Below are 56907 nucleotides of genomic sequence, written 5' to 3' on the forward strand. Positions count from 1 at the left end.
ATCTCGGCGTACTTCGCGACCGACATGGAGCGCATGGAGTCCGTCCTCGACGACCCCTACATCCTGGTCGCGAACCAGAAGGTCTCCTCGGTCAAGGACCTGCTGCCGATCCTCGAGAAGGTCATGCAGAGCGGCAAGCCGCTGCTGATCATCGCCGAGGACGTCGACGGCGAGGCCCTGTCGACCCTGGTCGTCAACAAGATCCGCGGCACCTTCAAGTCCGTCGCCGTCAAGGCCCCGGGCTTCGGTGACCGCCGCAAGGCCATGCTCCAGGACATCGCGATCCTGACCGGTGGCCAGGTCATCTCCGAGGAGGTCGGTCTCAAGCTCGAGTCGACCGGTGTCGAGCTGCTGGGCCAGGCCCGCAAGGTCGTCATCACCAAGGACGAGACCACCATCGTCGAGGGCGCCGGCGACTCCGCCCAGATCGAGGGCCGGGTCAACCAGATCCGCGCCGAGATCGAGAACAGCGACTCCGACTACGACCGCGAGAAGCTGCAGGAGCGCCTGGCCAAGCTGGCCGGTGGCGTCGCGGTGATCAAGGTCGGCGCGGCCACCGAGGTCGAGCTCAAGGAGCGCAAGCACCGCATCGAGGACGCCGTCCGCGCTGCCAAGGCCTCCGTCGAGGAGGGCATCGTCGCCGGTGGCGGCGTGGCCCTGCTGCAGGCGGGCGCCAAGGCGTTCGACAAGCTCGAGCTGCCCGACGACGAGGCCACCGGTGCCAACATCGTCAAGGTCGCCGTGGGCGCCCCCGTCCGCCAGATCGCGCTCAACGCCGGTCTCGAGGGCGGCGTCGTGGCCGAGAAGGTCGCCGGTCTCCCGGAGGGCCACGGCCTGAACGCGGCCACCGGCGAGTACGGCGACATGCTCGCTGCCGGTGTCCCCGACCCGACGAAGGTCGTCCGCTCCGCCCTGCAGAACGCCGCGTCCATCGCCGCGCTGTTCCTGACGACCGAGGCGGTCGTCGCGGACAAGCCGGAGAAGGCCGCGCCGATGCCGGGTGGCGACGGCGGCATGGGTGGAATGGATTTCTGATCCGACCGCTCTGGAACATCACCACGAAGACCCCCGCTCCGGCGGGGGTCTTCGTGTGTTCCGGGGTCGCCGGTCCCCGGGACGTCGTACCGTCGGTGGGCCATGGCACACGGTCCGTCTGACGCCCCGCGAGGGCGATGGGTCGTGTGGGTCCTCGCCGTGGGAGTCGTCGTCGCGCTGCTGACCGGCTGTGACCCGAGCAGTACGCCGCACGCGCAGCGGCACCGGGCCGGCGCCCACCATCACCGGACCCATCCCTCCCAGCGGGCTCAGCAGGCGGAGCACACCGCGAGCCCGACCGCCCTGCCGTCCGATGCGGCCCAGGCCCGCGCCGAGCTCGACCGGCTCGTCGTACGACCGCGGCCGCGGGGGACCGAGGGCTACCTGCGGGCGGCGTTCGGCAGCGACTGGGTGGACACCGACGGCGACGGGTGCAACCAGCGTGACGACGTCCTCCTCCGGGACGCGGTGCCGGGGTCGACGCGCGTGGCGCAGCAGGGCGGGTGCGACCACGACGTGCTGGCGGGCACCTGGTACGACCCGTACACGGGTCGGACACTGACGTTCACCGACCTCAAGGACCTGCACCAGGCCGAGGCGATCCAGATCGACCACATCGTGCCGCTCGCCGAGGCGTGGGTGTCCGGGGCGCGGACCTGGAGCGACGACCGCAGGAAGACCTTCGCCAACGACCTGCACGAGCTGCTCGCGGTCGACGGCCCGACCAACATGAGCAAGGGCGACGGCGATCCGGCGTCCTGGCGACCACGCAAGGGCTTCCAGTGCAGCTACGCCCGGCGCTGGATCGCGATCAAGACCAGCTACCACCTCGCGATCGACCCCTCGGAGAAGGCGGCCCTCGGCCAGATGCTCGGCTACTGCCGCTGAGGCCCGAGCCCTGTGAGAGCGTGAGGCCCGTGCCCTGGACCATCGCGCCGATTCAGCTGGCGGACGCCGAGGAGGCCGGCGCGGTGCACACCCGGGTCTGGCAGGAGGCGTACGCCGGGCTCATGCCGGCGGACTACCTGGCGGCGCTCGACCCGGCGCGGGCCGGCGAACGCCGGCGGCAGCGCATCCTGCACCCGGCTGCGGGTGTCGAGGAGTGGGTGGCACGCGACGAGCACGGGATCGTCGGGATGGCGGCCACGGGTCCGCCGCGCGACCTGGATCCACCGGTGCCGCTCGAGCTGTACGCGATCAACGTCCTGCGCCGGGCCCATGGGTCCGGACTTGCCGACGACCTGATGGCCCACGCGATCGGCGACCGGGCGGCGTACCTCTGGGTGCTGGAGGGCAACCAGCGTGCGATCGCCTTCTACCGCCGGCACGGCTTCGCCGACGAGGGCGGCCGCAAGCCCGAGCCCGACACCGGCGTGGTCGAGATGCGGATGGCCCGGGGCAACGACACGGGCGACGGCACCGGCGACAGGTGAGCGGCACCGCGCTCGCGCTGGTCCTCACGGCCGCGCTCCTGCACGCCACCTGGAACCTCGCGGCCAAGGGAGCCCCCGGCGGCGACCGGGTCGCGTTCGTCTGGGTCTACGTCGTCGCCAGCGCGACGCTCTGGGTGCCGATCGGCGTCGTCTGGGTGGTCGTGACCGGCGACCGGCCCACGGGGTGGTGGCTCGGCGGGCCGCTGGTGTCGGCGCTGCTGCACATCGTCTACCAGCTCGTGCTCCAGCGGGGGTACGCCGAGGGGGACCTCAACCTCGTCTACCCGCTCGCGCGCGGCGCCGGCCCGATGCTCACCTTCCTGGTGGCGGTGACCGTGCTCGGCCAGCATCCCTCACCGGCCGAGGTGGTCGGCGTGCTCGCCGTCGTGGGCGGTGTCCTGGTGATCTCGCTCGGAGGCCGGGCCGGTCGGCTGGCACATGACCGCGCGGGCGTGACCTGGGGGCTCGCGACTGGCGCGACCATCGCGGCGTACACCCTCTGGGACAACCACTCGGTCAACGGTCTCGACGTCCCGCCGGTGCCCTACTTCGTGATCGGGCTTCTGCTCCAGCTGCCGTTCCTGGGCGTGCTCCTCGTCCGCAGGAGCGACCCCGTGCCGGTGCGTGAGGTCTGGGCAGCCGCTCGTACACCGGCCCTGGCGGTCGCCGTCCTCTCGCCGCTGGCGTACCTGCTGGTGCTCCGCGCGATGCAGCTCGCGCCGGTCGCCCTCGTCGCCGCCGCCCGCGAGTCGAGCATCGTGGTCGGGGCGGTGTTCGGGTGGCTGGTGCTGCGCGAGCCGCGACCGGCTCGCCGGCTCGCCGGCGCGGTCGTGGTGCTCGCCGGTATCGGACTGATCGCGGCGGGCTGACCGCGGTCGCGCGTGAAAGATGTGGCGCGCTGCCGGACATGTGCCACCGTGGAGCCCGTGGACCGCGCTGATACTCGGGACGTCGAGGCACGCGCTCGGTTCGAGGAGACCGTCCGGGAGATCCTCGAGCCCCTGCGGCGCTTCCTCGCACGGCGTACGGACGCGGCGACCGCCGACGACGTCCTCGCCGAGACGCTGCTGGTGTGCTGGCGGAGGTACGACGAGCTCCCGGCCCGGTCGCTGCCGTTCGCGTACGGCGTGGCGCGGCTCTGCCTGGCGAACGCCGCGCGCGGTGCGCGGCGACAACGCCGGCTGGCCGGTCGGATCGCGACGCTCGAGCCGCCGCGCGAGGCCCCCGAACCGATCGGCGACGACCGGCTGGCCGAGGCGATGGCGGGGCTCTCGCCCGAGGACGGCGAGCTCCTGCGGCTCTGGGCCTGGGAGCAGCTGACCCCCGGCGAGATCGCGACGGTCCTCGACATCACGCCGAACGCCGCGAGCATCCGGCTGTACCGCGCGAAGGACAGGCTGCGCACCGAGCTGCGAAAGATCGACGCCGCCGACGGACATGAGGAGACGACGGAAGGGGGGAGACGGTGACCGACCACGAACCGGACAGGGAGCTGCTCTCGCGGCTCCGCGCGGCCGATCCCGCCTCCTCCCTCCCACCGGCCGGCCCCGACCGGGTGGCCCAGCTCCTGGAGGCAGCCATGCCCGACACCGCGACCCGCTCGCACGAGACCCGGGAGACCGGCACACACGACCGCAGCCCGCTCACCTGGCTGGTGGCCGCCGCAGCGGTCGTCCTGATCGCCGCCGCCGGGATCTTCGGACTCGCCGAGCGCGACCACGGCACGACCCCTGCCGCGAGGCCCAGTGTCACCCAGCTGCGGGCGATTCCCGTCCAGGGTTCGTGCATCGTGCTGAGCACCCGCGTGCTGCGCGTGCAGTCCGTCGCCTTCCGCGGCAGCCTCGTGTCCCTGACGCCCAGGACGGCGACGTTCGAGGTGAGCCACTGGTACGCCGGCGGGCCCACCGACCTGGTGAAGGTGACGCTGATGCCGCGAGGCATCCCCGAGATGACGCAGGCGGGAGACCTGGCGCTCCACCACGACTACCTCGTCGCCGCCTCCGACGGCCGCGTGACCGGGTGCGGTTACACGGGCCCGGCCGGTGGCAGCCTGCAGTCGCTGTACGACCGCGCGTTCGGCTGAGCCCCACGGGCGGCCGGTCTGACAGGCTGGCGGGCGTGGAAGGACTGCTGCTCGCCGCCGGGGCCGGCCGCCGGATGGGGCTGCCGAAGGCGCTGGTGCACGACGACACCGGGTCGTGGCTGGTCCGTGGCATCTCGAACCTGCGTGACGGGGGATGCACCCGGGTCACGGTCGTCCTGGGCGCCGACGCCGAACGCGCCGGGTCGATCGTCGAGAACCTCGAGGTGAACGTCGTCGTCGCCGACGATTGGGCCGACGGGATGGGTGCCTCGCTCCGAGCCGGCTTGGACGCGCTCGCGGAGTCGACGGACACCGCCGTCGTCGTCTCGCTCGTGGACCTCCCCGACCTGGTGCCGGAGGTCGTGGCCCGGGTGATCGCCGCTGTCCCGCCCGGTCCCGCGGGACTGGCACGCGCGACGTACGACGGCAGGCCCGGGCACCCGGTCCTCCTGGGCCGCGACCACTGGGCCGGCGTGGCCGAGACGGCCGTCGGCGACCAGGGCGCCCGCACCTACCTCGCCTCCCGCGACGTCACATCGGTCGAGTGCGGCGACCTCGCCACCGGCCGCGACGTCGACTCGCAGGTAGGCCGATAGTACGGATCACCAGGCGGGTCCTTCCGGCGGCGACACAAGCCTGGTGATCCGTACTATCCCTGGACGGGCCGGCTCGTCCCGGATCCGCTGCCAGTGCGCGAGCGACGCCGAGTCGTCCACGGAGTCGATCCAACCATCGCCCAACGGACCGACAAGTAGCCTGGAGACATGGAGGTGACCTCTGCCGCCGACGTGGCGGGCCTGCTCGGCCGCACCGGCTACCTGTGCGACGACGAGCTGGCCACGGTCACCTACCTCACGCTCGCGATGCAGCGTCCGCTCCTCCTCGAGGGCGAGCCCGGTACCGGGAAGACCGCGCTCGCCGAGGCGCTCGCCGAAGGGCTCGACCTGCGCCTGGTCCGGCTGCAGTGCTACGAGGGCATCGACGCCACCCAGGCGCTCTACGACTGGGACTTCCCGCGCCAGATCCTCCACCTCCGCGCCCTCGAGGCCACCGGCGGCACCGGCGGAGCCGACGCCGAGGAGGCCGAGAAGAGCCTGTACGACGAGCGGTTCCTGCTCGCGCGGCCGGTGCTGGCCGCGCTCCAGCAGAGTCCCGCCCTGCTCCTCGTCGACGAGGTCGACCGTGCCGACGACGAGTTCGAGGCGTTCCTGCTGGAGGTGCTGTCGACGTGGCAGGTGTCCATCCCCGAGCTCGGGACCGTGCGGGCGGCGACCCCGCCGGTCGTCGTCCTCACCTCCAACCGCACCCGCGAGCTCCACGACGCGCTCAAGCGGCGCTGCCTCTACCACTGGATCGAGCACCCCGGCCTCGAGCGCGAGCTGCAGATCGTGCGCTCGCGGGCTCCGGAGGTCTCCGAGGCGCTGGCCCGCCAGGTGGTGGCGGTCGTCCAGGACCTCCGGACCCGTGACCTGACCAAGCCGCCCGGTGTCGCCGAGACGCTCGACTGGGCCCGGGCGCTCCACCACCTCGGGACCGCCGAGCTCGACCTCGAGTCCGCGGCGACCACGCTGGGCGCGCTGGTGAAGTACCGCGAGGACTCCGACCGGGTGAAGCAGGCGCTGGACCAGCTGCTGCGTACATGAGTACGACGACGATCCGCGGCGGGGACGAGATCCTGCTCGCCTTCGCCCGCGCCGTCCGGGCCGGCGGCGTACCGGTCACGCAGGACCGGGCGCACGAGTTCCTGGCCGCCGCCGCGATGCTCGGTGCCGACGACCCGTCGGCCGTACGGATCGCCGGCCGCTCGACCTTGTGCGCCGGGCCGGATGACCTGGTGCGCTTCGACCAGGTCTTCGAGGCGTTCTTCAACGCCCGGCACGGACTCCCGCGCCCGAGGCCGGTCGTGCGACCCGAGTCCACGCCGAGCGAGCTACCTCTCGACGACGCCGCCGGCACCGAGCTCGGAGACGCCGACGACGTCATCCGCGCCGCGGCCAGCGCGACCGAGGTGCTCCGACACCGTGACGTGGCGTCCCTGAGCGCGGTGGAGAAGCAGCGGCTGGCGGCGATGTTCGCGACCCTGCGCCCGCGGCCACCGCTCCGGCGTACGGCGCGTCACCAGCGCTGGCACCGCGGGCTCGTCGACGCGCCCCGCACCCTGCGGTCCAGCCTGCGCCGGATGGGCGAGCCGGCCGAGATCGCCTGGCGACGCCGGGCCAGGAAGCCGCGGCGCGTGGTGCTGCTGGTGGACATCAGCGGCTCGATGACGTCGTACGCCGACGCCCTCCTGCGGCTGGCACACCGACTCACCCAGGGCATCGGCAATGTTGAGACGTTCACCATCGGCACCCGGGTCACCCACGTCACCCGCGCGATGCGGCTGCGCGACCCCGAGCGCGCCCTCGTCGCGGCCGGCGACACGGTGCCGGACTGGTCGGGCGGCACACGGCTCGGCGAGACGCTGCGCTTCTTCCTCGACCGCTGGGGGCAGCGCGGAATGGCCCGGGGTGCCGTCGTCGTTGTGTTCAGCGACGGATGGGAGCGAGGTGACGCGTCGGTGCTCGCAGAGCAGATGGCCCGGCTGGGCCGGATCGCGCACCGCGTCGTGTGGGTGAACCCCCACCGCGGCAAGGAGGGCTACGAAGCCGTCCAGACCGGTGTGCTGGCCGCGCTCCCCTTCTGCGACGACTTCGTCGCCGGGCACTCGCTCGCGACGTACGCCGACCTGGTGGAGGTGCTGGCCGATGCGTGAGGTCCTTCCGGAGCTGCTCGACTGGTGGCGTGCCGGCGAGGAGGTCGGCGTCGGCACGGTGGTCGCGACCTTCCGCTCGGCTCCGCGCCCGCCCGGCGCGAGCATGCTGGTCGGCCCCGACGAGACCGTCGTCGGCTCGGTGTCCGGCGGTTGCGTGGAGGGCGCGGTCTACGAGCTGGGCAAGGAGGTCGTCGAGTCCGGCGTCCCCGTGCTCACCCGCTACGGGATCTCCGACGACGACGCGTTCGCCGTCGGCCTGACCTGCGGGGGCATCCTCGACGTGTACGTCGAGAAGGTCTCGCGCGAGACGTACCCCGAGCTGGAGGATCTCGCCGCCGACCTCGAGGCCGGCCGTCCGGTGGCGGTGGCGACGGTGATCGAGCACCCCGACCCGTCCTGGCTCGGACGCCGCGTGATCATCCACCCGGACACCCACGAGGTCACCGGCACGATCGGCTCCTCGCGCGCCGACGACGCCGTGCGCGACGACGCGACCGGCCTGCTCGCGAGCGGCGCGAACGCCACGCTGACCTACGGTCCCGACGGTGAACGCCGCGGCGAGGGCATGCGGGTCTTCGTGTGGGCGTTCGCGCCCAAGCCGCGGATGCTGGTCTTCGGCGCCATCGACTTCGCGGCAGCGGTCGCACGCGTCGGCAGCTTCCTCGGCTACCACGTGACCGTCTGCGACGCGCGACCGGTCTTCGCCACCAACACGCGGTTCCCCGACGCCGACGAGGTCGTGGTCGAGTGGCCGCACCGCTACCTCGAGAAGCAGCGCGACGCCGGCGCCCTCGACGCGCGGACGGTGATCACCGTGCTCACCCACGACCCGAAGTTCGACGTACCCCTGCTCGAGGTCGCGCTGCGCCTGCCGGAGGTCGCCTACGTCGGCGCGATGGGTTCGCGGCGTACCCACGAAGACCGAGAGGCCAGGCTCCGCGAGGCCGGCGTCTCCGACGACGAGCTGGCGCGCCTGTCCAGCCCGATCGGGCTCGACCTCGGCGCGCGTACGCCGGAGGAGACCGCGGTCTCGATCGCGGCCGAGATCATCGCCGGCCGCTGGGGTGGGTCCGGCCGCCGCTTGGCGCAGCGCGAGGGCCGCATCCATCACGAGTGATCTGCTTGGTCCCGTCGCGCTACGGTGACCTGGTCAGCCGCGCACGTTGGGACTCCCGATGACGACGAACGACCTTCAGGACCGCCGCCTGAGCGCCATGCGCGCCTGGACCGCGTTCGTGGAGCACGGCGACGGCGCGGCGTCGCTGGTCCGCCCGGAGATCCTCCGCAGCTGGCACCGGTCGCAGCCGCACGTGTCGTGGGACGTCGCCGAGGCGCCGCTGGACGACGAGTCGGCGGCGCGGGCGTTCTGGCAGGGATCGCCGCTCCAGCGGGCGGTCTCGAGCGTCGAGGCCGAGCTGCGGCGCACGGCCGAGGACGGCGACCTGGTGCTCGCCGTGACCGACCGGCAGACCCGCATCCTCTGGACGTACGGCGGGCGGGTCATGCGCCGCAGGGCGGAGTCGGTGAACTTCGTCCCGGCCGCCCGATGGGACGACGAGTCCGTCGGCACCAACGCCCTCGACCTGGCCAACCGGCTCGGCCGGCCGAGCATGGTCTTCAGCGCCGAGCACTACGCCCCGATCGTGCACAACTGGGTGTGTTGGGCCGCGCCGGTGCACGATCCGGTCACCGGCGCCCAGCTCGGCGTCGTCGACCTCTCCACCACCTGGGACCGCACCCACCCGATCGGCCTGGCGACCGCGCGCGTGCTGGCCCGGCTCATCGAGACGGCGATGCCCCTCTCGGCGGCGAATCCGATGCTGGAGGACCAGGGCGGCCCGACCGGTCTCCAGCTCCGCCTTCTCGGCAACGCCGAGGCGACCCTCGACGGCAGCCGCCTGCTGCTGAACCGCCGCCAGACCGAGATCCTGGCCATCCTCGCCCTGCATCCCGACGGGCTCTCGCTCGACCGTCTGCACGCGCTGGTCTACGGCGACCACGCCGTGACCCTGTCGACGCTCAAGGCGGAGGTCTCGCACCTGCGCGCGGCCCTCGGCGGCCAGCTCGCCTCTCGGCCCTACCGGCTCACCTTGCCGGTCTCGACCGACATCGACGACGTGCTCGAGGCGCTCCAGCGCGGCGACGCGGCGGCCGCGGTCGCCCGGTACGGCGGCGACCTGCTGCCCGGCACCGAGTCGCCGGCCCTCGTCGAGCTGGGGGAGTACGTCGCGGTCGCGATGCGCGAGGCCCTGCTCGCCGGCCCCGAGCCGTCGGCGGTGATCCGCTACAGCGAGCTCGCGCCGTACGACACCGAGGTGATGGAGGCGTGCCTGGCGGCCCTCGGCGACAGGCCCCATCCGGTCAAGCCGCTGCTCAAGGGTCGGCTGGCGGCCGCGCGGGGCTGACGGCTGGGCCGGTCATGGACGGTTCATCACGCTGGGTGTTCGAACCGGCACTGGGCTCGTGGAACTCACCTGGCCGGGCGCGGGTTCACCTGCCCAGCGTGATGAACCGTCCGCCGCCGACAGAACCGGAGTCAGAAGAACTCGTCCAGCAGCCGGTAGAAGTCCAGCCGCCACGGATCGGCGGGCAGACCGTACGCCGTGAGCAGGGCGTCCGCGGCGTCGGGGCCGTAGGCGGGGTTGAGCCGGAGGTCGGACATCGACCGCGTCGCCAGGGCCAGGTCGAGGTGACGGTCGGCGACGCCGAGCCGGTGGACGTCGATCATCCCGGTCACCTCGAGCGTGTCGGGGTCGACCAGGAAGTTGGGAAGGCAGGCGTCGCCGTGGCAGACCACCAGGTCGTCCAGCTCGAGCTCCTCGGCCCGAGGGCGCCCATCCATCAGCTCCGCCACCAGCTGGGCGCCCGACGTCCCCTGGCGGTCGTCGTCGAAGTCGCCCTCGTCGACCAGTCCCTCGTCGACCCGCACCCGGGCCAGGGCGACCGTCACCGCGAGCCAGCGCTCGAACGGGCATGACTCACGGTCGACCGCGTGCAGCCGGCGCAGCATCCGCGCCAGCGACGGCACCGCGTCCGGCACGGCCGACGCGGGCAGGTCGCTCATGGGCACCCCGGGCACCGTGCGGAGCGTGAGGGTGGCCGTCTCACCGTCGTCGGCCCAGTCGAGGACCTCGGCCGCAGGCAGGTCCGTCCCGGCCAGCCACTCGAGTCGCTCACGCTCGTCGTGCAGGTCATCGCGCAGGGTGCCGGACCCGGACTTGGCATACGCGTCCCCGTCCGGCGAGCGACGTACCTCGGCGCCGGACATGCCGGTGCGCACCGGCTCCCAGTCAGCCCGCTCGTGATCGGCGCTACCCACGGCTCACCTCCGCAGCCCGCGCCATCGCGGACCCCTCCCGACAGGAAAGCCTAGAAGACGACCTGACGCGGGCATACTCGAGGAGCGTGGGCCAGAACATCTACGACGACCCGGAGTTCCAGGCCGGGTACCGCCGCCTCGCCCGTTCCGAGGAGGGCCTGGCCGGTGCCCCCGAGTGGCCGTCGGTACGAGCGCTGCTCCCGGACCTGACCGACAAGCAGGTGGTCGACCTCGGTTGCGGGTACGGCGCGTTCGCGCGCTGGGCTGCCGAGTCCGGGGCGGCGCTGGTCGACGCCTTCGACCTGTCCGAGCAGATGCTGGCCCGGGCCGGGGAGCTGACCGGGCCGAGCGCCCCGATCACCTACACCCGGGCCGACCTCGACACGCTCACCCTGCCGGCTGCGGCGTACGACGTCGCCTACAGCGCGCTGGTGCTGCACTACCTGGTCGACCTGTCCCGCTTCGTCGGGATGGTCCATGGGGCGCTGCGGCCCGGGGGCTCGTTCGTGCTCACCTGCGAGCACCCGGTCTACACGGCGCCGACCGAGTCGCAGTGGATCGAGCACGACGGGCGGCGTAGCTGGCCGCTGGACCGGTACGGCGAGGAGGGCGTGCGGGTCCGGGACTGGCTCGCGCCCGGCGTACGCAAGCAGCACCGCACCCTCGGCACGCTGCTGAACACCCTGCTGGACGCCGGATTCACCCTCCGCAGGGTGCTCGAGTCGGTCCCCTCCCCGGAGCAGGTCGAGGCACAGCCGGAGCTCGCCGAGGAGCGCGACCGGCCGATGTTCCTGATGGTCGCGGCCGACCGTTGACCCGCCCCGGAGCCGCCCCTCGACCCGGTCACAAACCCGGCGCCGGCCGGGCAACCTTTCGCCAACCGAGCGAGCCCTAGCGTGAGGAGGTCCACAGACATCTGTGCGACCAGGTGCGCGCGAAAGGCAGGCCCCCGATGACCCAGATCAGCCTCACCGTCGACGGGACACAGGTCACCGACGACGTCGAGCCGCGGATGCTGCTGGTGCAGTACCTGCGGGAGAAGCTCGGGAAGACCGGCACCGTGATCGGCTGCGACACCAGCAACTGTGGTGCCTGCACGGTCCACCTCGACGGCCGCAGCGTGAAGAGCTGCAACGTCCTCGCCGTCCAGGCCGACGGTCACGAGGTGACCACGATCGAGGGCCTGGCCACCGACGGCGAGCTCCACCCCGTCCAGGAAGCCTTCCGCGAGTGCCACGGCCTCCAGTGCGGCTTCTGCACGCCGGGCATGATCATGCAGACCGTCGACCTGCTGGCCGAGAACCCGCATCCGACCGAGGCGGAGGTGCGACTCGGCCTCGAGGGCAACCTCTGCCGGTGCACGGGCTACCACAACATCGTCAAGAGCGTCCTGTACGCCGCGGAGCACGCCGGCGAGACGCAGGGCGAGAAGGCAGGTGCCCGGTGACCGCCACGACCGAGGCCCCCGCTGCCACCGCGCCCGCGCCGGAGATCGGCCGGGACCGCCGCCGCAAGGAGGACCAACGACTCATCACCGGACGCACCCGGTGGACCGACAACATCACCCTGCCGGGCATGGTCCACATGGCCATGGTCCGCAGTCCGTTCGCCCATGCCGAGATCGCCCGCATCGAGACCAGCGCCGCCGCGAGCGCGCCCAACGTGATCGGCGTCTTCACCGGCGCCGACTTCGGCGACGAGCTCGGCGTGTGCATCAACGCCTGGCCCCTCACGCCGGAGCAGGTCACACCCAACCACTCGCCGATGCCCGCCGACCGGGTGTCGTTCGCCGGCGAGATCGTCGCGGTCGTGGTGGCACGTACGGCCGCCGAGGCGCGCGACGCCGCCGAGCTGGTCGACGTGGAGTACGTCGAGCTCCCCGCCGCCCTCGATCTCAAGGAGGCGGCGGAGGACACGGTGCTGGCGCATCCCGACGCGGGCACCAACAAGTCCGCCCTGTGGGTGTTCGACTCCGCCGAGTCCGGCACCGGCGGCAACGTCGAGGAGGCGATCGAGAAGGCCCGCACCGACGGCATCGTGATCGAGCGGGAGTACCGCCAGCAGCGGCTGATCCCGGCCTTCATGGAGCCGCGCTCGGTCGTGGTTGACCCGACGGGGGAGCAGCTGACCATGTGGTCGGCGACCCAGATCCCGCACATCCTGCGGTTCGCGCTGGCGGCCACGACCGGCGTACCGGAGTCCAAGATCCGGGTGATCGCGCCCGATGTCGGCGGTGGCTTCGGTGGCAAGCTCCAGGCGACGCCCGAGGAGTGGATCACCTGGGCGGTCGCCCGCCGGGTCAACAAGCCGGTCAAGTACACCGAGACCCGGAGCGAGAGCCTGTTGAGCGCCCACCACGGCCGCGACCAGTGGCAGAAGCTCACCCTGGGCGCCACCCAGGACGGCACGGTCACCGGGTTCAAGGTGGACCTGCTGGCCGATCTGGGCGCGTATGTCGCCATCGTCGGCGGCGGTGTGCCGGTGCTCGGCGCGTTCATGTTCAACGCCATCTACAAGTTCCCGGCGTACCGCTTCTCCTGCCAGACCGTGCTCACCAACAAGGCGTGGACCGACGCCTACCGCGGCGCGGGCCGCCCGGAGGCGACGTACGCCGTCGAGCGGATGATGGACGAGCTGGCCGCCGAGGTCGGGGTCGACCCTCTGGAGATCCGCGAGAAGAACTGGATCAAGCACGAGGAGTTCCCCTTCACCACGGTCGCCGGCCTCACCTACGACTCCGGCAACTACGAGGCGGCCACGGCCAAGGCCAAGGAGATGTTCGGGTACGACGCGCTGCGGGCCGAGCAGAAGAAGCGCCGTGATGCGGGCGACCCGGTCCAGCTGGGCATCGGCATCTCGACGTTCACCGAGATGTGCGGGCTGGCGCCGAGCCGGGTGCTCGGCTCGCTCGACTACGGCGCCGGCGGCTGGGAGCACGCGAGCGTGCGGATGCTGGCCACCGGCAAGGTCGAGGTCGTCACCGGCGCGAGCCCCCACGGACAGGGCCACGAGACGGCGTTCAGCCAGATCGTCGCCGACCGGCTGGGCGTGCCGTTCGAGGACGTGGAGATCCTGCACGGCGACACCCAGGTCTCGCACAAGGGGCTCGACACCTACGGCTCGCGCTCGCTCACCGTCGGAGGCGAGGCGCTGGTGCGGGCGGCAGACAAGGTGATCGAGCGGGCCAAGCCGATCGCGGCCCACCTGCTCGAGGCGAACGTCGACGACGTGGAGTTCTCCGCGGGCACCTTCTCGGTCAAGGGCACCGACCAGGGCAAGACGATCCAGGACGTCGCGCTGGCGACGTTCGCCGCGCACGACTACCCGGAGGGGATCGAGCCGAACATCGACGCCGAGTCGACGTACGACCCCGTCAACTTCTCCTTCCCCCACGGCACGCACCTGTGCGCGATGGAGGTGGACACCGAGACCGGGCGGACGACGATGCGCAAGTACGTCGCCTGCGACGATGTCGGGACCATCATCAACCCGCTGATCGTGAGCGGGCAGGTGCACGGCGGCCTGGTGCAGGGCATCGCGCAGGCGCTCTGGGAGGAGGCGGTCTACGACGACTCCGGGACGCTCGTGAGCGGCTCCTTCGTGGACTACCTGCTGCCGACGGCGGCCGACACGATCTCGTTCGACATCGACCACACGACGAGTCCGTCGACGACCAACTCGCTCGGCACCAAGGGCGTGGGCGAGGCCGGCACGATCGCCTCGACCCCGGCCGTCGTGAACGCGATCGTCGACGCCGTGCGCCATCTCGGCGTCAGTGACATCACGATGCCGTGCACGCCGGAGCGCGTGTGGAAGGCGATCAACACCTCGTCCTCCACCGGCGGCCCGACCGAGGGAGCGGCGATGCCGCACTTCGATGCCGACGAATCCGGCACCTCCTCCACGGAAGGAGCGGGCGCATGATCCCCGCGAAGTTCGACTACGTCGCGCCGACCAGCGTCGAGGACGCGCTCAGTGCGCTCGCCCAGCACGGGGACGACGCGAAGATCATGGCCGGCGGGCAGAGCCTGCTGCCGGTGCTCCGGATGCGGCTCAACGCGCCGGAGATGGTGATCGACCTGGGCCGGATCGAGAGCCTCCGGGGCGTCCGCGAGGACGGTGACGCGCTGGTCATCGGTGCCCTCACGACGCACGCCGAGATGGTCACCAACGACCTGGTCCGGCAGCACGCCGTACTCCTCTCGAAGGCGGCGGCCGAGGTGGCCGACAGCCAGGTGCGCCACCGCGGCACGTTCGGCGGCTCGTGCGCCCACGCCGACCCGGCCGGTGACATGGGTTCGGCCGCGCTGGCGATGGACGCGGAGTTCAGCATCGCCGGTCCGGGAGGCACGAGGTCGGTGCCGGCGTCGGAGTTCTTCGTCGACCTCTTCGAGACGGCGATCGGGGAGGACGAGATCCTGACCGAGATCCGGGTGCCGAAGAAGACCGGCTGGGGCGCCCACTACGAGAAGTTCGTGCGGGTCGCCCACCAGTGGCCGATCGTGGCGGTCGCTGCGACCGTCGACGCCTCTGGCCCAGCCGATGGTAGAGCGATCAGCGAGGCCAGGGTCGCGCTGACGAACATGGGGTCGACGCCGCTCCGGGCCAGGGCGACCGAGAACGCCCTGTCCGGAGCCGCGGCGACGGAGGACGGCGTACGCGCGGCTGCCGACCAGGCCGCCGAGGGCACGAACCCGCCCAGCGACCTGAACGGCGACGCCGACTACCGCCGGCACCTCGCGACCGTGCTGACGCGTCGGGCGGTGTTGAAGGCGGCCGAGGCGTAGTGGATCTCGACCACTCCTTCACGGTTCCGGTCGGGGTCGAGACCGCCTGGGCCGAGTTCCAGGACATCGCGTCGGTGGCGGAGTGCTTCCCGGGTGCGACCGTCACCGGCGCCGAAGGGGACACCTTCAGCGGCTCGGTGAAGGTGAAGCTGGGCCCGATCGCGCTGGTCTACAACGGCAGCGGAACGTTCACCGAGAAGGACGAGGCGGCCCACCGCTTCGTCGTCGACGCGAAGGGCAAGGACAAGCGCGGCAACGGCACGGCCGGCGCGACAGTCACCCTGACCATGGACGGCCGGGGCGACTCGACGGAGGTGAAGGTCCACACCGACCTGGCGGTCACCGGCAAGCCGGCACAGTTCGGCCGCGGCGTGATGCAGGACGTCTCCGACAAGCTGCTGGGCCAGTTCGTCGCCTGCCTCGAGCAGCGGCTCGGCGAGAACGGCGGTGCGACGTCGGCCGGAGTCGCGGCCCCGGCGGGCGGCGCGGACCAGGCGGCGCCCCCCGGTGAGACGCCGGCGGACGGGTCGGGCACGGCTCCCGCGGCCGAGAGCACACCTCCGCCGGCCGAAAGCACCCCTCCGCCGCCCGAAAGCACTCCGCCGGCCGAGAGCGCGGTCCCGCCTGTGGAGAGCACCGCGATACCGTCGGAGCCGGTGGCACCTGCTGCTCCGCCCCCCGCATCGGCGCCGCGCCAGCCGTCGCCCACTCCACGCGGCTCGGACGACGCCCTCGATCTCGGCCGGACGGTGTTGCCGCTGCTGGCGAAGGCCTATTGGAAGCAGGCGGTGGTGGCGCTGATCGTGATCATCGTGATCATCTGGCTCATCGCGCGCTGAGATCTCGTCGTCGAGCGCCTCCGGGTCGCCCTCGGGCGTGGGCAGAAGTCTTCGCGCTGATGTGAGTGGCCTTGTCCTGTGTCCCTTCCACCATCACCGCGCCCACGACACGCGCTGGAACACCGATCGGCTCCCCAACGGCGACCTTCGATATCACCGCCGCAGGTGAGAGAGCCGTGCCTGCCTGGCTACGTCGCTACTTCCGTTGCGAGGTGACCGAGAAGCGGTCGATCTTGAACCGTTGCGCACTGCCTCCCGTCGAGACGATCTCGTAGCCGAAGCAGACCTGGCCGAGCGTCGAGCGGGGGGCGAGGAAGCCGTGCGAGATCAGGTAGGAGAAGCGCTGCTTCAGGCCGATCCACCCGTGGCCGAGCCGCTTGCCGGGGACGAAGGCGAGGTAGCGGTGGTCGTCCGTGGCCCAGAGCTTCCAGGTGCGGTGCGAAAAGGTCAGGCCCCGCTTCACCACGTGACCGGCCGGGACCTGGCGGTGGTTGTCGGTCCAGATCATGATCTCCGTCGAGCCGCTGTCGGCGACCCCGTTGAGCCAGATGTCGTAGGCGCCGTCGTAGATCCCGACCCGCGGCGAGCGCGACGCGAACCTGCTTCCGATCGAGGCGAACGAGCTGAGCCGCGGCTCGTGGCCGGTGTTCCAGTTGTGGTAGTCGCGGTGCGCGTTGGGGTAGGTCTTGACCGCACCGTCGCCGCTGCTGTTGTCGGCGGTCGCCGTCACCGACCAGTTGCCCGCGGAGCAGGCGCGGAGGCGCTGCGAGACGTCGTAGCCGGCTGCGTTCCACATGTTGTTGTGCACGACGTACCCGTGTGTGAACCACATGCCGTTCGGGTCGTCGGTCACGAAGAGCGGGTGGCGGCAGGCGCGGGCGATGTCGGATGCGTCGGCTCGGGCCGCCATCGGGCCCAGGGTCGCCGCGACGACGGCGAGCGCGGACACAAGGCGCACCAGGGTCGCGACGTGCTTCATGCGGGTCATTGTCTCTCGAATTGGGCATCGATCCGGGCGGTTCCTCACTCGGGGTTAAGGTCCCGACGTGCTGGTCGCGCTCGTCTCGTTCACCGTCGCAGCCGTGCTGATCGTCCTGCTGCCCGGACCCGACAGCATGGTCGTGGTCCGCGGCCTGGTGCGTGGCGGTCGGCGCGCGGGAGCGTCAACGGCGGCCGGGGTGTTGTGCGGACTGGCCGTGTGGGTCGCCGCCGCCACGCTCGGGCTCTCGGCACTGCTCCGGGCCAGCGAGGTCGGCTACGACGCCCTCAAGGTCGTCGGCGCGTGCTACCTGGTCTGGATCGGCGTGGCGTCCCTCATGTCGATCCGGCGCACGGCCGCGGAGACCGCTGCCGTGGGAGATGGCCCGTTGGCACCGGGACCGCTGCTGGGCGGGTCGGGGTTCGCGGCCGGCTTCCTGACCGACATCCTCAACCCGAAGGTGGGCGTCTTCTTCATCAGCTTCCTCCCCGGGTTCGTCCCCGGCGACTACTCCGTGGGCTGGACGACCCTGGCGTTCGGTGCGCTGTTCACCGCCCTGACCGCCCTGTACTTCGTGGGCCTGATCGTCGTGTCCGGCACGATCGCCACCTGGATGAGGGTGCCTCGGATCCGTCGGCGGCTCGACGCGCTCACCGGGATGGTGCTCGTCGGCTTCGGGCTCCGTCTCGCGACCGAGAGCTGACGCGACCGAGATCGGTCCCGCGTGTCAGAAGACCCCACGCGGGCGGAACTGCACCGAGATCCGCGGCCCCGCCTGCGTGACCTTCGGTACGGCGTGCTCCCAGGTGCGCTGGCAGGACCCGCCCATCACCAGCAGGTCGCCGTGCCCCATCTCGAACGACAGCGACTCGCCGCCGCCCCGTGGCCGCAGCGCCAACCGGCGCGGGTCGCCGAACGAGACGATCGCGACCATCGTGTCCTGGGTGCGGCCCCGCCCGAACCGGTCTCCGTGCCAGGCCACGCTGTCGCGGCCGTCGCGGTAGTAGCAGCAGCCGGCGGTCAGGAACGGCTCGCCGAGCTCCGGTCGGTAGCGCTCCGACAACGCGTCGCGGGCCTCGGCCAGCAGCGGATGGGGGAGCGGCTCGCCCTCGCCGTAGGTGTGCACCAGCCGCGGCACGTCGACCATCCGGTCATACATCTGCCGCCGCTCGGCCCGCCACGGCACGTCGACGACCAGCCGTTCCAGCACCTCGTCGGCACCGGTGACGAAGTCGCGGCGTACGTCGATCCACGCACCGCGGGTGAGCAGGTGGCGCTCGACGTCGGCCAGCGAGCTCAACCCCGGGGCCGGTGTCTCGAAGAGCGTGCCCTGGAAGTCCACGACTCGACCCTAGCACGCGTTCGAACCTGTGTTCGAGCCGATGGAGGATTTCTCGAGGGTGAAATCGGCTCACGATGCGGGGGGCACGCCCGCAGTGACCGGTGCGCGATGCGGTGGTCCGGACGCGCCGGGCCTGCGCCCGAGCTTGGCGCGGAGGGGACGCTCGACGTACCGGAAGCTCGCCTCGGCCAGGACGACGAACATGGCGATCCAGACGACGTCACCGACCAGCGTGTGCCCGAGGAAGTACAGGACCGCGATCCGCGCCAAGACGTTCCAGAGATAGATGGAGTACGACCGTTGGCCGAGCCACCGCATCGGGCCGCTGGCCATCAATGACCCGACGGTCGAGCCCGGCCGGGTCACGACGCCGACCAGCGTCATCAGCGTCAGCACGGTTCCTCCGACGATCACCAGGGAAGGACGGTAGGTGTCGTTCCGATAGGCCAGCACGGGCAGGAGAGCGACGGTCACGAGTGCGAGGGGTGCGAGACGACGGATCGTCCGAGCGAACCATCCGTTGTGGAGGACGATCGCCAGCAGGCAGCCGGCCAGGATGGGCAGCGCGTTCGTGTCGCTCCCGAAGTACTCGTGCTGGTCGTACTTCACCGCTCGACTCAGGCCCAGGTAGAGGTCGAGGCCGAGCGTCAGCACGATCAGCGACACCGTGAGCGCGGCGAACAGCCGAGGACTTCGGCGGTAGCCCCAGAGCAGCGCGAACGGCCACAACAGGTAGAACTGCTCCTCGACCGAGAGAGACCACGTGTAGTTGAAGTAGTCCTTGGTCGCGAAGACGTGGTTGCTCCAGTCGAACAGGCTGGTCGTGTACGTGACCGCAGCCCCAGCGGGGGCGAAGACCTGCGCGGCACTCAGATCGTGGCGGTCGACGAGCAGGACCACGGCCGTCGCCGCCACCACCGTCAGCATGGCCGGGTACAGGCGCGCCGCACGACGGCGGTAGAACGCCCGTACGTCGATGGTTCCTGTCTGGAGCTCGCGAACCAGCAGGCTGGTGATGAGGTATCCCGACAGGCAGAAGAACACCGTGACACCGACGAAGCCGTCGATGAGTGGCCGAGTCATGGCGTGCTGACCGAGGACCAGAAGAATTGCCACGCCACGGACCCCGTCCAGCTCCGGACGGTAGCCACGGTCGCGCACGAGCGTGTCGCGCACGTCTCGACGATAGCCCCGCGTCGAGCCGGGAACCTAGGGACTTCGCTGCCTGCCTCAGGGCCGCACGTGGCGTCTCATCACCCAGCGCCACTTGGCGATCTGCCGGTCCCGCTCGAATCCGAACTCGGCGAAGAGGTCCTCGGGCCCGGTGTGGAAGTAGGCGCCCTGCTGGGGTTTCCGTCCCGCGACCTGTTCCGGGTACGCCTCGACGAGTCCGCCGCCGGCGTCCTTGATCGCCGCCAGTGCGCCGCCCACCGCCGCCCTCGCGACCCCCTCCCGCCGGTGACCCTTGCCGGTGAAGACGCACCCGATCCGCCAGTCCGGGAGCTCGGTGAGCTCTCGGTCGTAGGCCTTGGGGTTCTTGATGTTCGGGAGCTCGGCCGGCGCGCCGTACTGGCACCAACCCACGCAGTCCCCGCCGTCGAACACGAGGATCTGGTGCGCCGTGCCCTTGCGCACGTGTTCGCGCTTCGCCTGGCGGTTCCCCTCGGCGGTGCTGTCCTGGCCCAGCCCCTCCGGGTGGAAGCCCATGCACCAGCACCCGCCCCAGATGCCGTTGTTGTCCTCCACGAGCGCCGCGAAGTCCTTCCAGGTGTCGGCGTCGAGCGGACGGGTCGTGAAGGTCGGGGTCGTCGGGCTGGCCACGGGTCCCATCCTTGTCACGGCGCACCCCGTCGAGGCAAGAGTGACGGCGACCCTTGCGCGAGACTGAGCCGTGTGAGCATCCAGACCCTGACCTCCGCCGTGGTCTACGAGAACGAGTGGCTGTCGGTGCGCGAGGACCAGATCCGGTACGCCGACGGGAGCCGCGGCCTCTACTCGGTCGTCGACCGCGACGACTTCGCGCTCGTCATCCCCGCTGACGACGACGGCTTCCATCTGGTGGAGCAGTACCGCTATCCGACCCGCGTCCGGTCGTGGGAGTTCCCCTCCGGGTCCTTCCCGGCCGGCAGGTCGGGCACTCCTGAAGACATGGCGGCGGCGGAGCTGAAGGAGGAGACGGGGTTCACCGCGGGTGACCTGAAGAGACTCGGCTACCTGCACGTCGCGAACGGCACGACCGGCCAGGGCGTCCACGTCTTCCTCGCGAACGACCTCGAGCCGGGCGAACCGGATCGCGAACCCGGCGAGCAGGACATGGAGCAGCGCTGGTTCTCGCGGCACGACGTGGAGGCGATGATCAGGGACGGCGTGATCACCGACGGCCCCTCGGTCGCGGCGTACCTCCTGATGACGCTCTCGGCCTAGCCCTCGGCGCTCATCCCTCCCAGGCGTGGGCGAGCTCGACGAGGCTGCCTACCTCGAGCTCCGGCCGGCGGAAGTACGACGGATAGGAGCCGCCGCTGCGGTTGAGCCACCCCGTGCGCAGTCCGGCGCGCGCCGCGCCGTCGATGTCCCACGGGTGGACGGCGACGAGGATCGCCTCGCCCGCGGAGACGCCGCACTCGCCCAGGGCGTAGGCGTAGGAGGAGGGGTGCGGCTTCCACGCCCCGGCACTCTCGACGCTCATCAGGCGCTCGAACGCGTCGGCCAGCCCCGCTCGCTCGAGCAGACCTTCGGCCACGCTCGTCGAGCCGTTGGTCAACGTGACCAGGCGGATCCCGGCGCTCTGCAGAGCCCGAACGCCCTCGACGACGTCAGGGTGGACCGGGAGCGAGGTGAACCCCGACATCACGCGTTCGACGGCGTCGTCGGCGTTTTCGGAGCCAGGCTCGGGCGTGACGCCGCTGCCGAGCAACCTGATCCGCAACGACTCGCGCGCCAGGTCGGCGAAGGCCGGGTTGACTCCGACGCAGGTCAGCGCGAAGCCGTCTCGCAGGAGTCCGGCGAACCAGGGCTCCACCGACTCGGCGGCGAGGCCGACGCTCTCGAAGCTCGCACGGAGCGGGGTCAGGTCCGACAAGGTCTCGTTGACGTCGAACACCACCACGGCCGGGGCCCGGCCCACCGGACTCGTCTCGTTCATGGCACCCACGATGCCATGGCCACGTGGGTTCTCCGCGTCCAGGACGGGATCCGTAGCAGACCGACGGAATCCCTGCGGATCGGGCGTTTCTGACACCGATTTCGCCCGACCGCCATGCCGCGACGCCTAGAATCGCGGCCGTGAATGAGGTGGCCCTGCCTCTCGGAACGACGTTGAAGCACGTCCAGGTGCGCGAGTACGTCCGCGACCTGATCCAGGACCTCCCGGAGGGTGCGCCCGCGCCGTCCGAGCGCGGGCTGATGCAGCTGTTCGGTGTGGCGCGGATGACCGTGCGCCAGGCGATCGACGCGCTGGTGTCCGAAGGGCTGCTCGAGCGTGCGCCCGCGAGAGGCACGTTCGTGTGCAAGAACCCACGACCGGTCTCGCGGCCGATGTCGTTCACCGAGGACGCCCGCGCCCGCGGGTGGTCGGTGACCACCGAGACCCTCCAGCACGGCCTGGGCCAGGCCGGCCCCGGCGTCGCCAAGGCGCTCGGACTCACCCCCGGCGACCCGGTGATCCACTGGCGGCGCAGGCGGCGGCACGACGACCGACCGCTGTGCTACCAGGACGTCTACCTCAACGAGATCCTGCTGCCCGGCTTCCTCCAGACCGGGTTGCCCGAGAGCCTCTACTCGCTGCTCGCCGCCCGGGGCCTCCGTCCGACCGTGGCCGAGGACAAGCTCACAGCCGATCTCGCGAACGCCGTCGACGCCGACCTGCTCGACCTCAAGATCGGAGACCCCGTGCTGCGGCACTCGCGGCGCGGCCTGGTCGGGGAGGTGGTGATCGAGCTGTCGCGCTCGGTGTACGCCGGCTCCCGCTTCACCTGGTGGAGCCCCCTCAGCGTCAGCCCCTGACCGCGGAGGTCCGGTCAGCCGTCGCCGAGGTGTCCCAGCGGCGCGATGGTGCGCGCCGACTCCTCGCACACCCACTGCGGCGACGGTCCGCCGATGTCGGGCTCGATGTAGAGCGAGTGCTCCGGGTGCTCCGGGTCGCAGGACAGGCACATCGGCCAGCGACCGACGCTCTCGAACAACGCGTCCTGCACGTCCTGGGCCACCAGTCCTGCCACGTAGACCCGCCCCTCGGGCCACTGGTCGGCCCACCAGCCCCGGTTGGCGCACGCGTCCTCCAGGGCGTCGACCGCCTCCGGGGTCGCGCAGTGGCGGGCCTCGAGGTCTGCCAGCACCAGTGCCCGGGCGGCCAGCAGGAGGGTGTCGTCCACCTCTCGATTCTGCAACGCGGGTGGGTCTCGGCCCAGCGGACCGGGAAAGGCGACCGACCCTCAGGAGCACCTAGGGTGACCCCATGAGCGGAGTCGTGCTCGAGGTCGCGGTCAGTGACCCGCGCGACGTACCGGGTGCGGTGGAGGGCGGAGCCGACCGGCTGCACGTGGTGGTGCCCGGCTCGACCTGCGGTCTCTCGCCCGAGCCGGCCCTGGTGAGTGCGGTCTGCCGCGAGACCGAGCTCCCCGTCTTCGTGCTGCTGCGGCTCAACGAGTCGTGGTCGACCACGGGTGGGGAGTTCGCGCGGCTGGTCGGTCTCGGCGAGGACTACGTGGCCTGCGGGGCGGCCGGGGTCGCCTTCGGGTTCCTGGACGCCGACCTGGAGATCGACACGGAGACCTGCCGGATGCTGCTCGACCGGCTGCCGAACGTGCCGTGGACCTTCCACCACGCGATCGACTCCTCGCTCGACCCGCGACGCTCCTGGCGCCGGCTGCTCGGACTCCCGCGGCTGGTCGCCGTGCGAACCGCGGGCTCGCCGCGGGGGCTGTCGGCGGGCTTCGACGACCTGCTGGCGACGATCACGCCTGAGAACGCCGGCCTCGTCATGCCCGGCGGCGGACTGGCGGCCGAGCACGTGCCCTGGCTGCTCGAGGCCGGGGTGCGTCAGCTGCACCTCGGCGGCCAGGTGCGGCCCGGTGGGTCGGCCAAGGCGTACGTCGACGCCGGCTATGTGCGCTCGTGGCGGTCGATGGCGGACGACCTCCTCGACGGCGCCGGCCGATGATCCTGATCGACCCGCCGCTGGTGCCCTCCCGTGGCCGGTTGTGGTCCCACCTCGCCAGCGACACGTCGTACGACGAGCTGCATGTCTTCGCCCGTGGCCTCGGGATCCCGGAACGCGGCTTCGACCGCGACCACTACGACGTCCCCGAGGAGTGGTACGACGGCGCCGTGGCGGCCGGCGCCGTTCCGGTCACGTCACGGGAGCTGATCGTGCGGCTCCGCGACGCCGGGCTCCGCCGGCGCAAGCGGTCCTACCTGGCCGCCGACGCGACAGACGAGGAGTGACGCGGGGGCCTGCCAGGCCTCACGGGAGCCCCGCCAGCTCGCGAGCCAGGTTCGCGCGGGCGGCCGGCTCCCAGGCCTCCCGTGCGTACGCCGTGTGGAAGAGCCGGTCCCGGCCGGCCAGGTCGTGGAGCACGGCCTCGCGACCGTTGGCGAAGTCGGGGTCGCTGAGATGGGCGTAGTCGCGCCGGACGCCGGTGACGTACGCGTCGTACCTCTCCGATGACGAGGCCAGGATCGCGAGGTCGGCGTCGCAGAGGGCCTGCCCCGCCGTGTCCTCGGCCGCCGGGTCGTGGGTCTCGGTGAGCCGCACCAGCCGGGCGACCTCGGCGGCGTACGGCGTGCTGGCCAGCGCCTCCTCCGCCCAGACCGCGCTGCGCTCCTCTGCGTCGCGCTCCCCGTCGTAGACCGCGTCGTGGAACCACGCCGCCAGCGCCGCGACGGTCGCGTCGAAGGAGACGCCCGCGCGGGCGAGGTCGTCGAGCCGGTCGAGCACCTCGATCAGGTGTCGGGTGTCGTGGTAGCCCCGGTTCGGGTCGGCGTACGCCGCCAGCAGCGCGTCGCGGAGGTCCGGCAGGTCTGCCAGCGGCCAGCGTTCGGACAGATCGGTCATCGGGTCCTGATCAGCCTCCCGGTCGTCGACGCCGTTCTGCCCCGATTCTGCCCCGATTCCGCTCCGACTCTGCGTGGCGGAGCCGCGCCGGTCACCCAGCCGCTGCGGAAGCGCCGGCGGCCTCCGCGTGGAGCCGCGCGGCGCGGGCACGGTCGGGCGCGGTCGCCCACCGGACGGTCCGGGTGGCGGCCCGGCCGAGCAGGTCGGCGACGCGGTCGTGGGCCACCGGCAGGGTCGGCAGGGCCAGGGGCCGACGCGACCACTCCGGCATCAGCCCGATCGCACCGGCGACCAGCACCCAGTACGGCGGGAGGGCAGTCAGCGGGAGCTCCGGCTCGCGGATCAGGTACGCGACCGCGTCGCGCGCGTGGTCCGTGGCGCGGAGCTCCGGTCGGAATCCCTCGACGGTCGCGTGCAGGTCGGCCTCGGTGGTGGGCGGATCGACGACGCCCAGCCTCCGGGCGATCTCGCCGGTCTGCGCGACGTACTCGTCATAGCCCGCCTGGTCGAGCCGACGCGCGCCGTACCGACGGTGTGCGAGCAGGAAGCTCTGGATCTCCGCGACGTGCACCCACAGCAGCAGGTGCGGGTCGTTGGCGTCGTACGGCGTGCCGTCGGGCATCGTGCCGTGCACCTGGTCGTGGATCGCGCGCACGGCGTCGACGGCCTGCTGCGCGTGGTCGGCGGTGCCGAAGGTCGTGACCGCGATGAACCGGCTCGTGCGGGCGAGCCGCCCCCACATGTCGCCGCGGTACCCGGAGTGCTCCGCGACCGCGGTCATCGCCTCGGGCTGCATCGTCTCGAGCAGGACCGCGCGGATGCCGCCGACGTACATCGACGCGTCCCCGTGCACGATCGTGATCGGGCTGCCACGGGGGAACCAGCGAGGGCCCGGCGTGCCGTGGATGCGCTCTCGGTGCCGGGCGCCGTCGGGGCCGGCTACGCGCAGGAACAGGGCCTCCCCCAGTCGCTCGCGCACCCTCACTCCATCGAGCCTACGGGCCGCCGACCAAGCGCGGAGGTAATGCGCTTCGCCCCGGTTCGCGCGTGCTGCACCATGGGGATCGTGCAGCCGACCGTCGACTCCTTCCGCGCCCTGGCACGCAGCTCGCCGTGGCGCTGGCGGACCCTGCACTTCACGCGGCGCGGCGACCTCGGTGAGGTCGAGGCGTGGGTACGTCGTCCGGGTGAGCTGCTGGTGCGCCCGTCCTCCGGTGCCGAGCAGTACAGCTCCGGCGCCCCGTACACCGTCACGCGCGCGGCGGTCGTCTCGACTCCCGAAGGGCACGTCGCGGTTGACGCCTGGGAGGGCGTCGACCCCGATCCGCAGCCGACGTTCCGCCCCGACGGGCTGGTCGACAGGCGTCCGGAGGACTACCACCTCGAGCACGGCGACCCGATGTGGCACAACTACACCTGGACGGCGATGCTCGACCCGGACGAGCTCAGCCACCACGTCGACATCGCAGAGCTGCGGTCGGACGAGCTCCGTGGCCGCGAGACGTGGTGGGCGCGGCTGCGAGCGCTCGAGGGATACGAGCCTCGGTGCGGATGCTGCCCGCTGCTCTGGTCGGAGATCGCGGCGTCCGCCGAGTACGGCGACGAGCCGGTCCGGCTCGCGCGCTTCCGTGCCGAGGGATTTCCGGTGGCCCACGACGTGGCGCTGGACGCGCGGACGGGCGTCGTGGTGTCCCTGGAACCGGTCGGCGACGCCCACGCCGACCGCGGGTTCACCGTGGAGATCCACGAGGTGGACACCGACCTCGACGCGGTGTTCGCCGGGCGCGGCCCTACCCGTTGACCGCGGCGACGAGCCGGTCGACGTCGGGCAGGAGGAGCGGTCCGCCGAGGAACTCCTCGACTCCGGCCAGGGAGCGGGCCCGGGCCTCGGGGTCGCGTGCGCCGAGCCACATGGTCAGGTGCCGGTGTCCGATGTGGTGGAGCTGGGCCACGGCCATCGACGCGTCGCCGCGCTCCGTGACCCGGCCGGGCCCGCCCTCCTCGCGATAGGCGTCGTAGAGCCGACGCTGACGAAGCTGGTCGCCCTGCCCGAACTCGAACACCACCATGGCCAGCTCGCGGGAGGGATCGGCCGGACCGGCGTTCTCGAAGTCGAGGATGCAGAGACCGCGGTCGCGCGTTCGGCGCAGGTTGTCCGCCCACAGGTCGAGGTGGCAGACCTGCAGGCGTCTCATCGGGGTGAGGATCCACTCGACCTCGATCAGCGCCGGGAGCAGCTCGGCCAGCCCGTCGGCGTACGGCGCCCCGGCAGCCCGCGACGCCTTCAGCACGCCCTTCCACTCGCGCTCGCCGATCGGCGCCTCGAACCACTCGTGCACCGGCGCGTCCATCGGGCCGGCCATCGGATGGCGTACGTCGTGCAGTTGCGCCACGAGCGCACCGACCGCGGCCGGGTCGAGGTCCGTGTCGGGTTGGTCCAGCTCGACCCATGAGTAGGCGAGCACGTGCTCGTCGTCGACCTCGGCGACGACGCCGCCGTGCGCAGCCGGCATGGGCTCGGAGGTCGGGATGCCGGCATCCCAGCAGGCGCGGTGGAAGGCGCCCGCCGCCTCGAGGTCGGCGACCTCCTCGGTCGTCAGTGGCTCGAACGCCTGCTTGACCGCGTAGGAGCCTCGCTCGGTCTCCAACCGGCGGATCTCGCCGACCTCTCCGCGCGCGACGGGCTCGCTCAGGCTCGTGGCGCGCCCCAGCCCGAAGGCGTCGGCGACCTTCTGAGCCTCCACAAGTCAGTGCAACCAGGGAGCGAGCGAGATGCCGACGACGGCGCCTTCCGGCGACTGGAGCCGGGCCACGACCTGGCCCCACGGCTCGGTCCGGGCGTTGTGCAGGACGTCGAAGCCGGCGTCGCGCAGCTCGTCGATCGCCGACTGCACGGCCTCCTCGTCCGCCACCTCGAACTCCACGCTCGCCTGGGGCACCGGCCGGTCGTCCGGCCAGGTCTCGGTGCCGAAGCACGCCTGCGCCGCCTGGCGCAGCGGCCATACCCCGAAGTGCCGGGCTCCGGGGATGTCCTCGCTGTGGAGGTAGTCGTCACCCTCCGCTGCGGCGAGCGGCAGCCCCAGCGCGTCGCGGTAGAGCCTGGCGCTGGTGGCGGTGTCGGGGGTGATCACGGCCATGCTGGCGATGAACTCGATCTTCATCGGTCCACCATGGCACCGATCTCGGACAGTGCCGTGGGTCAGTCGTCGGCGTCACGGATGGAGTACGCGTAGCCCTGCTCGGCCAGGAACCGCTGCCGGTTGGCGGCGAACTCGGCATCCACCGTGTCGCGGGAGACGATCGTGTAGAAGTGCGCGGTCTTCCCCTCGCTCTTCGGCCGGAGCAGCCGACCCAGGCGCTGCGCCTCCTCCTGACGAGACCCGAACGAGCCCGACACCTGGATCGCCACCTCGGCGGTGGGCAGGTCGATCGAGAAGTTCGCGACCTTCGACACCACCAGCAGCCCGACGTCGCCGGCCCGGAAGGCGTCGAACAGCCGCTGTCGCTCCTTGACCGGCGTCGCTCCGGTGATCGTCGGGGCGTCGAGGGCAGTCGCGATCTCGTCGAGCTGCTCGAGGTACTGGCCGATCACCAGCGTCGGCTGGCCGACGTGCTGGTCGAGGAGGCGGCGTACGACGTCGATCTTGTGGTGGGTGCACGAGGCCAGCCGGTAGCGCTCCTCCGGCTCGGCCACGGCGTACGCCATCCGCTCCGACGAGGGCAGGGTGACCCGCACCTCGACGCAGTCGGCCGGCGCGATCCAGCCCTGCGCCTCGATGTCCCTCCACGGCGCGTCGTAGCGCTTCGGCCCGATCAGCGAGAACACGTCGCCCTCGCGGCCGTCCTCGCGCACCAGCGTCGCGGTGAGCCCGAGCCTGCGGCGCGCCTGCAGGTCGGCGGTCATCCGGAAGATCGGGGCCGGCAGCAGGTGCACCTCGTCGTAGACGACCAACCCCCAGTCGCGGGCGTCGAGCAGCTCGAGGTGTGAGTAGACGCCCTTCCGTCGTGTGGTCATCACCTGGTACGTCGCGATCGTCACCGGACGGATCTCCTTGACCGCGCCGGAGTACTCGCCGATCTCGTCCTCGGTGAGGGAGGTACGCCGGACCAGCTCGTCCTTCCACTGCCTCGCTGCCACGGTGTTGGTGACCAGGATCAGTGTGGTCGCCTTGGCGTGGGCCATCGCGGCCGCCCCGACCAGTGTCTTGCCCGCACCACAGGGCAGGACGACGACCCCGGAGCCGCCGTGCCAGAACGACTCGGCCGCCTCCTTCTGGTAGGCCCGCATCGACCACCCGGTCTCGTCCAGCTCGATCGCGTGCGCCTCGCCGTCGACGTACCCGGCGAAGTCCTCGGCCGGCCAGCCCAGCTTGAGCAGCGCCTGCTTGAGGTTGCCGCGCTCGCTCGGGTGGACGACCACGGTGTCGTGATCGATGCGCGCGCCGATCATCCCGGCGACCTTCTTGGCGCGCAGCACCTCCTCGAGCACCGGACGGTCGTTCGAGACGAGCACGAGTCCATGGGTCGGGTGCTTCTCCAGCCGGAGCCGGCCGTAGCGCGCCATCGTCTCCGCGACGTCGACGAGCAGCGCGTGTGGGACGGCGTACCGGCTGAACTCGAGGAGCGTGTCGACGACCTGCTCGGCGTCGTGCCCCGCGGCGCGGGCGTTCCAGAGGCCGAGCGGCGTGAGCCGGTAGGTGTGGATGTGCTCGGGGGAGCGCTCGAGCTCCGCGAACGGCGCGATCGCCTTGCGGCAGTCGTCGGCGCGCTCGTGGTCGACCTCGAGCAGCAGCGTCTTGTCGCTCTGCACGATCAGGGGGCCCTCAGTCATGACCGGACAAGACTACGGACCGGGCGTATCCAGCCGAGGGCGTACGCCGCTAGCGTGCGCGCGTGAGCCCGGAAGCCGGCGACGCCCTGACCGTCCTGTTCATGCCGGAGTCCGCGTACGGACCCACCAACCAGTGCATCGGCCTCGGGAAGGTGCTGGTCGACAAGGGGCACACGGTCGTCTTCGCGGCCGAGTCGTCGTGGGCGGGCAAGCTCACGCCGCACGGGTTCGTCGAGGACCTCGTCGACCTGGCCGAGCCGGCTCCGAGCGCCGCGGCTGAGGCTGCGGGGCAGTTCTGGATCGACTTCATCAACGAGACCGCGCCGGAGTTCGCGAAACCGACGCGCGAGCAGCTCGCGACGTTCGTGCAGCCGACGTACCAGGCGCTGATCGACGGGGCGACGTACTGCGAGCCGCGGTTGCGCGAGATCATCGCCCGCCACCGGCCGGACGTGGTCGTGGAGGACAACGTCGTCTCGTTCCCGGCGCTGATGACGAGCGCGGCGGCGTTCGTCCGGATCGTGTCGTGCAACCCGCTGGAGATCCGAGGCGGCGGGATCCCGCCCGTCTTCTCGGGCTATCCGGCCGGGGACGCGACGGGGTGGGCGTCGTTCCTCGAGGAGTTCGACCGCACGCACACGGACACCTGGAAGGCGTTCGACGCCTGGTGCCAGGAGCAGGGCGCGCCGCCGCTGCCGGAGCGGGAGTTCATGCACAGCTCGCCGACCGCGAACATCTACGTCTACCCGCGCGAGCTCGACTACACCGACGCGCGGCCCCTGAACGGCAGCTGGCACCGGATCGACTCCAGCGTCCGCGAGACCGACGAGCAGTACGTCGTACCGCCGGAGCTCGCCGACCGCCCCGACGACAGCGGGCTCATCTACCTGTCGCTCGGCTCGTTGGGCAGCGCCGACATCGGGCTGATGCAGCGGCTGATCGACATCCTGGGCGCGACCCGGCACCGGGTGATCGTCAGCATGGGCCCGCGCGCCGACGAGCTGCGGCTGGCGCCCAACATGGCGGGGGCGGCGACCCTTCCGCAGACCACGCTGATGCCGCAGGTCGACCTGGTGATCACCCACGGTGGCAACAACACGACCACCGAGGCGATGCACTTCGGCAAGCCGATGATCGTGCTGCCGCTCTTCTGGGACCAGTACGACAACGCCCAGCGTGTCCACGAGCTGGGCTACGGCGTCCGGCTGGCGACGTACGCCTTCGCCGATGCCGATCTCACCGACGCCGTCGACCGGCTTCTCGCCGACACCGCGCTGCGCGACCGGATGGCGACGATCGGCGCCGACATCCGCTCCCGCGACGGCCTCCGGAGGGGCGCCGAGATCATCGAGCGGGTCGGCCTCCGGCACCGGGGGGCGGGGGGCGGCGGTTTCCCCGGTTGACCGGGGATCCATGACGTTCTGGGCCGAAGTTTCCCCCCAGAACGTCAGCGTTCCCCGGTGTACCGGGGAAACCGCCGGGGTGCCCTCAGCCCGCAGCGGCCTTCTGGCGGGCGCGGTAGGCGGCGACGTTGGCGCGGGAGGAGCAGCGCTCGGAGCAGTAGCGGCGGGACTGGTTGGGAGACGTGTCGACGTACACGTTCGTGCACGGCGTGGCCGCGCAGACACCGAGCCGGGTGGGGCCGAGGTCGCATACGAGGTTGGCCAGGCCGAGCAGTGACTCACCGATCAGCAGGTCGGCGACGCTGGCGGCCTTGTTGGCCACGTGGATGTGCAGGTGGGCCGGGTTGTGGTCGGAGATCCGCGGCGTGATGGGGTGCCGCTCGAGCAGCCCGTTCAGCGCGTCGACCACTCCTTGGGCGTCGTCGTCGGCCGACGCCTCGAACGCCTTCCGCAGCTCCTTCTGGAAGCGTCGGAGCACGACGACGTCGCGGTCGGTGACCTGCGGCTGCAGCCACGCCCGCGTGGCGAGGTGCTCGACCACGGAGTCCCGGTCGGTCAGCCCCGCGTTGAGCAGCGCTGCCGACGACTCGGCGTACCGGACGAAATCCACGCCACTCAGTCTACGGAGCGCTGTCCACAGGATTCACGGTCCGGATCCGGTGCACGGCGAACTGGCGCACGTCGTCCGCCCGGTGGTCGCGGGCGGTGAGCCAGCCTCCGTCGACGCGCACCGGGTCGACGATCCGCTCGGTCGAGACGCCCTGGTTGTCGACGTACCCGATCAGCACGGTCCGCCCCGCCTCGACCGCCTCGCGCAGCGCGGCGAGTGAGCCGATCGGGGTCAGTTGGGGTGACGCCGCAGCGCGCGTCGACGCCACGCGGTCGCCGGCTCGGACAGCCGTGACGACCTGGGAGATCCGGGCCTCGAGCCGCGCGTCCTCGGTACGCCGCGTGGTCCGGGGCCGGGCCCGCAGCCTGTCCGGGCGCGCGACGTGGACGGTGCCGTCGATGCTCTCGACCAGCGGCGAGACCCCGAGCTCGCGGAGCCGCGGGAGCAGGATGTCGAGCGGCGTGGTGCTGACCAGGACGGTGGGCGCGATCCGGCGCAGCCCGAGGGATGCGGCGCGGGGATGGTGGAGCACCTCGGCCAGCGCGGTCTCGTCGTCGCCCCGCAGGAACGCCTCCGCGTGCCCGATCCGCACCGTCCCGAACGTCCGGGCCGCGTCGTCGACGAGGTAGCTCAGCGGCTGCGGCACCGGGGTGCGCGAGACCTCGCCCAGGAAGGCGTGCACCTCGTGCGCCGCCCACCCGGCGTCGAACGCACGGCGTACCGACGAGGCGGTGAACCGGTAGACCGTCGCCTGCCCGCGCGACTCCACGTCGGCGAGGAGGTGCAGGTCGCGGGCGCGCTCGCGGGTGAGCGGTCCCGGCGCCACGGCGGTCAGGTCGGCCTGGATCAGCACCTGGTCGACCTCCTCGGGCAGCAGCGGCGCCAGCACCGGGGCCGGGTCGCCGCCGGCCAGCAGGGTGCGCCCGTACGACGCGAGGCCGCCGAGGGCGACCAGTCCGAGGTGTGCCGCCTCGTCGAGCGTGGCCACCACCTGGTCGGCCCGCGACGGCGGCCGCCGCGGACGCTGCCAGGAGACCCGCGCGACGACGGAGGCCGGACCGGTCCCGGTCGCCATCACCTCTCCGGCGGGCAGCTCGGCCAGCGCGTTCAGCGCAATCACTCGCGTCTCGGGGGCGATCCGGCTGGTCAGCTCGGGGTCGAGGGCGTTGCGGGTTTTGCCCGACTCGTCCCGGGTGGCGACCAGCGACGGCAGCCGCTCGGTGGCCAGCCAGGCCACCGCAAGTCGGCGCCACCGGGCGGCCGCAGGCTCGTCGCACCAGGCGTCGAACGCGTCGGTGGGGGTCCAGGCCGGGTTGCCCTCCGTGTCCGGCCATGTGGCGACGAGCCCCGCCGCGGCCGCGACCTCGACCAGGAACGCGGTCGCCTGCTCGTCGAGCTGGACGACGTCGCCGGCCGCTTTCAGGTCGCGCACAGCGACTGCACCCGTGCGCAGCGCGACGGGAGGGGCGGCGCTCCAGTGGTCGACCAGCAGCTCCACCCGGCGTACGACGTCGAACGCCGCGCCGGCCGCGCTGCGGTCGACCAGGTGGGCCGCCCGCTCCGAGGTCGCGACCGCGGGAGGGACGTCGATCCGGTGCCGCGTGGTGTGCCCACCCCGGAGCGCGATCTGCACCTCGCCCGGGACGCGGACCAGACCCGGCCGGCCCGGGACCAGCAGGCGCCGCGACAACAGCTCCTCGGCGGGCGTCGCGGCGTCCGCGGGGGCGATCTGGTGGCGCGCGGCCCCGGCGTCGGCCTCGCCGGAGCCCGCCTCGACGTGGTCCAGCATCGCCCGCGCGGCGGGCGAGAGCTCCGCGATGAGCTCGGCGGCCTGGTCCGGCGTACGCCCCGACACCGGGTGCAGCCCCGAGAGCGAGCCGAGCGCGTCGGGCACCCCGGTCAGCGGCCGCAGGCGGGCGTCGTTCTCCCAGACCAGCGCCAGGTCGACGAGCCGGCGGGAGGCGCTCTCGACAGCGGCCCGATCCGCGTCGAGGATGTGCACGAGCTCGGCGTCGGTGGTCCGCCCCGAAGCCGACAGAGCCACCAGCGCATCAAGGACGGAGAGCTCGAGGCGCGTGAGCAGGTCGAGAGCACGGTTCAGCGACGACCGGGTCGCTGCGCGCGACGCGAGCTGGCCGGAGTCGGCGGGGGCAGGGGTGGCGAGGTCGGGTCGTTCCCGGAGCAGGCACGCGAGGCGCTCGTCCGGCCAGCTCCGGAGCTGGTCGGCGAGCGAGCGGTGCCCCGTGCGCACAGAGGAGCCAGGGGCGGACGAGGTGCCCATCGTCCCCACGCTAGCGGGCAGTTCCATGTCCGGGACCGGGTGCGAGGCACGATGAACGGGCCTGGCGACGCGCCGGCCGGCATCGACCAGGTCGAGCTCCACTACGGCGTCGCCACCGACGTCGGCCTGGTCCGCGAGGTCAACGAGGACTCCTTCCTGACCGAGCCGCCGGTCTTCGTGGTCGCCGACGGCATGGGCGGCCACGACGGCGGTGACATCGCCAGCCGGATCGTGGTGGAGGAGTTCGCCCGGCTCGCGGAGGCCGGATACGACCCCCGGCGCGGCCGAGACGAGGTGATGGGCACGTTGCGCGCCAGCCAGCGCCGGCTCTCGGAGTACGGCGCGACGCACCGCGGCAGCGACGGCGGCCGGTGGCACGGCGGCACCACCACCGTGGTCGCGATCCTGGAGGAGGAGGATGCCGTCCCGCAGTGGCTGCTGGTCAACCTCGGCGACTCCCGCATCTACCGTTTCGCCCAGGGGGAGCTGTGTCGGGTCAGCACAGACCACAGCGTCGTCCAGGAGCTGGTCGACTCCGGGCGGATCAGCGAGGACGAGGCGCTGGTGCATCCCGAGCGGCACATCGTGACCCGGGCGCTGGGCGGTCCCGATCCGCTCGTCCCCGACTTCTTCCGGGTGCCGCTGGCCGACGCCGAACGGGTGCTGCTCTGCTCGGACGGCGTCACCGACCTGGTCCGGGACGCCGAGATCGCCGACGTACTCGGCGCCCACCCCGACCCGCGGGACGCGGCTCGAGGTGTGGTCGAGAAGGCCCTCGCGGCGGGGGGCATCGACAACGCGACCGCGCTGGTCGTCGATGTGATGGGATTGGCCGACGACCGGAGCCACGACCTCCGACGTCGGCGCGAGAGTCTGCACGAGAAGCTGGGGGCCCTGCCGTGACCGTGACCCGCACCGTGGTGCCCGGGGACTGGTACGGCGTCCTCGGGGACGACGTCATCGTCCTGCTGCCACCCTCGGCCAAGAGCCGGGTCGCCGGCCTCTGGGAGACCGTCGACGACGGCGCCGGCTTCGACGAGGTGCTCGATGCCCTGATCAGTGGTGGGCTCCGGGAGCTGCCGGGGTTCGTCCTGGTCGCGGAGGAGGGCCGCGACGTGAAGGTCGTGATCCGGGGTGCCGGCGAGGCGTTGCTGAGCACCCAGGACGGCCCGGTCACGGTGTCCGGCTCGGCGGACACGACCTGGGTCGAGCGGAACGTCGGGGGTGTGAAGGGCCTACGCATCCGGGTCGCCGACGGCGCCGGTGCGGCGTACAGCGTCGGCCCTGGGCTGGTGCGGGTGGCGACCGTGGAGCACCCGGCGCCCGCCGCCGCTCCCCTTCCCATGGCCGACGCCGAGGCCGTCGCGGTACCGGTCGAACCTCCCAAGCCGCCTGAGCCTCCCGAGCCGTCGGAGCCACCGCGTCGGGCGCGCATCCTGCCGCCGGACCCGCAGCTTGAGAAGCCCGAGCCGCCACCCGAATCCCTGACACCTCCGGCCGCGGCGCCCGTGCCCGGAGCTCCGGCGACGGTGCCCGGCACCCTGGGCGGACTGCTCTTCGACCCGCTCACCAGCCCCGACCTGGCCGTGCCGGTCGGAGGCACGGAGGACACCCAGCCCGGCGGCTATGCCCCGCCGCCCGACAGCGAGCAGGCGCCGGCAGGAGCCGCCGTGGCGCGGCTGATCTTCTCCAGCGGCGAGGTGGTGGACGTCGACCGCGCCGTCGTCGTGGGCCGCGCGCCGGGCCACGGCCGAGTCGGCGACACCGACCGGACCCGGCTGGTGACGGTCCCGAGCCCCCATCACGAGATCTCCTCGACCCACCTCGAGATCCGACCGGGGACCGGTGCCGACCACGGCTCGGCGGTGGTCACAGACCTCGGATCGACCAACGGCACCGTCGTCGTCCAGCCGGGGCTCGGCGCGGAGGATCTCCAGCCCGGCATCGCCGTCCAGCTGATCCCCGGCGCCACCATCGACCTCGGGGAAGGGGTCACGATCCAGGTCACCGGGGTGTGAGGCGGTGAGCGCCAGGTCCGCCCACTCGGAGTACGCCGTTGCGGCTGGCATCGCCGGAGACGCCGACGGCCGCGTGGCGGACCTCGACCGCCGGTTCTACGCCTTCGCCGTCGACCGACTGATCGGCTGGGGCGTCGACGTCGCCGTCGGGCTCCTCGTCGCCCGCACGGTGCTGGCGCGCGACCGCACCCTCCTCGGGATGCTGGCGATCGTCGCGACGATCGCCCTGGTGGGGTTGGCGTTCGCCCTGCTCCAGGGCGCCACCGGCACGACGCCGGGCAAGTCCCTGGCCGGGCTGCGGCTGGTCGACACCGGCACCGAGCAGCCCATCGGACCCGGTCGGGCCGTGGTGCGCACGCTCGTGCTCGGGCTGGCCGCGCTGCCGTTCGGCTTTGGGCTGGCGGCGCTGGCCTGGACCGCCCTGGCCGACAGGTGCCGCCTCCGACGCGGCTGGCACGACCGCCTGGTCTCGTCGATCGTGCTCGACGTCCGGCCGGTGCCGGAGGTCGAGGAGGTCGAGGACGGGCGAGCCCACCAGGTCGTGAACCTCACCGCGTTGCGCCTGTCCCCGTCGCACCGTCTGGCTGAGGCCCTCGAGCCGACGGTGCCTGCCCGGGCCGACCGCCGGCCTCGCCACGCCGCGCCGCGGTCGTGGGAGCAGACGATCGCGCGACCGGACGCGAGCTGGGCGCTCACCTTCGACACCGGCGAACGCGTGGTCGTCGACACGTTGCTCCTCGTCGGGCGGAGCCCCGACCCCCGCCTCGGCGAGCAGGGCGCGCGGCTCGTGGCGCTCCCGTCCACCGATCTGTCGGTGTCCAAGACCCATCTCCAGGTCGTGGTCGCCGACGACGGCGCGCTCGTGGTCATCGACCGCGGCTCCACCAACGGCTCGACGCTGGTCCGGAAGGGCGCGCCGCGGCCCCTGTCACCGGGCCGTCCGACCACGCTCCTGGAGGGCGACACGGTGCTCTTCGGCGACCGTCGGGTGCGTGTCGAGCGAGGACGTTCCGACGCGACGTAGTCGCGGTGGGACGGCCGGAGCGAGACCGAAGCGAGCGTGCTCGCGAGGTGGCCTGACATCTGCGTCGACGCCCCGGTCACAGCAGCTCCCGGACCACCTCGTACGTCGCACGGTCCCCGGCGGCGACGATCCCGCGCGGAACGGCGCCGTCGACGTCGTGGTCGTCGGTCGGGCGGTAGGGCCCGCCGTCGAACGTGCCCAGGAAGCCGCCGGCCTCGGTGAGGATCAGCCCGCCGGGCACGTGGTCCCACGGGTTCGCCCGGCCGTAGACGACGTAGTCGGCGTCGCCCTCGGCGAGATGGGGGTAGTCGATCCCGCACGACACCCAGGTCAGCGCCAGTGGCCGCAGGTCGTCGGCAAGAGCGCGCCCGAGCCACTTCCGGCGTGACGTCACGCCACGCAGCTGCGGCCGCGGCGGCGTCGGCGGCCGGACCACGCGCTCGCCGTTGCGCCAGGCACCGCCGCCGAGCTCGGCGACGTACGCCGTGTCGTGCTGCGGCTGCCAGATCCAGCCGCGCACGGCCTCGCCGCTCTTGACCTCGCCGATCATCATCGCGTGGTCGCGCGAGCCGTGCACGAAGTTCTTGGTCCCGTCGACGGGGTCGACGGTGAAGGCGTGGTCGGCCGCCCAGAACTCCTGCATGAGCCCGGGCCGCTCGGCGTACGTCTCCTCGCCCAGGATCATCACGTCGGGGTACGCCGAGCGCAGCGCCGCCGTGATCAGCTGCTCGGCCTCGCGATCGGCGGCGGTGACCAGGTCGCCCGGCCCCTTCTCGTCGATCTCGCCGGACGACAGCGACCGGAACCGCGGGTTGACGACCTCCTCGGCGACGTCCTGCAGCAGCCGCAGCACGGCCTCGGTGTCCACGGGTCCACCCTAGGGTGTGTCTCCCTGTCCCATGGCCTGCTGCGCGACGCCCGGCACGCACGCTGGCTTCGTTGTCGTCGACGCGACGATGCCAGCATCGCCCTCGCTCCTCCGCCGTGCCATCGCACGCACCGGACGCCGCTCGCGACGGCCGAGGATGGAGAGACACACCCCAGGCGTGCAGCGGAGTAGGTTCCGAGCATGGAGTCCTACGCCAAGGGTGAGACGGAGCCGGCCCTGCTCGAGGAGACCATCGGAGCCAATCTCGACCGCACGGTGGCGCGGTTCCCCGACCGCGAGGCGCTGGTGGAGTGCGCCACCGGAAACCGCTGGACCTGGCGAGAGCTCGACCACGCGGTGGAGCTGGTCGCCCGCGGGCTGATCGCGGCCGGCATCGAGAAGGGCGACCGGGTCGGCATCTGGGGCCCGAACAGCGCCCGCTGGACGATCACCCAGTACGCGACGGCGAAGATCGGGGCGATCCTGGTCAACGTCAACCCGGCGTACCGCACCCACGAGTTCTCCTACGCCGTGAACCAGTCGGGCATGCGGATGCTGATCTCGGCGTCCAGCTTCAAGACCAGTGACTACCGGGCCATGGTCGAGGAGACGGCCGGCCAGAATCCGGACCTCGAGCGCGTCGTCTACCTCGACACCGCCGACTGGGACGACCTGGTGGCCGCCGGTGAGGCGCATGACGCCGACATCCTCAACCAGCGGATGCGCACCCTGGAGCCGCACGACCCGATCAACATCCAGTACACGTCCGGCACGACCGGCTACCCGAAGGGCGCGACGCTCAGCCACCACAACATCCTGAACAACGGCTTCATCGTGACCGAGCTGATGGGCTTCACGGAGGAGGACCGGCTGTGCATCCCGGTGCCCTTCTACCACTGCTTCGGGATGGTCATGGCGAACCTCGGCTGCACCAGCCACGGCTCCACGATGGTGATCCCCGCGCCGGGCTTCGACCCCGAGGCGACCCTCGACGCCATCAGCCGCGAGCGCTGCACGGCCGTGTACGGCGTGCCGACGATGTTCATCGCCATGCAGCACCACCCGACGTTCGCCGACCACGACGTGTCCAGCCTGCGCACCGGCTGCATGGCCGGCTCGATCTGCCCGGTCGAGGTGATGAAGCACTGCATCAACGACATGCACATGGCGGAGGTCTGCATCGCCTACGGGATGACCGAGACCTCGCCGGTGTCGACCCAGACCCGCACCGACGACGACCTGGACCGCCGTACCGCCACCATCGGCAGGGTCCACCCCCACGTCGAGATCAAGATCGTCGACCCGGCCACCGGTGAGACCGTCGAGCGCGGGCAGCCCGGCGAGTTCTGCACCCGCGGCTACTCGGTGATGCTCGGCTACTGGCCCCTGCACGACGAGGGGGGCCGGCAGAAGACCGCGGAGGCGATCGACGCCGACGGCTGGATGCACACCGGCGACCTCGCCGAGATGCGCGAGGACGGCTACTGCAACATCGTCGGCCGGATCAAGGACATGGTCATCCGCGGCGGCGAGAACGTCTACCCGCGCGAGATCGAGGAGTTCCTCTACGGACACCCCGACATCGAGGACGTCCAGGTGATCGGCGTCCCGGACGAGAAGTACGGCGAGGAGCTGTGCGCCTGGATCAGGCTCCGCGAGGGCGCCGAGCCGCTGGACGCCGACAAGGTCCGGGAGTTCTGCACCGGGAAGCTGGCGCACTACAAGATCCCCCGCTACGTGATGCTGGTCGACGAGTTCCCGATGACCGTGACCGGGAAGATCCGCAAGGTGCAGATGCGCGAGGAGAGCGCCGAGAAGCTCGGGCTGGCCGGCGCCGGCCACGGCCCCGGCGCGGGATAGGCGAGACGATTACCCGGCTGACCGGGTAATCGTCTGCTTCGAGGGGATCGCAACCCCCGCGCAGCAGGCGAATCGCTCGCGGAGCGGTGCCGCAGCCCCAGGCACCTCACGCGACCGGCACGCCGTACCCACGCCCTGTCCGCCTATCCGAACGCCCGACCGACTTGCGACCCGACAGGCCGGGATCACTCCCCGGACGGTTGGTGCGCCGCGGTCGCCACGTCCTCGGGGTAGGTACGCCGCGCGATCGCCAGCGCCACCGTGCCGGCGGCGCAGAGCGCGAGCAGCGAGATCAGGAACGTGTCCCGCAGGCCGGTCTCCTCGCTGAACACGCCGGACGAGGCGACCCCGAACAGCAGCGGCGCCGATGCGTCCCCGACATCGCGCAGGAGGCTGCGCACGGCTTCGGCGCGCCCCCACAGAGCGGGAGGCATGATGTCGAGCCGGGCCGCGTCGAGGGGTGGGTTCGCAGCCCCCAGGAACATCGCCGCGAGCCCCAGGAGCACGGCCGCCACGATGACGTTCCCGGTCAGGAAGGCCGGGACGAAGAGCACGGCCGACACCAGGACGGCGACGCCTGGGACCTCCACCCGGGCCGCCAGCCGTCCGCGACGCATCAGGCTGTCGGCGATGCGGCCGCCCCACAGCACGCCGACCAGGGCACCGATACCGAGCAGGAGCACCAGCGTGCTGGCCAGGCTCTGGCCGATGCCGTACTGCCGTTGCGCGAACTCCACGGCGAAGCCACGGACGCCCGAGAAGAAGAAGTAGCCGAGGGCCGAGGCGATCACCAGGATCCGGTTGGTGCGCACGGAGAGCACTCGGACCACCGCCTTCGGGAGCGACAGTCGCCGGTCGTCCTCGGTCGACGGCGCGGCCGTGGCGTCGTCGGTGGGCGTGACGCCGTGGTCGGCGACCACCTCCGCGGCGTCGACCCCGGCATCGTCGTCGGCCTTCGCCGAGACCTCGCCGTCGGGCAGCCGGTCGGATCCGTCGCGGGCGGGCTCCGGCAGCCGGTGCACGAGCCACCACACGAGCGCGGTCGGCACCACGAGCGCGGCGAACGGCGCCCTCCACGACAGGAGGGCGAGCTGGCCGGAGACCATGAACCCGAGGCCGGCGCCGAGCAGCTCCCCGGAGAGGATGTAGCCGTACACGCGCCCGCGATCGGCCTCCGGGAAGTAGTCGCCGACCATCGAGGCGATCGCCGGACCGGCGACCGCCACCAGGGCGCCCAGCAGGAGGCGGGTGTACAGCAGGAACGTGTAGTCGGTCGCGATTGCGGACAGCAGCATCGCCACCCCCCACAGCAGGATCGCGCGAGCCAGCAGCGGGCTCCGGCGTACCCGGTCGACCAGGATGCCGGCCGGGACCACCGCGAGCGCACCGACCAGGCTGCTCACGGCCAGCAGCAGCCCGATCTCGGGACGGCCGATCCCCAGGGCGTCCTGGAGCTGGACGGCGTTGGTGCCGACGGTGGCCCGGTCGGCGCTGTCGAGTGCCAGCACGGCCGCGAAGGTCACGATCACCTGCCGACGTCGCTCGCCGCCCACCTCCCGGTCCACGCGGGCGCGCAGCGGCCCGAGGAGGCCGGAGAGTGAGGGCGGCATGGGGGGTCGGTACCCGCGTCGCCGAACTCCCACCCGAGCATGTCGACACGTGGCGGCATAGGTTGGTCGGGACCCGACACTCCCGGAAGGACCAGAGCATGAGCGACGAACTCGACCGGCTGGCGGACGACTACTGGTCCGCCCTGCTCGACCACCAGCCGACCTGGCGGCACATGCTCGGGGACTACGCCGACGTCAGTAGCTACGAGGAGTGCAGTCGCGAGGCCGAGCAGGAGTACGCCGCGACCCTGCGCCGCCTCGCGCAGCGCGCCCAGGACCTCGACGCCGGTGCCCTGGACGAGGAGGGCGGGCTCACCCGCGAGGTGCTCATCGACTCCGCCGTGGCCAGTGCCGAGCTCGCCGAGACCCCGCTCACCGGCCTCGCCGCCAACCCGGTCAGCGGACTCCAGGTACAGCTGCCGTTGGTGCTCGGCCTGTTGTCCGTTCCCGACGCCGCGGTCGCCGAGCAGATGCCCGCGAAGCTCGACGGCGTCGGCACCTACCTGCACCAGCTGGCCGAGCGCGTGCGCGACGCCGCGGACGGTGGCTGGGTGTCGCCGGAGTTCGCGGTCCGCGAGACGCTCGACCAGCTCGAGCGGGCGTTGGCGGTGCCGCTCGAGGAGGAGCCGGTCGCGGCGGCCGTTCGGATCCCCGAGGGTGTCGAGGCCGACGAGCTGAGAGGCGAGCTGCGGGCGGCGGTCGAGCGTTCGGTGCGTCCCGGGCTGACCGCTTTCCGGGATGCTCTGCAGAGCGTGGTCGCCGACGCCCGCCCCGAGGAGCGGTGCGGGCTCTCCTGGCTCGACGGCGGCGACGAGGCCTACGCCGCCTCGCTCCGCTACTTCACCACCACCGACAAGTCGCCCCGGGAGATCCACGAGATCGGGCTCGCCCAGGTCGCCAAGCTCGCCGACGAGTACCGCGCACTCGGCCCCGAGGTGGTCGGCACGGACGACCTCGAGCAGATCTTCGAGGCGATGCGGACCGATCCGAAGCTCCACTTCGAGCACGCCGACGAGCTCGTCGAGCAGTCCAAGGTCGCGCTCGCGCGGGCCGAGGCGGTCATGGGGGACTGGTTCGAGGTCGTGCCGAAGGCGCCGTGCGCCGTCGAGGGCACGACGGTCGGGGCCAAGGCGTTCTACTTCGCGCCCGCGACGGACGGATCCCGGGGCGGCACGTTCTTCGTCAACACCGAGGACGCGTCGTCCTGGGGCAGGTTCGAGCTCGAGGCGATGGCCTTCCACGAGGGCGTCCCCGGTCACCATCTCCAGCTCGCGGTCGCCTCCGAGCTGCCCGACTCGATCCCCGAGTTCCGCAAGCACGTGCACAACTCGGCGTACTCCGAGGGGTGGGGACTCTACAGCGAGCGCCTCTCCGACGAGATGGGCCTCTACAGCGAGGCGATCGACCGGATGGGGATGTACAGCGCGGACTCCATGCGTGCCTGTCGGCTGGTCGTCGACACCGGCATCCACGCGCTCGGCTGGAGCCGGCAGCAGGCCATCGACTACATGGTGGCCAACTCCCCGCTGACCGAGGGCGTCTGCCGGCCGGAGGTCGACCGTTACATCTGTCGCCCCGGTCAGGCCACGTCGTACATGATCGGCCGGCTCGAGATCCAGCGCATGCGCCGCGAGGCGGAGGAGCGACAGGGCGACCGCTTCGACGTACGCCGCTTCCACACCGCGGTGCTCGGCAGCGGCGCCCTGCCCCTCGGCGTCCTCGACCGCGTGGTCGCCGGCCGGCTGACCTGACCGGCCTGGTCAGGCCCGCTTCGACAGCAGCTGGATCACCGTCTCGCCGGGGCAGCTGGCCGACTTCTTGATCGCCCAGCGGCCGACGAAGCCGTTGCCGGACCAGTTCGCCTCGGCGTCGTCCTCCTCGGTCTCACCGCTGGTGACCGCGAAGCCGGACTTCTCGGCCGCGTTCATCGCGGCGAGCACGTCGTCGAACGGCGTCGCGGTGACCCCGGTCGCGATCATGCCGTCCGCGCCCCGGTCCTCGACGTTGAACACCACCGTGCCGGCCGGGAACGGGAATCTCGCCGGATAGCCGGGGGGCGTCGCGGTCACCGCGGTGGCGTCCTTGACGCAGGTGCCGGTGTCGGCGGCCGCCGAGAAGCTCCCGGCATCCAGATCTCCGGCATCCGCGTCGCTGTCCCCGCCGCCACAGGCGGTCGGCAGGAGCAGCAGCGCCACGGCCACGGCGGCGACGCCGAGCCGGGCCGTCACTAGCCCTTCCCGCCGTGGGTCTTGTGCTTCTTCGAGGTCAGGGCCTGCGGGTCGTACGCCGAGAACAGGCCCAGCCCACTGCTCTGCCGGGCGATCGTGGCGTACGCCGCCTGCGCGTCGGCCGGCCCGTCGTCACTGTTGTGCGTCGCGTCCGTGACGCAGGCGTCGATGCAGCCGTCCGCGAACGCCGCCTCGACGTGGCCGGTCTTGTCGACCGTGACGTCGATGAAGTCCAGGAGGTTGCGATCGTTGCCGCACGTGGTTCCGCCGGTGCAGATCGAACCCCGCTGGACCGGGTCGTTCGGCGTGGCGTCACTGGACACCCACGTCTTTCCGCCGTCGTACGTCGTGGCGAGGTAGAGGTGCCACTCGGCGTCCTTGAAGTCGGTCTGACTCTGGTAGTTGCCCGCCTTCGTGGTGCCGATGTAGGCCAGCGTCGCGCGGTTGTCGTCGCCGGCCACCATCGCCGGGAAGACGGCGTTCTTCACGCCGAACTCCGTGCCGACCGTCTGCGGGGCCGACCAGGTCGTGCCCTGGTCGTGGCTGACCGCGACCGCGGGCTTGCCGTCGGAGCCGACGTACCCGAAGTAGACGGTGCCGTTCGCCCCGACGCCCACGGACGGGTCGGCGTCGCTCGGGCTGCTGCCCGGGACCGGGTTGACCGTCCAGCTGGTGCCGCCGTCCTTGCTGACGACCAGCGCCGCGGTGCTGCCGCAGGCCTTGTTCGGCAGGTACGCCGTGCCGTCGGGCGCCACCTTGACGTGTCCGTGCAGTCCGCCGCAGTCGAGCAGGCTGTAGGTCGGCACGCCCGGACCGAACGTCGTACCGCCGTCGTGCGACGCGGCGCAGAACGCCGTCGCGATGTCCTGGCTGCAGTAGTACACCGCGTCCGGGTAGGTCGACGTGGGCAGCGGGCCGAGGCCGTTCGGGCTGTAGGGGCCGCCGCCGATCGTCTGGTGGTCGACGCCCGACGGGATGCCGCCGCCCGTGCTGGGGCTCCAGGTCTGGCCGTCGTCGTCGGTGTAGCAGGTCAGCGAGTCCTGCCCGGACAGCTGCGACTCGAAGGTCCGGCCGGTCGCGTGGTCGGTGAACAGGATCGGGTCGAGGCTGAACGTGCTGCCCTGGGGGCAGCCGTTGGCCGCCGTGGCCGACACGTCGGACCAGTGCGCGGTGGCGGGGCTGGTGCTGTCGTCGAAGGTCACCTTGTACGTCGACAAGGAGGACTGGTACATCGTCGCGCCGGACTTCCAGTTCGTGCCGATCGAGGGCTCACCGGCGTTGTTCACGTCACCGTTCAGGCCGCTCGGTGCGGCATACGTCGTGAAGCCCGGCGGCGTGGCCGTGCCGGGCGGCGGGGGCACCGGCTGGTCGACCAGCGTCGCCGTCGCGGTGTAGCTCTGGCCGAGCGGGAGGAACGGCACGACGCGGACGGTGTAGGTCCCGGTCGTCGGCGGCAGCACGACCTGCTCCGGGTCTGCGCTGGAGGCGGCCTGGCCGACCGGGTTGCCGGCCTGGTCGAGGACGTAGACGTCGAAGTCCGCCGCCGTCTCCGGCCAGCTGACCTCGATCTTCAACGAGTGGCTGTCGTCGTAGCCCGCGGGCGTCGAGACGTGCAGGGTGAAGTCGTCGCAGCTCTGCGGTGCCGTGCAGTCGGGCGCGTCCAGGGCCGTCCCGGTGGTGTTGGGGAGCGCGAACGGCCCACCGGTCCAGGACACCGAGGTCGACGTGTCGGTGACCGTCCCTTCGGTCGGCGAGCTCGCGACGGCGGAGCCGCTGTGCGTGACGGCCGCCGCCACGAGGGCGCCGGCCGCGGCCAGACCGAGCAGTCGATGGCGGAGTCGGGACGAGCGGGTGGTGGCGCGCATGGGTGGGCTCCTCGGGGGTCGCGTCGCTCTTGTGCTGAAGCCCCAACGACGTACCCCGCGCCCGGGTCACGCACCACCGTGACTGCGACGGCTATCGGTTGGAAACCGTGCGGCGGCCCCGCCTAGGCTTGGACGTCACCCCGGGTCTCGGGGTGCGGGTGGCTGGAAGAGGGATCAAGGTGCCGACTGGCAAGGTGAAGTGGTTCGACGCGGAGAAGGGCTTCGGGTTCCTGTCGCAGGACGACGGGCCCGACGTCTACGTGCGCACCGAGGCACTGCCGCAGGGCACGACCTCGCTCAAGGCCGGCACACGGGTCGAGTTCGGGATCGCCCAGGGCCGGCGTGGTGACCAGGCCCTCCAGGTGCGCGTCCTCGACGCGCCCGCCTCCGTGGTGCGCAACCAGTCCCAGGCGCGCCGGAAGAAGCCGGAGGAGATGGTCCCGATCGTGGAGGACCTGATCCGGCTGCTGGACGGGGTCGGTGAGGCCTTCCGGCACGGCCGCCACCCCGAGCGGGCCCAGGCCCGGCCGACGGCCAAGCTGCTCCGAGCACTGGCGGATGAGCTGGAGCTATGAGGGCTCAGCAGCGCTTGCCGCGACCGGCTTCGGCGTACGCCGGCTCGCCAGCACGAACAGCGACCACGCCACCAGTACGACGGCGGCCGTGATCATGCCGATCCGGGGGTTCAGCGGCAGCGCGATGCCGACGAAGCCGCCGATCACCCAGGCCAGCTGCAGGGTGGTGTCGCTTCGCGCGAAGGCGCTCGTCCGCACCCGCTCGGGGACGTCGCGCTGGATCGTCGAGTCCAGCGACAGCTTGGCCAGGCACTGGGCGAGCCCGGCTGTGAAGCCGAGCACCACCAGCGGGAAGAGCCCGTAGGTCAGGGCCGCGAAGACTGCGGCCGCGGCGTCGGCGAGCATCGCGAGGACGACAGTCACCTTGGGGTTGACGCGCTTCATCAGTGACCCGACCGCGATCCCGACGAAGTTGCCCACGCCGGCAGCGCCGATCACGGCGGCGAGGAGGAACTGGGGTGAGTGGCCCGAGATCGGGTGCACCCGCAGCAGGAAGGCCATGAAGAGGGTGAGGAACCCCGAGAGCCAGCGGGGTCCGCAGTTCGCACGCAGGGCGAAGGCCATCGAGCGTGGGATGCGTACGGTGCCGCGGCCCCGGCGCGTCGACGTCCCGTCTGCCGCGTCGGAGCTCTCGCCGCGGAGGAACCCCATGTTGTCCTCGCCCTGGGACGAATCCACCCGGCTCGGCAGCCGGATCGCGAGGATGGTGGCGACCACGAAGACCACGAAGGCGTAGCGCAGCGCCCAGGCCGCCCCGATCGCCGCCGCCCCCGCGGCGATCGGGGCCGAGACCGCGACTCCCACCATGCCGGCCATCGAGGTCCGTGCGTTGGCCGTGACCAGGGTCAGCCCGTCCGGGAGAAGGCGGGGGAGCGCGGCCGCCCGCGCGATGTTGTAGGCCTTGGACGCCACCAGTACGCCGAGCGCGGCGGGGAAGAGCCACAGGGAGTCGCCGTCGACCGACCCGGCCAGAGCCCATACCAGGAACGCCCGCGCCGCCATGGTCGCCGCGATCGCCCAGCGCCGGCCGTGGCTGAGCCGATCGAGCACCGGACCGATCAGCGGCGCGACGATCGCGAAGGGCAGCAAGGTCAGGGCCAGGAACAACGACACCTGACCGCGTGCCTCCCCGGTCGGGATCTGGAAGAACAGCGTCCCCGCGAGGGCGATCGCCACCGCGGCGTCCGCGGCGGCGTTCAGAGCCCCGAGCTCGATCAGCCTGGCCAGCCCGCTCGTGTCCGCACCCTCGGCCGCTGCCGCACGGCGTGCGGACCGGAAGGCGAACCGGCTGAACCGGCCCGTTCCGCGGGCGACCGAGGCCAGCCCACGCCCGGTGACCCTCGCGCCGGTCGCCATGGAGTCCATGGCGGTCCGACGGTCGGACTCCTCGGGCATGCTCATGCATCCCATCCTGCCTGAGCATCAGGCCGTAAGGGGTGAGTCGAGACCCCGGCTACAGGACCGGTCGCACCGGCCACCAGGGGTCCGACCTCAGGGAGGAGTCGTCGTCGTCCGGATCTCGACCCCGTCGACCAGTCGGCCGCCCGCGAGGCGAGCGGCGGCCCCGCAGACGCGGACCCACATGTTGAGCTGGATCTCCTTGGCGAGCCGGAGATGGGTGTACAGGGCGCGCACCTTCCAGTCGGCCGCCCGGGCCCAGACCTCGATCTCGAACACCAGGGGATCGCCGTCGGTCGCGCGGAACTCGATCTGCCCGGCCTCGAGATGGCCCTCGAGCGTGCCCAGACGGAGTCGGCCCGGTTCGGCGACCAGGACCCGTACCGGGCCGTTCCACGGTCCCGGCATGTCGACCACCAGGTCGTCCCCGACTGCCGCGACTCCGTCGGAGTCGGCCTGGTGGACACGCACGACCTCACGGGGGACGAAGCGTTCGAAGTCGCTCGACAGCGCGTCCACCAGCGCGGCCGCGTCATGTCGGGCGCCGGCGATCTCTGCCCGGAACAGCCGATGGAAGAGCGGCCCGGAGCCGGTGTCGGAGCCCTGGAGCCCGGACGTCGACACGCCGGCAGGGACGGCGGGCGGCCGACGCGGCCGTGAGTCGCGTGCCTGGACGCGGTGCAGGGGCGTGATGGACCACACGTAGCGCCAGGTGACCAGCGCCATCCCGAGGCCCCACCGCCACATCAGCGAGCCGAGGGAGAGCCGCGCCCGTGCCATCGATGGTTCCTTCCGGGGAGAGTCGGCGTCTGTACGGGGTACCCGGTGCTGAGACGGCAATGCGGTTGCGGAAGTGAGGACAGATGGTGATCGAGATGCTCCGGCGTACCGGAGTGCGCAGCGTGTACCTGCACGTGATGTCCCTCGGCTCGGTGGCGCTGTGCCTGGGACTGTGGATCCGCGCGAAGACGGTCGACCAGAGCGAGCGCGGGAACGCCGAACGCCGTGCGGTGTTCGTCGGCCTGTGGCCGCCGACCCTCTGGCTGATCGGCGACTCGCTGCGGCGGGAGGAGTGACGGTCGAACGCCTCCTGGACCGGCTCGACCCGGTCCCGGTGCTGCAGGCTCAGGGCACCCGCGAGGTGAACTTCCACCCGGACGAGGTCGACGACACCTGGCACCACGACGAGCAGCGGTCGCACCTGGGCGACGAGGGCCTGGGGGCACCGGAGCCGGACGGGCTCTGGGAGACCGCCTGCCGGCTGGTGGCGGCGTACGAGATGGCCGACCCCGACACGATCCGCGCGGTCTACGACCCGGGCACGCCGTTGGCCGGCCGCGACCTGCTGCTGGAGGGGAGGTTCCTGACCCTGCGCTTCTACATGGGCGTGCGGATCACGGACGTCATCGACGACCGGCGCGGCAACGAGCGGATCTGGGGGTGGTCGTACGACACGCTGGACGGGCACATCGAGCGCGGACGGATGTCCTACCAGGTTGTCAAGGACGAGACCTCCGGACGCGTCGACCTCGTGATCAGCGCCTACTCCCAGGGCGCGCCGACGCTCGACCCCGTCATCGGTCTGGGATGGAAGCTCTTCGGCCGTCGGACGCAGCTGCACTTCTACCGGGAGTGCGGACGCCGTCTCGGACGGCTCGCGCGGGAGCGTCGCGACAGCAGTGACCCGGTGCCCGAACGGCGCACCGTGCACGGGCTGGTGCTCGCGCCCTCGGACGCCGCCCCGGCCAGGCGGTGGCTCCGCATCCGGCACCACCAACCGGGCCGACCCTCTGTTTCGGCATGCGATCTGACACGCCCGACGTTCATCGGTCACACTGGCCCCATGATCGGTGACCAGGTCGACGCGCCCGTGCGCGCCCGGGCCAAGGCGGACTCGGCGGCGACCGCCGCCGTCGACGTCGCCCGGGAGGCCCTGCTCGCCGAGGTCGACGCGGCCGATGTGGGGGACCATCTGGCCGCCGACCCCGAGGGCGACCGCGTCGTCACCCATCTCTTCGACTGCCGTCGGCCCGGTTACGTCGGCTGGCGCTGGTCGGTGACCGTCGTCCGGGCGTCCCGGCAGAAGGCCGTGACAGTGGCCGAGATCGTCCTGGTCCCCGGTGCGGAGGCGATCGTCGCGCCGGCCTGGGTCCCCTACCGGGAGCGGATCAAGCCGGGGGACCTGTCACCTGGCGACCTGCTGCCGGTCGCCGACGACGACCCGCGCCTGGTCCCGACGTACTCCTTCGGGGACGACCCGCTCGACCCGGACGCCCGCGCCCAGATCCGCACGGTGGCCAAGGACCTGGGGCTCGGTCGCATCCGCACCCTGTCGCCCGAGGGGCACGAGTCGGCCGCCCAGCGGTGGTACGACGGGAACGCCGGCCCCGAGGCCCCGCTAGCCCAGTCCGCCCCCGAGCCGTGCTCCACCTGCGGCTTCCTGGTCCGCATCTCGGGCTCGCTCGCCGAGTCGTTCGGGGTCTGCGCCAACGGCGACGCCAACGACGACGGCAAGGTGGTCGCCTTCACCCACGGTTGCGGTGCCCATTCGGAGGTCAGGCTGGCCAGACGGCACGAGCCGCAGCCGTTGCCCGACCCGGTGATCGACGAGCTCGAGGACGACCTCGAGGCCTTCTGAGGCGCCCCTTCTGAACCGTCAGGCGGCCGACTCGGCCATCTCGCGGAGCGCCGCCCGGGCACGCCTGCGACGACGGCAGTACTCCAGCCCGAGCAGTCCGAGCCCGCACCCGGCGGCACAGGTCCACAGCATCCACCCGTGACCGGCGTCCCTCAGCCGGCCGTAGAAGGGGAGCAGGGCGACGAAAGCCACCACCCAGAGCGCGACGCCGATCTGGACGGTGCGGACACCGTCCACGTCGAGCGGCTCGACGTTCGCCACGAGGTAGGTGCGGTTGCCGATCTCGCGCACGAGCGGCTCGTCGTCGCGCAGCTCCATGGGCTCACTCTAGAAGCACCGGCGACCACAGAGAGGACCGCCGTGAGGTTGGGCACCCGGATGCCTTCCCGACAGCCCCGCGCTCTGTCATGCTGCCGCCGTGACGGACCAGCCCGAGGCTCAGAAGCCGACCAGGACCACCTCACCCGACCGCACCAAGAACGGTCCGACCCCGCGCCAGAACACCCCCCGTGGTCATCAGACGGCGGTCGACCGGTTCTTCAAGATCACCGAGCGCGGCTCGACTCTCGAGCGCGAGCTGCGCGGCGGCGTGGTCACGTTCTTCACGATGGCCTACATCATCGTGCTCAACCCGCTGATCCTCGGCTTCGCCCCCGACCAGAACGGCCACTTCCTCGGTGGTGGGTCCGGGGACGGTTCCAACCTCCCGGCGATCGCCGCCGGCACGGCTCTGGTCGCCGGGGTGATGACGATCCTGATGGGCGTCGTCGCGAACTACCCGCTGGCGCTGGCCACCGGGCTGGGACTGAATGCGTTCCTGGCCGTCTCGGTCGCCCGGCAGATGTCCTGGTCCGAGGCGATGGGCCTGATCTTCCTCGAGGGCGTCATCATCCTGGTGCTGGTCCTGACCGGGTTCCGAAGCGCCGTCTTCCACGCCGTACCGGCGCAGCTGAAGGTGGCGATCTCCGTCGGCATCGGTCTGTTCATCGCCTTCATCGGCTTCGTCGACGCGGGGTTCGTACGCCGGGTCCCCGACGCAGCCCACTCCACCGTGCCCGTGCAACCGGGCACCGGCTTCTACCTCCAGGGCTGGCCCGTCCTGGTCTTCGTGATCGGACTGGCGCTCGTGGTCACGCTGTGGGTCAAGCGTGTCCGCGCGGCCATCCTGCTCGCGATCATCGCCACCACGATCCTGGCGATCATCGTGGAGAGCATCGGCAACTTCGGCTCGAGCGCTGACAACCCGGTCGGCGGCTGGGGCCTGAACGTGCCGCAGTGGCCGGACAAGATCGCCGACACTCCCCACTTCGACACGCTCGGCCACTTCAACCCCTTCGGCTCGTTCGCCTCGGTCGGGGTCGTGACGGCCGTCCTGCTGATCTTCACGCTGATGCTGGCCGACTTCTTCGACACCATGGGGACGATGACGGCCATCGGCGCGGAGGCGGGCCTGCTCGACTCCGAGGGCATCCCGCCGAACACCAAGCGCATCCTGGTCGTCGACTCCATCGCGGCCGCGGCCGGTGGCGCGGCGGGCGTCTCGTCCAACACGTCGTACATCGAGTCCGCGTCGGGGGTCGGTGAGGGGGCTCGCACCGGTCTCGCCTCGGTGGTGACCGGCGTGCTGTTCCTGCTCTCGATCTTCCTGGCCCCGCTGGTGAGCGTCATCCCGAGCGAGGCCGCGGTGCCTGCCCTGGTGCTCGTCGGCTTCCTGATGATGCAGCAGGTCTCCGGGATCAGCTGGACCGACACCGAGATCGCCATCCCGGCGTTCCTGACGATCATCCTGATGCCGTTCACCTACTCGATCAGCATCGGGATCGGCGCCGGCTTCCTCGCCTACGTCCTGATCAAGGCGGTCAAGGGCAAGGCCGCCCAGGTCCACCCGCTCCTCTGGATCGTCGCCGCCCTGTTCCTCGTCTACTTCGCCATCCACCCGATCACGGTCCTCTTCACCTAGACGCTGACCCGGCTCTTGTCGACACGGGGGAACGCCGACCCGGCTCTTGCCGACGGCCCAGGAGGTCGACTCGGCTGGTGGCGACGACGATTTCGCGTCGACAAGAGCCGGGTCGGCGCGGCTGGACGTCGACAAGAGCCGGGTCGGCGCGGCTGAAGGTCGAGAAGAGCCGGGTCAGCGTTTCGGAATGGTTAGCGTAGGTAATGAGTTATGCTAACGACATGCCTACTGTGCAGACCGTGGTCCGGAGCGATGCCGGGCTCGCGAGCGAGCTGCGGCTCAGCGTCATGCGGCTGCGCCGGCGGCTGGCCAACGAGCGCCATCCCGACAACCCGCTGAGCATCGGGGCGATGGCGGTCCTGGGGAGCCTGTACCGCAACGGCGACCTGACTGTCGGCGAGCTGGCCGCCCGCGAGCGCGTGCAGCCGCCGAGCATGACCCGCATCGTCAACGGCCTCGAGGAGGGCGGGTACGTCGCTCGCCGGGCGCACGAGAGCGACGGCCGCCAGGTGGTGGTCGTCCTCTCCGACCAGGGCCGGGCGACGCTCCGCGCCGACCGGGTCCGCCGCGACGCCTGGCTGGCCTGCCGCCTGCGCGAGCTGACTCCCGACGAGCGCGAGACGCTCCGCCACGCCGCACCCCTCCTCGAGCGCCTCGCCGACGCCGACTGACCACGACCGAACCGCCACCGAAAGCAGATCTTGAGCCCCACCTTCAGAGCCCTCCACAACCCGAACTACCGGCGCTACGCGCTCGGCAGCCTGATCTCCAACACCGGCACCTGGATGCAGCGGGTCGCCCAGGACTGGCTGGTCCTCCGCCTCACCGACGGCAGCGGCACGGCACTCGGCATCACCACCGGCCTGCAGTTCCTGCCGGTCCTGCTCCTCTCGCCGTACGCCGGCGTCATCGCCGACCGCTTCCCGAAGCGTCGGCTCCTCCAGCTCACCCAGCTGACCATGGCTCTCGCCTCCCTGGTCCTCGGCGTCCTCGCCGTCACCGGGGTGGCAGAGGTGTGGATGGTCTACGTGATCGCCTTCCTGTTCGGCATCGGCTCGGCGTTCGACGCGCCCGCCCGCCAGTCGTTCGTCTCCGAGATGGTCGGCCCCGACGACCTCACCAACGCCGTCGGCCTCAACTCCGCGACCTTCAACGCCGCCCGCATCATGGGGCCTGGTCTGGCCGGCCTGATGATCGGTGCGATGGGCGGCGGCGCCTGGGCCACCGGCTGGGTGATCATGATCAACGCCCTGTCGTACGGCGCGGTCATCTGGCAGCTCCAGCACATGGATCCCACGCTGCTCCGCTCCCCGAAGCCGGTCGAACGCACACCGGGCATGCTGCTCGAGGGCGTCCGCTACATCCGCAGCCAGCCGAAGAGGATGGCCATCCTGGTGATGGTGTTCTTCGCCGGCACGTTCGGCATGAACTTCCAGATCACCTCGGCTCTGATGGCCACGCACGTGTTCGGCAAGGGTGCCGGCGAGTTCGGCATCCTCGGCTCGGCGATGGCGGTCGGCTCGCTGATCGGTGCCCTGCTCGCCGCACGGCGAGTGCGGATCCGCCTGCGGCTGGTCGCGGGCGCCGGGCTGGGCTTCGGCGCCACCGAGATCGTCGCCGGCCTGATGCCGACGTACGTCGCGTTCGCGCTGATCTGCCCGCTCATCGGCGTCTGCACCCTGACCATGCTGAACTCTGCCAACGCGACCATGCAGCTCGAGTCGCTGCCTGCCCTGCGCGGCCGGGTGATGGCCCTGTACATGACCATCGTGATGGGCGGTACGCCGATCGGCTCGCCGTTCATCGGTTGGGTCGGCGAGCAGTTCGGTGCCCGGTGGACCCTGCTGGGCGGCGGCCTGCTCACCATCGTCGGCGTGGTGCTGGCGGTCGCGCTCTTCGCGCGGCCCAGCCGCGAGGAGGAGTCGGACGCCGAGCCGCACGCGGTCACCGTCCGGGCCGCCTGACGATTCTCGTTTTGGTCGCCCAGGCGTGCGCGAGTAACCTTGAAGACCGTGTCCGGCTCGTTCGGACCCGTCTGCGTGCCCACCTCCGGAATCGTTCGCGAGGGGCGCGGCCACCCAGACCATGGCACACCGCACCACACGCAACACGAGCGTGCCCGGCAAGGCGCCGAGCACTGAGGTAGGGACAGAAAGGGAACGACCGAGTGCCCACCATCCAGCAGCTGGTCCGTCATGGCCGGCGCGACAAGGCGTCGAAGACCAAGACGCCGGCCCTCAAGGGCTCCCCGCAGCGCCGCGGCGTCTGCACCCGCGTCTACACGACCACCCCGAAGAAGCCGAACTCCGCCCTCCGCAAGGTCGCCCGCGTGCGCCTGTCGAGCGGCGTCGAGGTCACGGCGTACATCCCGGGCGTCGGTCACAACCTCCAGGAGCACTCGATCGTGCTCGTCCGCGGCGGCCGGGTGAAGGACCTGCCCGGTGTCCGCTACAAGATCATCCGCGGCACGCTCGACACCCAGGGCGTGAAGAACCGCAAGCAGGCCCGGAGCCGCTACGGCGCGAAGAAGGAGAAGGGCTGATGCCTCGCAAGTGGCCCATTTCGGCAGAGTCTCCCAAGCGGCCGGCCGCCCTTTCCGTCTGGATGGTGAACTGACATGCCACGCAAGGGTCCCGCTCCCAAGCGGCCGATCGACGTCGACCCGGTCTACGGGTCCCAGCTGGTGACCCAGCTGGTCTCCAAGGTGCTTCGGGACGGCAAGAAGCAGGTCGCCCAGCGCATCGTCTACACCGCGCTCGAAGGTTGCCGCGACAAGACCGGCACCGACCCCGTGGTCACCCTCAAGCGGGCCATGGACAACGTGAAGCCGGCGATCGAGGTGAAGTCCCGCCGCGTCGGTGGCGCGACGTACCAGGTCCCGATCGAGGTCAAGGGAACACGTAGCACCACTCTCGCGTTGAGGTGGCTGGTCGGGTATGCCCAGGACCGTCGCGAGAAGACCATGTCCGAGCGCCTGATGAACGAGATCCTCGACGCCTCCAACGGCCTCGGTGCCGCTGTGAAGAAGCGCGAGGACACCCACAAGATGGCCGAGTCCAACAAGGCCTTCGCCCACTACCGCTGGTGACCGGCCGCCGTACGACGATCTCGTACGGCGCGCCCACCGGCCCCAGGTCAGTCGACCTGGCCCTACCTAAGGAAACGAACCCCCAGTGGCTGTCGACATCACCACGGACCTGAAGAAGGTCCGCAACATCGGCATCATGGCGCACATCGATGCCGGCAAGACCACCACGACCGAGCGCATCCTCTTCTACACCGGCATCACCTACAAGATCGGTGAGGTCCACGAGGGCGCCGCCGTCATGGACTGGATGGAGCAGGAGCAGGAGCGCGGCATCACGATCACGTCCGCCGCGACGACCTGCTGGTGGAAGGACCACCAGATCAACATCATCGACACCCCTGGCCACGTGGACTTCACGGCCGAGGTCGAGCGCTCGCTGCGCGTCCTCGACGGCGCGGTCGCGGTCTTCGACGGTGTCGCCGGTGTCGAGCCGCAGACGATGACGGTCTGGCGCCAGGCGAACAAGTACTCCGTGCCCCGGATGTGCTTCGTCAACAAGCTCGACCGCACCGGTGCGGACTTCTTCCGCTGCGTCGACATGATGGTCGAGCGGCTGAACTCCACGCCGCTGGTGCTGCAGCTCCCGATCGGGGCCGAGCACGACTTCATGGGTGTCGTCGACCTGGTCGGCATGCGTGCCCTGACCTGGCGCGGCGAGACCAAGATGGGCGAGGACTACGACGTCGAGGAGATCCCCGAGTCGATGCGGGCCCAGGCCGACGAGTACCGCGAGAAGCTGCTCGAGACCCTCGCCGAGGCCGACGACGAGATCATGGAGAAGTACCTCGAGGGCGAGGACCTCTCCGTGGCCGAGATCGAGGCCGGCATCCGTCGCGCCACGCTGGCCGACCTGGTCAACCCGGTGCTGTGCGGCACGGCGTTCAAGAACAAGGGCGTGCAGCCCCTGCTCGACGCGGTCGTGAAGTACCTGCCCAGCCCGCTCGACATCGACGCGATCGTCGGCCACAAGCCGAACGACGAGGACGAGAAGATCGAGAGGCAGCCCTCGGACGACCAGCCGTTCGCCGGCCTGGCATACAAGATCGCCAGCGACCCGCACCTCGGCAAGCTGATCTACGTCCGCGTGTACTCCGGCAAGCTGGAGGCCGGCTCGACCGTCCTGAACTCCGTCACGGGGAAGAAGGAGCGGATCGGCAAGGTCTACCAGATGCACTCCAACAAGCGTGAGGAGATCGCGTCGGTCGGCGCCGGCCAGATCGTGGCGGTGATGGGTCTGAAGGACACCAAGACGGGTCACACGCTGTGCGACCTCGGCAAGCCGGTCGTGCTCGAGTCGATGTCGTTCCCGGCCCCGGTGATCGAGGTGGCGATCGAGCCCAAGACCAAGGGCGACCAGGAGAAGCTGGGGACGGCGATCCAGCGCCTCTCCGACGAGGATCCGACGTTCACGGTCAAGACCGACGAGGAGACCGGCCAGACGATCATCGCCGGCATGGGTGAGCTCCACCTCGAGATCCTGGTCGACCGGATGAAGCGTGAGTTCCGCGTCGAGGCGACGGTCGGCAAGCCGCAGGTGGCCTACCGCGAGACGCTGCGCAAGCCGGTGATGAACCACAGCTACACCCACAAGAAGCAGACGGGTGGCTCGGGTCAGTTCGCGAAGGTCGTCATCTCGCTCGAGCCGAGCATCGACCCGGAGACCGGGCTGGGTGCCGGCTACGAGTTCGTGAACAACGTGACCGGTGGCCGCATCCCGCGCGAGTACATCCCGTCGGTCGACCAGGGTGCGCAGGACGCCATGGAGTTCGGCGTCCTGGCCGGCTACCCCATGGTCGACGTGAAGGTGTCCCTGGAGGACGGCGCCTACCACGACGTCGACTCCTCCGAGCTCGCCTTCAAGATCGCCGGCAACCAGGCCTTCAAGGAGGCCGCACGGATGGCCAAGCCCGTGCTGCTGGAGCCGATGTTCGCCGTCGAGGTCACCACCCCGGAGACCTTCCTCGGCGACGTGATCGGCGACATCAACAGCCGCCGCGGCCAGGTGCAGGCGATGGAGGAGCGTCACGGC

At 71.5% G+C, this 56907-nt stretch carries 58 protein-coding genes (1 of these 58 only partly in view); 37 read left to right on the forward strand and 21 right to left on the reverse strand.

What is annotated here, in order from left to right:
* The 11 genes from groEL to VGK78_RS01870 form a co-directional block, all read left to right on the forward strand.
* Positions 1-1035, forward strand: a 1035-nt coding sequence (groEL, locus tag VGK78_RS01820; protein ID WP_331525569.1) for a chaperonin GroEL, incomplete at its 5' end; no start/stop codon positions are given.
* Between the two features lie 159 nt (positions 1036-1194).
* Positions 1195-1923 carry an HNH endonuclease family protein gene (locus VGK78_RS01825; protein ID WP_331525571.1) on the forward strand — a complete coding sequence of 243 codons (729 nt, stop codon included), beginning with the start codon at positions 1195-1197 and terminating at the stop codon, positions 1921-1923.
* 29 nt (positions 1924-1952) lie between these two features.
* Complete coding sequence (locus tag VGK78_RS01830) at positions 1953-2468, forward strand: GNAT family N-acetyltransferase (RefSeq protein WP_325550346.1); 516 nt, start codon at positions 1953-1955, stop codon at positions 2466-2468.
* A complete protein-coding gene (locus tag VGK78_RS01835; RefSeq protein WP_325550347.1) occupies positions 2465-3337 on the forward strand; it encodes a DMT family transporter in 873 nt (290 codons plus the stop codon). Before VGK78_RS01830 ends, VGK78_RS01835 begins: the two co-directional genes overlap by 4 nt.
* 57 nt (positions 3338-3394) lie before the next feature.
* Positions 3395-3937: a sigma-70 family RNA polymerase sigma factor gene (locus VGK78_RS01840; RefSeq protein WP_325550348.1), complete on the forward strand. Its 543-nt coding sequence runs from the start codon at positions 3395-3397 to the stop codon at positions 3935-3937.
* Positions 3934-4551 (forward strand): hypothetical protein, encoded by a 618-nt coding sequence (locus tag VGK78_RS01845; RefSeq protein ID WP_325550349.1) that lies wholly within the window; start codon positions 3934-3936, stop codon positions 4549-4551. Before VGK78_RS01840 ends, VGK78_RS01845 begins: the two co-directional genes overlap by 4 nt.
* 35 nt (positions 4552-4586) lie before the next feature.
* Positions 4587-5147 (forward strand): nucleotidyltransferase family protein, encoded by a 561-nt coding sequence (locus tag VGK78_RS01850; RefSeq protein ID WP_325550350.1) that lies wholly within the window; start codon positions 4587-4589, stop codon positions 5145-5147.
* 168 nt (positions 5148-5315) lie between these two features.
* On the forward strand, positions 5316-6194 hold the full coding sequence (locus tag VGK78_RS01855; RefSeq protein WP_325550351.1) for a MoxR family ATPase: 879 nt from the start codon (positions 5316-5318) through the stop codon (positions 6192-6194).
* Positions 6191-7303 (forward strand): vWA domain-containing protein, encoded by a 1113-nt coding sequence (locus VGK78_RS01860; RefSeq protein WP_325550352.1) that lies wholly within the window; start codon positions 6191-6193, stop codon positions 7301-7303. Before VGK78_RS01855 ends, VGK78_RS01860 begins: the two co-directional genes overlap by 4 nt.
* A complete protein-coding gene (locus tag VGK78_RS01865; protein WP_331525573.1) occupies positions 7296-8420 on the forward strand; it encodes an XdhC/CoxI family protein in 1125 nt (374 codons plus the stop codon). Before VGK78_RS01860 ends, VGK78_RS01865 begins: the two co-directional genes overlap by 8 nt.
* Before the next feature lie 58 nt (positions 8421-8478).
* A complete protein-coding gene (locus VGK78_RS01870; RefSeq protein ID WP_325550354.1) occupies positions 8479-9708 on the forward strand; it encodes a transcriptional regulator in 1230 nt (409 codons plus the stop codon).
* Positions 9709-9839: 131 nt separating this feature from the next.
* On the opposite strand, the gene VGK78_RS01875 is transcribed toward VGK78_RS01870, so the two are convergent.
* Positions 9840-10622 (reverse strand): APH(3') family aminoglycoside O-phosphotransferase, encoded by a 783-nt coding sequence (locus tag VGK78_RS01875; RefSeq protein WP_325550355.1) that lies wholly within the window; start codon positions 10620-10622, stop codon positions 9840-9842.
* Positions 10623-10708: 86 nt separating this feature from the next.
* On the opposite strand from VGK78_RS01875, the gene VGK78_RS01880 reads away from it, so the two are divergent.
* The 5 genes from VGK78_RS01880 to VGK78_RS01900 all read left to right on the forward strand — a co-directional run bounded on the left by VGK78_RS01880 (position 10709) and on the right by VGK78_RS01900 (position 16248).
* Positions 10709-11437, forward strand: coding sequence for a class I SAM-dependent methyltransferase (locus VGK78_RS01880; protein WP_331525574.1), 729 nt, complete (start codon positions 10709-10711; stop codon positions 11435-11437).
* Between the two features lie 137 nt (positions 11438-11574).
* Positions 11575-12069 carry a (2Fe-2S)-binding protein gene (locus tag VGK78_RS01885; protein ID WP_331525575.1) on the forward strand — a complete coding sequence of 165 codons (495 nt, stop codon included), beginning with the start codon at positions 11575-11577 and terminating at the stop codon, positions 12067-12069.
* Positions 12066-14546, forward strand: coding sequence for a xanthine dehydrogenase family protein molybdopterin-binding subunit (locus VGK78_RS01890; RefSeq protein WP_331525576.1), 2481 nt, complete (start codon positions 12066-12068; stop codon positions 14544-14546). The genes VGK78_RS01885 and VGK78_RS01890 overlap by 4 nt, the downstream gene beginning before the upstream one ends.
* Complete coding sequence (locus VGK78_RS01895; RefSeq protein ID WP_331525577.1) at positions 14543-15409, forward strand: xanthine dehydrogenase family protein subunit M; 867 nt, start codon at positions 14543-14545, stop codon at positions 15407-15409. Before VGK78_RS01890 ends, VGK78_RS01895 begins: the two co-directional genes overlap by 4 nt.
* Positions 15409-16248 (forward strand): SRPBCC family protein, encoded by an 840-nt coding sequence (locus VGK78_RS01900; RefSeq protein WP_331525578.1) that lies wholly within the window; start codon positions 15409-15411, stop codon positions 16246-16248. Before VGK78_RS01895 ends, VGK78_RS01900 begins: the two co-directional genes overlap by 1 nt.
* A gap of 196 nt (positions 16249-16444) precedes the next feature.
* On the opposite strand, the gene VGK78_RS01905 is transcribed toward VGK78_RS01900, so the two are convergent.
* Positions 16445-17227 (reverse strand): GH12 family glycosyl hydrolase domain-containing protein, encoded by a 783-nt coding sequence (locus tag VGK78_RS01905; RefSeq protein WP_331525579.1) that lies wholly within the window; start codon positions 17225-17227, stop codon positions 16445-16447.
* Positions 17228-17294: 67 nt separating this feature from the next.
* Here VGK78_RS01905 and VGK78_RS01910 point away from each other — a divergent pair, with 67 nt between their 5' ends.
* Entirely contained in the window at positions 17295-17930 is a 636-nt protein-coding gene (locus VGK78_RS01910; protein WP_331525580.1) for a LysE family translocator, read from the forward strand.
* Positions 17931-17954: 24 nt separating this feature from the next.
* Here the strand turns inward: VGK78_RS01910 and VGK78_RS01915 are convergent, their stop codons facing one another.
* From VGK78_RS01915 to VGK78_RS01925, 3 genes are all read right to left on the reverse strand, one after another.
* Positions 17955-18569, reverse strand: a complete 615-nt coding sequence (locus VGK78_RS01915; protein WP_331525581.1) for an alpha-ketoglutarate-dependent dioxygenase AlkB — start codon at positions 18567-18569, stop codon at positions 17955-17957.
* A gap of 69 nt (positions 18570-18638) precedes the next feature.
* Positions 18639-19745: an acyltransferase gene (locus tag VGK78_RS01920; RefSeq protein WP_331525582.1), complete on the reverse strand. Its 1107-nt coding sequence runs from the start codon at positions 19743-19745 to the stop codon at positions 18639-18641.
* Between the two features lie 54 nt (positions 19746-19799).
* Positions 19800-20390, reverse strand: coding sequence for a GNAT family N-acetyltransferase (locus tag VGK78_RS01925; RefSeq protein WP_331525583.1), 591 nt, complete (start codon positions 20388-20390; stop codon positions 19800-19802).
* A gap of 72 nt (positions 20391-20462) precedes the next feature.
* On the opposite strand from VGK78_RS01925, the gene VGK78_RS01930 reads away from it, so the two are divergent.
* The gene (locus VGK78_RS01930) at positions 20463-20993 is read left to right on the forward strand and encodes an NUDIX hydrolase (protein ID WP_331525584.1); all 531 of its coding nucleotides are present in this window, start codon (positions 20463-20465) and stop codon (positions 20991-20993) included.
* Between the two features lie 10 nt (positions 20994-21003).
* On the opposite strand, the gene VGK78_RS01935 is transcribed toward VGK78_RS01930, so the two are convergent.
* The gene (locus VGK78_RS01935) at positions 21004-21711 is read right to left on the reverse strand and encodes a haloacid dehalogenase type II (protein WP_331525585.1); all 708 of its coding nucleotides are present in this window, start codon (positions 21709-21711) and stop codon (positions 21004-21006) included.
* 140 nt (positions 21712-21851) lie between these two features.
* On the opposite strand from VGK78_RS01935, the gene VGK78_RS01940 reads away from it, so the two are divergent.
* Positions 21852-22571, forward strand: coding sequence for a GntR family transcriptional regulator (locus tag VGK78_RS01940; protein ID WP_331525586.1), 720 nt, complete (start codon positions 21852-21854; stop codon positions 22569-22571).
* Positions 22572-22585: 14 nt separating this feature from the next.
* On the opposite strand, the gene VGK78_RS01945 is transcribed toward VGK78_RS01940, so the two are convergent.
* A complete protein-coding gene (locus tag VGK78_RS01945; protein WP_331525587.1) occupies positions 22586-22939 on the reverse strand; it encodes a hypothetical protein in 354 nt (117 codons plus the stop codon).
* A gap of 83 nt (positions 22940-23022) precedes the next feature.
* Between VGK78_RS01945 and VGK78_RS01950 the strand changes: the two genes are divergently transcribed.
* Both VGK78_RS01950 and VGK78_RS01955 read left to right on the forward strand, forming a co-directional pair.
* A complete protein-coding gene (locus tag VGK78_RS01950) occupies positions 23023-23727 on the forward strand; it encodes a copper homeostasis protein CutC (RefSeq protein WP_331525588.1) in 705 nt (234 codons plus the stop codon).
* Positions 23724-24011, forward strand: a complete 288-nt coding sequence (locus VGK78_RS01955; protein ID WP_331525589.1) for a DUF4031 domain-containing protein — start codon at positions 23724-23726, stop codon at positions 24009-24011. Before VGK78_RS01950 ends, VGK78_RS01955 begins: the two co-directional genes overlap by 4 nt.
* 19 nt (positions 24012-24030) lie before the next feature.
* Here the strand turns inward: VGK78_RS01955 and VGK78_RS01960 are convergent, their stop codons facing one another.
* A complete protein-coding gene (locus tag VGK78_RS01960; protein WP_331525590.1) occupies positions 24031-24621 on the reverse strand; it encodes a hypothetical protein in 591 nt (196 codons plus the stop codon).
* Positions 24622-24712: 91 nt separating this feature from the next.
* Entirely contained in the window at positions 24713-25600 is an 888-nt protein-coding gene (locus VGK78_RS01965) for an oxygenase MpaB family protein (protein ID WP_331525591.1), read from the reverse strand.
* A gap of 87 nt (positions 25601-25687) precedes the next feature.
* Here VGK78_RS01965 and VGK78_RS01970 point away from each other — a divergent pair, with 87 nt between their 5' ends.
* Entirely contained in the window at positions 25688-26422 is a 735-nt protein-coding gene (locus VGK78_RS01970; RefSeq protein WP_331525592.1) for a hypothetical protein, read from the forward strand.
* On the opposite strand, the gene VGK78_RS01975 is transcribed toward VGK78_RS01970, so the two are convergent.
* From VGK78_RS01975 to VGK78_RS01985, 3 genes are read right to left on the reverse strand one after another with little or no spacing between them, the layout of a single operon-like run.
* Complete coding sequence (locus VGK78_RS01975; RefSeq protein WP_331525593.1) at positions 26412-27365, reverse strand: phosphotransferase enzyme family protein; 954 nt, start codon at positions 27363-27365, stop codon at positions 26412-26414. The two genes, VGK78_RS01970 and VGK78_RS01975, sit on opposite strands and share 11 nt — an antisense overlap.
* Positions 27366-27368: 3 nt before the next feature.
* Positions 27369-27782, reverse strand: coding sequence for a VOC family protein (locus tag VGK78_RS01980; RefSeq protein WP_331525594.1), 414 nt, complete (start codon positions 27780-27782; stop codon positions 27369-27371).
* A 38-nt stretch (positions 27783-27820) separates the two neighbouring features.
* Positions 27821-29452 (reverse strand): DNA repair helicase XPB, encoded by a 1632-nt coding sequence (locus VGK78_RS01985; RefSeq protein ID WP_331525595.1) that lies wholly within the window; start codon positions 29450-29452, stop codon positions 27821-27823.
* A gap of 62 nt (positions 29453-29514) precedes the next feature.
* On the opposite strand from VGK78_RS01985, the gene VGK78_RS01990 reads away from it, so the two are divergent.
* Positions 29515-30855 (forward strand): nucleotide disphospho-sugar-binding domain-containing protein, encoded by a 1341-nt coding sequence (locus VGK78_RS01990; protein ID WP_331525596.1) that lies wholly within the window; start codon positions 29515-29517, stop codon positions 30853-30855.
* An 85-nt stretch (positions 30856-30940) separates the two neighbouring features.
* Here VGK78_RS01990 and VGK78_RS01995 read toward each other — a convergent pair whose 3' ends face one another.
* Together VGK78_RS01995 and VGK78_RS02000 are read right to left on the reverse strand one after the other, a co-directional pair.
* Positions 30941-31465, reverse strand: coding sequence for a CGNR zinc finger domain-containing protein (locus VGK78_RS01995; protein WP_331525597.1), 525 nt, complete (start codon positions 31463-31465; stop codon positions 30941-30943).
* 10 nt (positions 31466-31475) lie between these two features.
* On the reverse strand, positions 31476-33746 hold the full coding sequence (locus tag VGK78_RS02000; protein ID WP_331525598.1) for a helicase C-terminal domain-containing protein: 2271 nt from the start codon (positions 33744-33746) through the stop codon (positions 31476-31478).
* 51 nt (positions 33747-33797) lie between these two features.
* Here VGK78_RS02000 and VGK78_RS02005 point away from each other — a divergent pair, with 51 nt between their 5' ends.
* From VGK78_RS02005 to VGK78_RS02015, 3 genes are read left to right on the forward strand one after another with little or no spacing between them, the layout of a single operon-like run.
* Positions 33798-34649 carry a PP2C family protein-serine/threonine phosphatase gene (locus VGK78_RS02005; protein ID WP_331525599.1) on the forward strand — a complete coding sequence of 284 codons (852 nt, stop codon included), beginning with the start codon at positions 33798-33800 and terminating at the stop codon, positions 34647-34649.
* Positions 34646-35764, forward strand: coding sequence for an FHA domain-containing protein (locus VGK78_RS02010; protein ID WP_331525600.1), 1119 nt, complete (start codon positions 34646-34648; stop codon positions 35762-35764). The genes VGK78_RS02005 and VGK78_RS02010 overlap by 4 nt, the downstream gene beginning before the upstream one ends.
* Before the next feature lie 4 nt (positions 35765-35768).
* A complete protein-coding gene (locus tag VGK78_RS02015; RefSeq protein WP_331525601.1) occupies positions 35769-36788 on the forward strand; it encodes an RDD family protein in 1020 nt (339 codons plus the stop codon).
* A gap of 76 nt (positions 36789-36864) precedes the next feature.
* On the opposite strand, the gene VGK78_RS02020 is transcribed toward VGK78_RS02015, so the two are convergent.
* Positions 36865-37656 (reverse strand): inositol monophosphatase, encoded by a 792-nt coding sequence (locus VGK78_RS02020; protein WP_331525602.1) that lies wholly within the window; start codon positions 37654-37656, stop codon positions 36865-36867.
* A gap of 201 nt (positions 37657-37857) precedes the next feature.
* Here VGK78_RS02020 and VGK78_RS02025 point away from each other — a divergent pair, with 201 nt between their 5' ends.
* Positions 37858-39516 carry an AMP-binding protein gene (locus VGK78_RS02025; RefSeq protein ID WP_331525603.1) on the forward strand — a complete coding sequence of 553 codons (1659 nt, stop codon included), beginning with the start codon at positions 37858-37860 and terminating at the stop codon, positions 39514-39516.
* A gap of 185 nt (positions 39517-39701) precedes the next feature.
* On the opposite strand, the gene VGK78_RS02030 is transcribed toward VGK78_RS02025, so the two are convergent.
* The gene (locus VGK78_RS02030) at positions 39702-41126 is read right to left on the reverse strand and encodes an MFS transporter (protein WP_331525604.1); all 1425 of its coding nucleotides are present in this window, start codon (positions 41124-41126) and stop codon (positions 39702-39704) included.
* A gap of 98 nt (positions 41127-41224) precedes the next feature.
* Here VGK78_RS02030 and VGK78_RS02035 point away from each other — a divergent pair, with 98 nt between their 5' ends.
* Complete coding sequence (locus VGK78_RS02035) at positions 41225-42877, forward strand: DUF885 domain-containing protein (protein ID WP_331525605.1); 1653 nt, start codon at positions 41225-41227, stop codon at positions 42875-42877.
* Between the two features lie 9 nt (positions 42878-42886).
* Here the strand turns inward: VGK78_RS02035 and VGK78_RS02040 are convergent, their stop codons facing one another.
* Together VGK78_RS02040 and VGK78_RS02045 are read right to left on the reverse strand one after the other, a co-directional pair.
* Positions 42887-43354 carry a hypothetical protein gene (locus VGK78_RS02040; RefSeq protein ID WP_331525606.1) on the reverse strand — a complete coding sequence of 156 codons (468 nt, stop codon included), beginning with the start codon at positions 43352-43354 and terminating at the stop codon, positions 42887-42889.
* Positions 43354-45219 carry a sialidase family protein gene (locus tag VGK78_RS02045; protein WP_331525607.1) on the reverse strand — a complete coding sequence of 622 codons (1866 nt, stop codon included), beginning with the start codon at positions 45217-45219 and terminating at the stop codon, positions 43354-43356. The genes VGK78_RS02040 and VGK78_RS02045 overlap by 1 nt, the downstream gene beginning before the upstream one ends.
* A 179-nt stretch (positions 45220-45398) precedes the next feature.
* Here VGK78_RS02045 and VGK78_RS02050 point away from each other — a divergent pair, with 179 nt between their 5' ends.
* A complete protein-coding gene (locus VGK78_RS02050; protein WP_331525608.1) occupies positions 45399-45794 on the forward strand; it encodes a cold-shock protein in 396 nt (131 codons plus the stop codon).
* On the opposite strand, the gene VGK78_RS02055 is transcribed toward VGK78_RS02050, so the two are convergent.
* Together VGK78_RS02055 and VGK78_RS02060 are read right to left on the reverse strand one after the other, a co-directional pair.
* Positions 45789-47195 carry an MFS transporter gene (locus VGK78_RS02055; RefSeq protein ID WP_331525609.1) on the reverse strand — a complete coding sequence of 469 codons (1407 nt, stop codon included), beginning with the start codon at positions 47193-47195 and terminating at the stop codon, positions 45789-45791. The two genes, VGK78_RS02050 and VGK78_RS02055, sit on opposite strands and share 6 nt — an antisense overlap.
* Before the next feature lie 90 nt (positions 47196-47285).
* Entirely contained in the window at positions 47286-47972 is a 687-nt protein-coding gene (locus tag VGK78_RS02060) for a DUF1990 family protein (protein WP_331525611.1), read from the reverse strand.
* 86 nt (positions 47973-48058) lie between these two features.
* On the opposite strand from VGK78_RS02060, the gene VGK78_RS02065 reads away from it, so the two are divergent.
* Positions 48059-48268, forward strand: coding sequence for a hypothetical protein (locus tag VGK78_RS02065; RefSeq protein ID WP_331525612.1), 210 nt, complete (start codon positions 48059-48061; stop codon positions 48266-48268).
* Positions 48265-49830 (forward strand): DUF1990 family protein, encoded by a 1566-nt coding sequence (locus VGK78_RS02070; protein ID WP_331525613.1) that lies wholly within the window; start codon positions 48265-48267, stop codon positions 49828-49830. The genes VGK78_RS02065 and VGK78_RS02070 overlap by 4 nt, the downstream gene beginning before the upstream one ends.
* A gap of 18 nt (positions 49831-49848) precedes the next feature.
* Here VGK78_RS02070 and VGK78_RS02075 read toward each other — a convergent pair whose 3' ends face one another.
* Positions 49849-50148 carry a DUF2530 domain-containing protein gene (locus VGK78_RS02075; RefSeq protein ID WP_331525614.1) on the reverse strand — a complete coding sequence of 100 codons (300 nt, stop codon included), beginning with the start codon at positions 50146-50148 and terminating at the stop codon, positions 49849-49851.
* A gap of 226 nt (positions 50149-50374) precedes the next feature.
* Here VGK78_RS02075 and VGK78_RS02080 point away from each other — a divergent pair, with 226 nt between their 5' ends.
* The 6 genes from VGK78_RS02080 to fusA form a co-directional block, all read left to right on the forward strand.
* Positions 50375-51790, forward strand: a complete 1416-nt coding sequence (locus VGK78_RS02080) for an NCS2 family permease (RefSeq protein ID WP_331525621.1) — start codon at positions 50375-50377, stop codon at positions 51788-51790.
* A gap of 221 nt (positions 51791-52011) precedes the next feature.
* Complete coding sequence (locus VGK78_RS02085) at positions 52012-52461, forward strand: MarR family transcriptional regulator (RefSeq protein WP_331525615.1); 450 nt, start codon at positions 52012-52014, stop codon at positions 52459-52461.
* Positions 52462-52491: 30 nt separating this feature from the next.
* The gene (locus VGK78_RS02090; RefSeq protein ID WP_331525616.1) at positions 52492-53754 is read left to right on the forward strand and encodes an MFS transporter; all 1263 of its coding nucleotides are present in this window, start codon (positions 52492-52494) and stop codon (positions 53752-53754) included.
* A 203-nt stretch (positions 53755-53957) separates the two neighbouring features.
* Positions 53958-54332, forward strand: coding sequence for a 30S ribosomal protein S12 (rpsL, locus tag VGK78_RS02095; RefSeq protein WP_331525617.1), 375 nt, complete (start codon positions 53958-53960; stop codon positions 54330-54332).
* A gap of 75 nt (positions 54333-54407) precedes the next feature.
* The gene (gene rpsG, locus VGK78_RS02100; RefSeq protein WP_331525618.1) at positions 54408-54878 is read left to right on the forward strand and encodes a 30S ribosomal protein S7; all 471 of its coding nucleotides are present in this window, start codon (positions 54408-54410) and stop codon (positions 54876-54878) included.
* 85 nt (positions 54879-54963) lie between these two features.
* A protein-coding gene (gene fusA, locus VGK78_RS02105; protein WP_331525619.1) for an elongation factor G crosses the window boundary here: on the forward strand, positions 54964-56907 show its 5' portion. Its footprint extends 168 nt past the window's final position; 1944 of the gene's 2112 nt are visible here — the first part of the coding sequence; the start codon lies at positions 54964-54966; its stop codon lies off the right edge, out of view.

This window comes from Nocardioides sp. (assembly GCF_036503465.1).
Taxonomy (GTDB): domain Bacteria; phylum Actinomycetota; class Actinomycetes; order Propionibacteriales; family Nocardioidaceae; genus Nocardioides.

Bases quoted from the DNA above. Each gene is read 5' to 3' on its own strand.
- VGK78_RS02025 (WP_331525603.1), top strand. From the start codon at position 37,858: ATGGAGTCCTACGCCAAGGGTGAGACGGAGCCGGCCCTGCTCGAGGAG.
- VGK78_RS01855 (WP_325550351.1), top strand. From the start codon at position 5,316: ATGGAGGTGACCTCTGCCGCCGACGTGGCGGGCCTGCTCGGCCGCACC.
- VGK78_RS02075 (WP_331525614.1), bottom strand. From the start codon at position 50,148: ATGGAGCTGCGCGACGACGAGCCGCTCGTGCGCGAGATCGGCAACCGC.
- VGK78_RS02055 (WP_331525609.1), bottom strand. From the start codon at position 47,195: ATGAGCATGCCCGAGGAGTCCGACCGTCGGACCGCCATGGACTCCATG.
- VGK78_RS01885 (WP_331525575.1), top strand. From the start codon at position 11,575: ATGACCCAGATCAGCCTCACCGTCGACGGGACACAGGTCACCGACGAC.
- VGK78_RS02000 (WP_331525598.1), bottom strand. From the start codon at position 33,746: ATGGGCACCTCGTCCGCCCCTGGCTCCTCTGTGCGCACGGGGCACCGC.
- VGK78_RS01935 (WP_331525585.1), bottom strand. From the start codon at position 21,711: ATGAACGAGACGAGTCCGGTGGGCCGGGCCCCGGCCGTGGTGGTGTTC.
- VGK78_RS01955 (WP_331525589.1), top strand. From the start codon at position 23,724: ATGATCCTGATCGACCCGCCGCTGGTGCCCTCCCGTGGCCGGTTGTGG.
- VGK78_RS01985 (WP_331525595.1), bottom strand. From the start codon at position 29,452: ATGACTGAGGGCCCCCTGATCGTGCAGAGCGACAAGACGCTGCTGCTC.
- VGK78_RS01865 (WP_331525573.1), top strand. From the start codon at position 7,296: ATGCGTGAGGTCCTTCCGGAGCTGCTCGACTGGTGGCGTGCCGGCGAG.
- VGK78_RS02060 (WP_331525611.1), bottom strand. From the start codon at position 47,972: ATGGCACGGGCGCGGCTCTCCCTCGGCTCGCTGATGTGGCGGTGGGGC.
- rpsG (WP_331525618.1), top strand. From the start codon at position 54,408: ATGCCACGCAAGGGTCCCGCTCCCAAGCGGCCGATCGACGTCGACCCG.
- VGK78_RS01870 (WP_325550354.1), top strand. From the start codon at position 8,479: ATGACGACGAACGACCTTCAGGACCGCCGCCTGAGCGCCATGCGCGCC.
- VGK78_RS01960 (WP_331525590.1), bottom strand. From the start codon at position 24,621: ATGACCGATCTGTCCGAACGCTGGCCGCTGGCAGACCTGCCGGACCTC.
- VGK78_RS01980 (WP_331525594.1), bottom strand. From the start codon at position 27,782: ATGAAGATCGAGTTCATCGCCAGCATGGCCGTGATCACCCCCGACACC.
- VGK78_RS01905 (WP_331525579.1), bottom strand. From the start codon at position 17,227: ATGAAGCACGTCGCGACCCTGGTGCGCCTTGTGTCCGCGCTCGCCGTC.
- VGK78_RS02035 (WP_331525605.1), top strand. From the start codon at position 41,225: ATGAGCGACGAACTCGACCGGCTGGCGGACGACTACTGGTCCGCCCTG.
- VGK78_RS01860 (WP_325550352.1), top strand. From the start codon at position 6,191: ATGAGTACGACGACGATCCGCGGCGGGGACGAGATCCTGCTCGCCTTC.
- VGK78_RS01950 (WP_331525588.1), top strand. From the start codon at position 23,023: ATGAGCGGAGTCGTGCTCGAGGTCGCGGTCAGTGACCCGCGCGACGTA.
- VGK78_RS02085 (WP_331525615.1), top strand. From the start codon at position 52,012: ATGCCTACTGTGCAGACCGTGGTCCGGAGCGATGCCGGGCTCGCGAGC.
- VGK78_RS01895 (WP_331525577.1), top strand. From the start codon at position 14,543: ATGATCCCCGCGAAGTTCGACTACGTCGCGCCGACCAGCGTCGAGGAC.
- VGK78_RS02045 (WP_331525607.1), bottom strand. From the start codon at position 45,219: ATGCGCGCCACCACCCGCTCGTCCCGACTCCGCCATCGACTGCTCGGT.
- VGK78_RS02005 (WP_331525599.1), top strand. From the start codon at position 33,798: ATGAACGGGCCTGGCGACGCGCCGGCCGGCATCGACCAGGTCGAGCTC.
- VGK78_RS02030 (WP_331525604.1), bottom strand. From the start codon at position 41,126: ATGCCGCCCTCACTCTCCGGCCTCCTCGGGCCGCTGCGCGCCCGCGTG.